Source organism: Streptomyces sp. NPDC033131 (genome assembly GCF_055578365.1).
Map to the genome: position 1 here is coordinate 43,063 of NZ_JBVIPA010000018.1, position 57,216 is coordinate 100,278.

Here is a 57,216-nt window from a genome sequence, read left to right on the forward strand (position 1 = left end):
CTTTGGTTCTGTGGGTTTGGGGAGCGGGGGGTCACCGGGGCGCTCGCAGGGGCTTGCCCCGGGGGTCATGCCGCGGACGGGGGGCCCGGCACGCCGGTTTGCGGCGTCCCAGGCCCCGCTGACCTGCGTCGATGAGGCGCCGCCGATTTCCAGCGCGCCCGTCCGCCGGACAGGCCTCAGCGGCCGGTGAAGCGCGGGGCGCGTTTCTCCAGGAACGCGGTCATGCCCTCCTTCTGGTCCTCCGTCGCGAACAGGGCGTGGAAGACCCGGCGTTCGAAGCGGACGCCGTCGCGCAGGCCGGTTTCCAGGGCGCGGTCGACGCACTCGCGGGCCGCCCTGACCGCCGTACGGCTGTACGTGGCGATGGTCGCCGCCGCTTCGAGGGCGTCGGGCAGGACGCGTTCGTCGGGGACGACCCGGGAGACCAGGCCGGCGGCCTCCGCCTCGCGGGCGTCCATCGTGCGGCCGGTGAGGACGAGGTCCATCGCCTTGGCCCGGCCCACCAGACGGGTCAGGCGCTGGGTGCCGCCGATGCCCGGGATCACGCCGAGCTTGATCTCCGGCTGGCCGAAGAGCGCCGATTCTCCGGCGATCACCAGGTCGCACATCATCGCCAGTTCACATCCGCCGCCCAGGGCGTGCCCGGCCACGGCCGCGATCTTCGGGGTGCGGAGGTCCGCGAACTCCTCCCAGGCGGCGAAGTAGTCCTCCGCCGCCATCTGAACGGCCGTCTTCGTCGCCATCTCCCTGATGTCGGCACCCGCCGCGAAGATGCTCTCCGAGCCGGTGACGACGAAGCAGCCGACCTCGGGGTCCGCGTCCAGCGGGCGGAGGGCGGCGAGGAGTTCGGCGAGGAGTTCGCCGCTCAGGGCGTTGCGGACGTGCGGGCGGTGCAGGCGTACGGTGACCACTCGGTCGTGCCGTTCGATCTTGATGGTGTCCATCGGTGTCCTTCCTCGGTCTACGAGTCCCAGATCGCGCCGTACGCGGGAATCCCGCGTCGTTCCAGTCCGTGCACCACCTGCCAGGTGAGCTTCTTGTTGGAGATGCAGATCACCGCTTCGGCCCCGAAGTCGCGGTAGGCCTCGTAGGCGAGGCGCACCATGTCGGGTTTGCCGTCGCGGGAGGTGTCCCAGACGAGGGCGTGCGGCTGGACGGCGAGGATCTCGTCGACGAGGGCGTCGCCGTAGGTGGTGCGGGGGTCGCGGGTCGCCCAGACCAGGCGGGAGGGGACCTCGGCGGCGAGGAGGTGGGGCAGGCAGGGGCCGATGCCGCTGCCTGTCGCGACGTAGACGACCTTCGTGAAGAGGGTCTCGATGTTGGCGACGCCGGCCGTGGTGATGCCCTTCACCCACACCCGGGACGGCATGTCGTCGATGAACGAGCCCGTCCAGTCGCCGGCCCGGGAGATCGTGAGACGGAAGCCGGGCTCGCCGGGGGACGGGACGTTGGCGAAGGAGTGCCACTCCTTCAGCGGGCTGCGGCTGACCGCGGTGGAGGAGCCGGCGAAGGGGGTCTCGCCGTGGTCGAAGCGGGCCAGGGCCACGTGCGGCGAGGGACGTTCGACGTGTACGTCGACCTTGCGCAGCCGCAGCCAGGGCAGGGCGACGCTGAAGGTGACCACGGAGAGGACCGTGACCGGGACCGGCCCCGGGGTGGACAGCAGGGTGTGCGTCCAGAAGAGGGCCAGGGCCGTCCAGCCGCCGAAGCGGTGGATCTTCTCGAAGTGGTCGTGGTGGCGGGACCGGAAGGGGGGCAGGGCGGTGGCGACGATGACGGCCAGGAGAGCCACCAGGGTCCAACTGACCGCTGTCAGGGCGGTGTTGCCGCCCTCCGCCGTCACCGCGACCGCCAGTGCCAGGAACCACCCCGCTCCGGCGAGCGCCCCGCCCACGTGCAGTCCGCCGAAGTGGTAGACCTTGCCCAGCGTCCAGCGGACCCGCAGCGGCCAACCGGTCGACGGCCAGGTGGCCAGGCGGAACAAGAGGTTGATGACGTGCTGCTGGCGGACGACGATCGCGAGCGCCAGGTTGGCGATCGAGGCGTGCCCCAGGGTCGGCGTCGTCAGCGGCCAACCGGCGTACAGGAACACCAGGTTGGCCAGGATCACCAGCCCCGCCAGGCGGTTGTGGTGCATCAGGCGCGGGTGCTTGAGCAGGCGGCGGGCGGCGGGGAGGAGCGGGGGCAGCTCGACGGCCGCGACGGCCTCACGGTCGAGGGAGGTCGTCATCGGGCCACCCCCTGCAGAGCGGTCCGCTCCTGGGCCAGCCGCAGCAGTGCCTGCTTGTCGATCTTGCCGCGGTCGGTCTCGGGGAGGAACGCGAGCGGCAGGACGTCCGAGGGCACGCAGTAGTAGGGCAGCGCGTCCGCCACCGTGCGGCGGGCCTCGTCCGGGTCGACGTCCGCCGGGCAGACGAAGGAGACCAGGGTGCGGGCGTCCCGCTTCAGGGTCACCGCGCGCGCACAGCCCTCGACCGACTCCAGGACCGAGGAGACGGAGTCGAGTTCGACACGGAAGCCGCGCACCTTGACCTGGTCGTCGGTGCGGCCGAGGTGTTCGAGTTCGCCGTCGTCCGTCCAGCGGCCCAGGTCGCGGGTGCGGAACATCCGGCGGTCGCCGCCGAGGAAGGGGTCGGGGGCGTAGCGCTCGGCGTTCAGCCGGTCGTCGCCCAGGTAGCCGGCCGAGACGCAGTCGCCGCCCGCCCACATCTCGCCGACCTCGCCGACCGGCAGCGGCCTGCGGTCGGCGTCGAGGACGTAGACCGTGTTGTTGGGGGTGGGGCGGCCGATGGTCAGCAGCGGGTCGGCCGGGTCGTGCCGGCGCATGGTGTTGACGATCGTCGTCTCGGTGGGGCCGCAGCAGTTGAAGAAGGCCGCCCGGCGGGCCCAGCGGTCGGCGAGCGGGCGCGGGCAGGGCTCCCCGGCGACGGCGACCGTGTGGACGCGCGGGCAGGCGGCGGGGTCGATGCCGGACAGCACGGTCGGGGTGGCGATCAGCACGGTGGCCGTACGCGCCGCCGCCGCGATGTCCTTGCCGCGGATGACGAGGGTGGCGCCGTGCGCGAGGCAGCCGAGGATCTCCCAGGCGGCCATGTCGAAGGCGATGTTGAGGAGCTGGGCCACGCGGTCACCGGGGCGGATGCCGAGGCCGCCCGGCTGGGTGAGCAGGAGGTTGGCGACGTTGCGGTGGGTGACCTTCACGCCGTTGGGGCGGCCGGTGGTGCCGGAGGTGAACAGGACGTAGCAGCCGTCGTCGGGGCGGACGTGCGGGCGCGGGACCCCGGGCTCCGTGTCGGTGGCGCGGCGGGGGCCGGGAACGTACCGCAGCGGTTCGTCGAGCGCGATCGCGCGGTGGCCGTCCGGCAGCGGAACCCGGTGGGCGTGTTCCGCGAGGGTGAGGACCACGCGGGTGCGGGCCGTGCGGACGACGTGGGCGAGCTGGGCCGGGGGCGCCAGGGCGATGTCCTGCGGGACGTAGGCGGCGCCGGTCTTCAGGATGCCGAGCAGGCCGACGATCATCGGGATCGAGCGGCGGACGAAGAGTCCGACGTGGTCGCCGGGGCGTACGCCTTCACGGACCAGGCGGGCGGCGAGGGCGTCGGCGTATCGGTCGAGCTCGCCGTAGGTGATCGTTGCTCCGAGGTGCTCGGCGGCGACGGAGTGGGGGGCGGACGCGGCCCACCGTTCCACGGCGTGGTGGACGAGAGGGTCCGGGACGGCCACCGTGGGGCCGTGGCCGTACTGCCGGAAAAAGTGCTGGTCACGGGGGGTTAAGTGGCGCAGAGGCATGGTTGAGGGACCTCCTGACTGGCTGTTTCGAGTGACGGTGTGCCACAGGCGGCCAGGCCGCGTGTGGATGCAGCCGGAATGAACGGCGGGCATGCCGGGGTGTCGAACGCCGTGCGGAGTCGCGCGCGGGGGCCAGTCTGCGCTTCGGGTCCTTCAACGCTCAACGAGGCATGTTCAGCCAGTCACGGAAGGGAATGCGCCACATGTGGCTTCTTTCACCACAACGGCAACTTCCGTGCCGACCGGCGGCGACTGCGCGGTGGGCAGGTGTGCGCCTCACGGCGTGGGCAGGTGTGCGCCTCACGGCGTGGGCAGGTGTGCGCCTCACGGCGTGGGCAGGTGTGCGCCTCACGGCGGCGGGCCGGCGGCGGGGAGGTCGCCGTGTCGGGCGCGTAACAGGGAGCCTCCGTCCGCGTAACACGGCCGAAGCACGCTGAAAGGCATGCAGAACACCGCGACGCCCACGCACTGCCCGTACTGCGCCCTGCAGTGCGGGATGAATCTGACGGCCACCCCGGACGGGACCGTCGAGGTGAGCGAGCGCGCGGATTTCCCGGTGAACCGGGGCGCGCTGTGCGGCAAGGGCCGTACCGCGCCGGCGGTGCTCTCGTCCCGGGTGCGGCTGACCTCCCCGTTGGTGCGCTCCGAGGGCACGCTCGTGCCCGCCACCTGGGACGAGGCGCTGGACCGGATCGCCGAGGGGCTGTCCCGCACGCGCACGGAGCATGGTCCGGACGCGTGCGGGGTCTTCGGCGGAGGCGGTCTGACCAACGAGAAGGCGTACACGCTCGGCAAGTTCGCGCGCGTGGTGCTCGGCACCTCGCAGATCGACTACAACGGGCGTTTCTGCATGTCGTCCGCGGCGGCGGCCGGGATCAAGGCGTTCGGCCTGGACCGCGGCCTGCCCTTCCCGCTGGAGGACATCCCGAAGACGGGCTGCGTGATCCTCGTGGGGTCAAACCTCGCGGAGACCATGCCGCCGTCCCTGCGGTTCTTCAACGAGCTGCGGGAGAACGGCGGCACGCTGATCGTCATCGACCCGCGCCGCACGAAGACCGCCGAGCAGGCCGACCTGCACCTGGCGCCCCGGCCGGGGACCGACCTGGCGCTGGCCCTCGGGCTGCTGCACCTGGTCGTCGCCGAGGGGCGGGCCGACGAGGAGTACATCGCCGAGCGGACCTCCGGCTGGGAGGAGACGCGGGCGGCGGCGATGGCGCACTGGCCGGAGTACGTGGAACGGATCACGGGGGTGTCCGTTCCCCAACTCCGCGAGACGGTGCGCATGTTCTGCGAGCCGGAGTCCGCGATGGTGCTCACCGCCCGCGGGCCGGAGCAGCAGTCCAAGGGCACCGACACCGTGGGCGCCTGGATCAACCTGTGCCTGGCGACCGGCCGCGCGGGGCGCCCGCTGTCCGGGTACGGCTGCCTGACCGGGCAGGGCAACGGGCAGGGCGGGCGCGAGCACGGCCAGAAGGCCGACCAGCTGCCCGGCTACCGCAAGCTGGACGACCCCGCCGCGCGCCGGCATGTCGCCGAGGTGTGGGGCGTGGACCCGGACAGCCTTCCCGGGCCGGGGCGCAGTGCGTACGAGCTGCTGGACGCGCTGGGTTCGGACATCAGGTCGCTGCTGCTGATGGCGTCGAACCCGGTGGTGTCGGCGCCGCGTGCCGCGCACATCGAGGAGCGCATCAAGTCGCTCGACTTCCTCGCCGTGTGTGACGTCGTGCTGTCGGAGACCGCCGCCCTCGCGGACGTCGTCCTGCCGGTCACGCAGTGGGCGGAGGAGACGGGCACCATGACCAACCTGGAGGGCCGGGTGCTGCTGCGCAAGCGGGCGATCACCCCGCCCGAGGGCATCCGCAGCGACCTGGAGGTCATGCACGAGCTGGCCGCCCGGCTCGGCGTGGAGAAGGGCTTCCCGACCGACCCCGAGGAGGTCTTCGAGGAGCTGCGCCGGGCCAGCGCGGGCGGACCGGCGGACTACTCCGGGATCACCTACCGCAGGCTGGCCGAGGAGAACGGGGTGTTCTGGCCGTGCCCGGCGGCGGACGGCCAGGACGACGCGGCCGACTCCGCGGATGTCTCGCCGGATTCCTCCCCGGATGCCCGCGCGAGCGACGACCCGGCGCAGGAGCAGGACGGCGGCCTCGCCGCCGCCGTGCACCCCGGCACCCCGCGCCTCTTCCTCGACCGGTTCGCCACCCCGGACGGCCGGGCGCGGTTCGTGCCCGTCTCGCACCGGGCCATCGCCGAGGAGCCCGACGCCGAGTACCCGGTGCTGCTGACGACCGGCAGGGTCGTGGCCCAGTACCAGTCCGGCGCCCAGACCCGCCGCGTCGACGAGCTGAACGCCGCCGCACCCGGCCCGTTCGTGGAGCTGCACCCGCGGCTGGCGGAGCGGCTCGGCGCGGCCGAGGGCGACCCGGTGGCCGTGGTCTCCCGGCGCGGCCGGGCGGTGGCGCCGGCGCGGATCACGACCACGATCCGCCCCGACACCGTCTTCATGCCCTTCCACTGGGCCGGCGAGGGCCGAGCCAACACCCTCACCAACCCGGCCCTCGACCCGACCTCGCGGATGCCGGAGTTCAAGGCGTGCGCGGTACGGCTGGAGGCCGTGGAAGGCTGAGTCCCGTTACGCGGCCGTGAGGACCGTCGCCGCGTCCGCCCCGTACTGCGCGATCTCCTCGTCGGTGAACTCGCGTGTCCGCGTGAAGCCCAGGCCGACCACCGCGACCAGCCGGGTGCCGTCCTCCGGATCGAAGACGGGGAGCGTGAGGGAGCCCTTCGCCCGTGCGGCACGGCCTCCCCGGACGGCGACGCCGGTGGTGTCGGTCTGGAAGTCGGAGACGGCGACGGGTGCCCGGCGCTCGGCAGCGGTTCCGGCCATGCCCTTGCCGAAGGGGATGACAGCGGTGCCGTTCTGCACCGACGGCGGCAGATTGTGCGCGGCGACGAGCACGATCTCGCCTTCCCTCGCGGCGGGGCCGGACAGATGGACCGAGCCGACGAAGCCCCCGTTGCGGGCGACGAAGGCGGCGAGCCAGGCGGCGATCTCGGGGCGGGCGTTCTTCAGGACGGTCTCGTTCAGCTCGGTGGCAGCGGATGTAAGGGCCGTGGGCGTGAGGGCCGTGGGCGTGAGGGGATTGGTCATGGGGGGTGTCTCTCTTGTCAGAGCCCTGCGAGGCGCAGGAGCAGGGGTTTTACCTCGGTCGCCGCGAACTCCGGCCGGGCCGCCGCCGGTTCGGAGCACAGCAGTACGGGGCCGTGGTCCGGGTCGTCGGGGAGGCGGCCGTGGCTGCCGCGGACACCGGACGGGTCGAGCGGGACGGTACGGAGCCGGTAGCGGAAGCCGAGCTTCTTGCGGGCGACCTGGCCGACGGCTCGCAGCTTCACCGCCGGGACCGTCTCGTCGTACAGCAGCTCGGCCGGGTCGTAGCCGGGCTTGCGGTGGATCTCGACCTGGCGGGCGAAGTCGGGGGCGCGGTCGTCGTCGAGCCAGTAGTAGTACGTGAACCAGGCGTCGGAGTCGGCGATCGCGACCAGCTCTCCGGAGCGCTCGTGGTCCAGGCCGTGGGCCGCTTTGCCCGCCGCGTCCAGGATCTGGTCGACGCCGTCGAGTTCGCCGAGGATCTTGGCGACCTCGGCCTCGTCCCCCGGATCGCGCACGTAGACGTGCGCCACCTGGTGGTCGGCGACGGCGAAGGCGCGCGAGGTCCAGGGGTCGAGGTACTCCATGCCGTCCTGGGTGTACACGTCCAGGAGCCCGGCCCGGCGCAGGGCGCGGTTGATGTCGACCGGACGGGAGACCGGGGTGATGCCGTACTCGCTGAGGGCCACGACCGTGGCACCGGCGGCGAGGAAGTGGTCGATCAGCGGGCGCAGGGCGTCGTCGAGCCGGCGGGCGGCGCGGGCGGTGGCCGCCGAGTCCGGGCCCGAGCGCTGCGGCTCATAGTCCATCTGCGGGATGTAGACGAGGGTCAGGTCGGGGTCGTGCTCGTCGAAGACCTGGCGGGCGGCGCCGAGGATCCACTGGGTGGAGGGCATCCCGGCGTTCGGACCCCAGTAGGTGAACAGGGGGAACGGGCCCAGGCGGTCGGTGAGTTCGTCGTGCAGGGACGGCGGCCAGGTGTAGCAGTCGGGTTCCTTGCGGCCGTCGGAGTAGTAGACGGGGCGCGGGGTCACCGTCCAGTCGACGTCCGCGCCCATGGCGTACCACCAGCAGATGTTGGCGACCTTGTAGCCGGGCCTGGTCTTTCGGGCGGTGTCCCAGATCTTCTCGCCGCCGACGAGGGCGTTGTGCTGGCGCCACAGCAGGACCTCGCCGAGGTCGCGGAAGTACCAGCCGTTGGCCACGGCGCCGTGGCCGGAGGGGGGTTCGCCGGTGAGGAAGGTGGACTGGGCGGTGCAGGTCACCGCGGGCAGGGTGGTGCCGAGGCGGGCCTGGAAGCCGCGCTCGCCGAGGGCGGCGACGGCGGGCATGTGCTTCAGCAGGGTGGGGGTGAGGCCGACGATGTCGAGGACGACGAGGCGGTTCGTGCTGAGGGGTTGCGAGGGTTTCGCGGGTTGCGGTGTTTGCGGGGATCCGGTCATCAGTGGTCCTCCTTGAGGCCCAGTCCGGTCAAGCGGTCTCTGGCCCAGGCGAGTTCGGCCGCGATGCCCTCGGTGAGGTCGGCGGGCGGGCGGGGCAGCACGGACCAGGTGTAGGTCTCGACCTCGATGTGGTCGCAGGCCGCCGTGGGACCGCCGAGCAGTCCGTCGAGCACGGCGGTGAGCTGTCCGGCGGTGGTGCGCAGCGGCGGCTCGGGCTCGGTGTGCAGCGGGGCGTGGAAGTGCACCCGCCAGGGGCCGGTGTCGTCGGGGAGGGTGCCGGCGAGGGCGGCGGGCAGGTCGTCGACGCCCTCGACGTGCCCTTCGGCGAGGGTCGTTCTGGTCTGGTGCAGGAACCGGCGCTCGGCGAGTTCGAACAGTGCGGCCCGGGCGTCCGGGTCCGCCGGGTCGGGTGCCTCCACCGCGCAGGACGCCTGGAGTTTGACGACCGGCAGTCCGGCCCCGGACAGCCGCCGCAGTGCCTCGTCCGGTTCCTCGAACTGCACGGCGAGATGGCAGGCGTCCAGGCAGATGCCGAGGTGTTCGTGGTCCAGGTCGCCGAATGCGCGTACCGCCTGCTCGGTGGTCTCCACGACGCACCCCGGTTCCGGTTCGAAGCCGACGCGGACGGGGCGGCCGGTCCACGCCTCCAGCCCGGCGAGTCCGATGGCCAGCCGGTCCAGGGCGCGGCGGGCGGCGTCGGACCGCTCGCGGGGCCACGGCGTGCGCCAGCCGAGGGGCAGGGTGGAGACGCTGCCCCGGCAGGCGTCGTCGGGGAGGAGGGCGGCGAGGACACGGGCGCAGTCGATGGTGTAGTCGAGGCGTGCCTCGTCCGCCCAGTCGGGAAGATAGACGTCCTTCTTGACGACCTCGCGGTGGAATCCCTCGTACGGGAAGGCGTTGAGGGTGACGGTCTCCAGGCCGCGTGCGGTCAGCTCGGCCCTGAGTCTCGCCAAGGCGCCGGCGTCGGAGGCCAGTTCGGTGACGGCGGGGCGTGCCAGCCACAGCCCGATGCCGAGGCGGTCGACGGCCAGGCGCTCGCGTACGGGCTCGGCGTGGCGGGCGAGCTGGCCGATGACGCCCTCCAGGTCCTCCGCCTGGTGGACGTTGCTGCAGTACGCGAGATGGACGGTGGTGCCGTCGGGGTGGCGGAAGCGCATCGGCCGTTCACTCTCCCCCGCGCCGGACGGAGTTGCCCTCGAAGCTCGACGCCTCGTCGGGCTTGGGTTCGTCCAGGTCCAGGCGGCCGCTCTGCCCGTAGAAGGCGACCGGGTTGCGCCACATCACCTGGTCGACGTCGTCCTCGCCGAACCCGGCGGCGAGCATCGCGTCGGCCGTCTTCCGCGTCTTCAGCGGATCCGAACTCCCCCAGTCGGCTGCCGAGTTGACGAGCACGCGGGCCGTTCCGTGCTCCTGGAGGATGCGGACCATCCGGTCCTCGCTCATCTTGGTCTTCGGGTAGACCGAGAAGCCCGCCCAGCAGCCGCTGTCGAGGGCCAGGGAGACGGTCAGTTCGTTGAGGTGGTCGAGGACGACGAGCTCGGGCGCGATGCCGGACTCCCGTACGACGTCCAGGGTCCTTCGGGTCCCGGCCGCCTTGTCGCGGTGCGGGGTGTGGACGAGGGCGGGCAGCCCGTGCCCGACGGCGAGCTGGAGCTGGGCGGCCAGGGCCTCGTCCTCCTCCTTGGTCATCGAGTCGTAGCCGATCTCGCCGACCGCGACGACCCGGTCCTTGGCGAGGTAACGGGGCAGTTCGTCGAGGACGGGCCGGCAACGCGGGTCGTTGGCCTCCTTGGGGTTGAGCGCGATGGTGCAGAAGTGCTGGATGCCGAACTGGGCGGCCCGGTACGGCTCCCAGCCCAGCAGCGAGTCGAAGTAGTCGTAGAAGGACTCGGGCGAGGTACGGGGCTGGCCGAGCCAGAAGGCGGGCTCGACGACGGCCCGGACCCCGGCCGCGTACATCGCCTCGTAGTCGTCGGTGGTGCGGGACGTCATGTGGATGTGGGGGTCGAAGATGCGCATGCTCAGTGGTCTCCATGGGGGAGGAAGGCGCTGATGAGGGGGCCTGTGTCCGCGGGTACGGGGCGGTCGGCGGCTCTGCGTTCGGCGGCGAAAGCGGCCAGCATGCGGGCGAGTTCGGCGTCCGCGCGGTCGTCGAGTCCGGCCACGCGGTCGAGCGGGATCTCGCAGAACACGCACTTCAGGACGGCCTGCCGGTACTCGTCCGCCGGAAGGTGGGCGGCCGCGTACGGGCCGAGGGCCGCCTCGATCAGTGTGGTGTCGTTGCCGCGCAGGGTCTGCCGTACGAGATCCAGGTACCGGCCCTGGTCGTCGAGGAGCGGCAACGCCTTGAGGACGGCACGCTGTTCGGCGGGGTCGCCGTAGCGGTGGAGCGCTTCCACTGCCTCGGCGAGGGCCTCGCCGTGCAGCGGCAGCGCGGTCAGGAGCAGGGCGCGGGCCGCCTCGTCGACGGTCCGGCCGTCGGGCAGGGGCTCGCGCCCGCAGTGGCGGCGGACGGCGGGGAAGAGGGCGCGGATGGCGGTGGGGTCGGCGCCGACGCGGGCGACGGCGGCGTCCAGCCAGGCGCGGGCGTCCGGCGTGAGGGGCAGCGAGGGCATGGCGTACGTTCCTCTGGGGGGGAGAGAGGACGGGGGTGGTGGGCCTCAGGGGCCCCTTGGGGAAGGCCGGGAGGCCTCAGGAGGCGAGTAAGCCGGTCTCGGCCGCGCGCAGGAAGTCGATCGAACGACGGGCGACCTCGGGTGCGTCCAGGGAGCCGCCCTGGATCTCGACGGACACCAGACCCTCGTGTCCCAGTGCCTCCAGCGTCGCCAGCACCGGCGGGAAGTCGATCTCGCCCGCGCCGAACTCCAGATGCCGGTGGACGCCGCGCACCATGTCCTCGATCTGCACGTTCAGCAGGTGGCGCGCGGCCCGTCGCACGCACTCCAGCAGCGGCGGTTCCTCCACGCAGTGGGCGTGGCCGATGTCCAGGGTGATGCCGAACAGGTCGTGGCCGCCGACCAGTTGGCGCAGCCGCAGACACCGGTCGACCGTGTCGACGAACATGTACGGCTCCGGCTCGAAGGCCAGCGCCACCCCGTACGCCTCGGCCGTCTCCAGCACCGCCCCGACGCCCGCCGCGAGGCGCTGCCACACCGCCGTCTCGGACACCCCGGCCGGGGCCGGGCCGCTGCACAGGTGGACGGTGGGCGAGCCCAGTTCGGCCGCGATGCGCACAGCGCGCCGCAGCAGGTCGATCCGCCGCTCCGGCTCCGCCGACATCAGCGTCGGCTCGTGCTTGGCCCAGGCGTCGAGGAAGTACGGCGCCCCGGTCTCGACGGTCACGGTGAGCCCGTGCCGCGCCAACTGCTTGCCGGTCAGGGCGACCTGGCGGCCCAGGTCCGCGGCGTACGGGTCGAGGTGGTGGTGGTCGAGGGTGAGCGCGACGCCGTCGTAGCCCAGGTCCGCCAGGACGCCGAGCAGGTCGGTCAGCCGGTGGTGGGCGAACCCGTTGGTGCCGTAGCCGAATCTGAGGCTCATGTCGGCGACACCCGTCTGGCCAGCCGCAGCGCCAGGGGATGCACGGCGCCGAGGACGGCGGCGGCACCGGGCGCACCGCCGCGTGCGGTGAGTGCAGCCTGCAACGGCACCATGGCGAGGATGCCGGCCCCCACCGCCCGTCGTACGGTGCCGCCGCTCGGGTCGCGCACGGCGAGCGCCTGGGCGCGTCCGTAGGTTCCGAGGTAGGCGAGGGCCGCTGCGGCGGCGACGGCGGTGTCGGCCGCCGACGCGCGTGGTGTCGGCCGGGCCGGCCGTCCGAGGGGCCAGGCACCGGCCACCGCCGTCGCCGACGAGACGGCGAGGGTCGCCGCCGGCAGCCGCGCCGGGGCGCCGGAGATCTCGTGGCGGCTGAGGAGGGTGAGCGTGTAGGTGTGCAGCCCGGTCAACAGCGCGGGGAGAGCCGCGCGGCCGATCGCGCGAGCGGTTTCGCCGGACGTGGTGCCGACTGCCCCGCCGGGTGCGGGCGAGGGCGGCTTCCCGCCGCCCGCCACCGCTCCCGCCAGCACGTCCAGCACCCGCGCTCCGGCCATCGCGGCCGGTCCCGCCGGGGTCGACTTCAGTTTCAGGTCGTACGCCCACACCAGCGCGGTCAGCGGCAGGGCGGCGGCGAGGCCGCGCCGGCCGCCCGAGAGGCCGGCGAGGCCGAGGCCGGCGGCGGTCAGACCGGTGGCGACGGACAGGGCGGTCCGGCGCGGCACGCGACCGGAGGGTATGGGCCGTTCGGGCCGCTCCACCGAGTCGACGGCGGCGTCCGCGTAGTCGTTGAGGGCCATGCCCGCCCAGTAGAGACACACGGACGAGGCCATCACCCCGGCCGTCCGGAGACCGAGTGGGCGGCCGGCCGCCGTCGCCCCGGCAAGGACGTCACCGGGAACGCTGAGGGCGGCCGGAGCGCGCACGAGGCTCGCCAGATCCGCCGCCCGGGGTACCGCTTTGCGGTCGTTCATGCGGCGATCATTGCCAAGTTTGATTGCGCCTTCATACTGCGTAATGAGGATGTTTCGTGTGAGATACGCAACAGCGGCGCCCGGTTGAGGCGCCGGCCCGCCACTGCGGTGCCGCGGCCTCGACTCAGCCGCGAACGTTCCAGTCACCGCCGCCGATGCGGTTCCCGCGGGCCCGCAGACGTGCGGCCACAGCGGGTGCGGCGACGTACACCCAGGCCCGTACGGCCTGCCCGTCGCCGTCCCCGCCGTCGTTGTCCCCGCCGTCACCGTCGAGGATCACCTCGCGCTCCACGCGCTCGTAGAGGCTGCGCGGATCCCCCGGCGCGTACTCCTCCAGCCGGTCCAGCGCGACCAGCAACTCCCCGTACGTGTCGGGCAGTGCCGTGACGACCTCGCCGTGCACCACTCCCCCGCGTTCCTCCACGGCGTACGGATAGCCGGGCCCCTCGTACAGCACCGCGCCGACGAGCCGGGCCGGTTGTTCGGACCGTGTGCGACCACGCAGGAAGAGGTCGTGGTTGGGCTCGCCGGGGCGGAGGGTGCCGTAGACGAAGAAGGGCAGTTGCGGGGCGCTCACAGAAACGATTCTGACCCCTCACACACCTGCGCATCCGCGCCATAGACACGACATGTCATGGCCCCTTAAAACTTGTTCAAGATCGCTTCATTTCCCCACGCCCCCGCCCACCCCCACCTCCGGCGCGCCCTCCTTCACACCTTCACGCCTCACGCCCCCATGCCCTCACGCCCTCTCAGGCGCCTTCTCTAGGAGACCGATGAGCCGGATACGGCCGCACGTCCGAGGTTCCCGCCGTCTCGCCGCCGCCGGCGCCGCCGCCACCAGCGCCACCCTGCTGGCCGCCGCGCTCACCCCCGCCGCCGACGCGGCCGAACGGCCGACCCGGGCCTCCGCGATCGAGAACGCGTCGTCGGTGCTCGCGGACCGGGCCGCGGCGCTGGGTCTCACCGCCGCGCAGGACACGACCGTCCGGGACGTCGTCGTGGACGCGGACGGCACGCAGCACGTCCGCTACGACCGTACGTACCGCCGACTGCCCGTGCTGGGCGGCGACTTCGTGGTCCATCTCGCGCCCGACGGCAGCCACCGCAGCACCAGCCGCGCCACGAGGAGCACGGTCTCGCTCGCGAGCGTCACCCCGAAGCTGTCGGCCCCGAAGGCCGAGGACCTCGCGGTGAACGCGCTGCGCGCCGCCAACCTCGGCGAGACCCTGCGACGGATCACCGCCACGTCGGAGCTGGTCGTCGACGCCCTGCACGGCGCCCCGAGGCTGGCGTGGCGGACGAACGCGGTGGCGCAGGACTCCCTCGGCAACCCGACCGCGCGGACGATCCTGACGGACGCCGGCACGGGCACCCAGATCGACGCCTGGGACGCCATCGAGACGGCCTCGGGTGACGGCAAGTCCCTGTACGGCGGCACGGTTCCGCTGGAGACGACCCGGTCGGGATCGACGTACCAGCTCAAGGACGCGACGCGCGGAAACACGTACACCGGCGACGCGGCGAACCAGAACGACCTGTGCATTCTGACGGTCTGCCTCAGCCGGGCCCCCGCGACGGTCTTCACCGACGCCGACAACCACTGGGGCACCGGCACGGATGCCGACCGGGCCTCGGCGGCGGTCGACGCGCAGTACGGCACGGACGTGACGTGGGACTACTACAAGAACGTCCACGGCCGCAACGGCATCGCGGGCGACGGCAAGGGGTCCTACAACCGCGTGCACTACGGCACCCGGTACAACAACGCCTTCTGGGACGACACCTGCTTCTGCATGACGTACGGGGACGGTGACGGGACGCAGCTCGGACCGCTGGTGTCCCTCGACGTGGCGGGCCACGAGATGTCGCACGGCGTGACGTCGAAGACGGCGGCGCTGGCGTACTCGGGCGAGTCCGGCGGCCTGAACGAGGCCACCTCGGACATCGTCGGCACGCTGGTGGAGTTCCACGCCGGCAACGCGTCGGACGACGGTGACTGGCTGATCGGCGAGAAGATCGTCCGCTCCGGCTTCGGCCGGGACGCCCTGCGCTACATGGACAAGCCGTCCAAGGACGGCGCCTCCGCCGACTGCTGGACCGCCGCTGTGGGCGACCTCGACGTCCACTACTCCTCCGGCGTCGCGAACCACTTCGCGTTCCTGCTGGCGCAGGGCAGCGGCGCCAGGACGGTGAACGGCGTCAGCTACGACTCGCCGACCTGTGACGGCTCTTCGGTGACCGGCATCGGCCGCGCCAAGCTGGGGGCGATCTGGTACCGAGCGCTGACCGTCTACATGACGTCCGCCACGAACTACGCGGGGGCGCGGGCGGCGACGCTGAGCGCGGCGAAGGATCTGTACGGGGCCGGGAGCACGGAGCACGGCGCGGTCGCCGGAGCCTGGAGCGCGGTGGGCGTGGGGTGATCCCGCCACGTGGGGTGATGGGGCCCTGAACGCGTGCCACGGCCGCCTCGGCCCTCTCGCCGGGGCGGCCGTCGCGTTGCCGGGGCTTGCCCCACGCCTCTCACCAACGTGACCCGGGCACTCAGCCCTTGACGGCCGAGCTGGCGACGCCCTGGACGAACCAGCGCTGGAAGAAGACGAAGACGATCAGCACGGGCAGGACCAGGAGGACGCCGAAGGCGAGGATCTGACCCCAGTCCGGGGGCAGCTGGGCCTGGAAGACGCTCATCTCCAGCGGCAGCGGACGGACCGACGGGTCGGAGACCATCAGGACCGGCCAGAGGAAGGAGCCCCACTGGGTGAGGAAGGTCAGGATCGCCACCGACGCGAAGGCCGGCTTGCTCATCGGGACGATGATCGCGAAGAAGGTGCGCCAGGGGCCGGCGCCGTCCAGGCGGGCGGCTTCCTCGATGCTCGGCGGGATCGACCGGAAGAACGTGTGGAACTGGTAGACCGAGAAGGCATTGGCGATGAACGGGAGCGCCTGGATGAAGAGCGTGTTGCGCTGACCGTTGAACATGTAGAACAGCGGGACCGCCACCGACTCGAACGGGACCAGCATCAGCAGCAGGACGAGCGTGAACACGGCGTTGCGGCCACGCCACTTCAGGCGTGACATCCCGTACGCGGCCATGGAGTTGACGAACAGGCCGCCCGTGACGACGACGAACGCCAGCAGCAGGGAAACGCCCATGAAGCGCCAGAAGTAGCCGGTGCTGTCGGAGTCGAGGCTGCTGAGGACCGCGGCGTAGTTGTCGAAGGACAGGTGGGTGGGGAGGAAGCCGGACAGGCCGTTCAGCACTTCGTCGGACGGCTTGAGGCTGCCGATCAGCAGGTAGATGACGGGCAGCGCGAAGATGAACGCCAGGACGGACAGGACGGCGTAGTCGAGGACGCGGCGCAGGGGCATGCGGGTGAGGCCCGGGTTCGTGCTCATGGTCAGTCCTCGTTGTCGGGCCGGACGACGCGGCGCTGGATGAGGGTCAGGGCGACGACGATCAGGAAGAAGACGACGGTGATCGCGGCCGCCTGGCCGACGTTGTTCTGGTCGAAGGCGGTGGTGACGGCCTGGTACATCACCGTGCGGGCGGCGTCCTCGTTGAGGCCGCCGCCGCGGATGAGGACGTAGACCTGGTCGAAGACGCGGAAGGAGAGCACCGAGGTGAGCATGACGACGAAGACGAGGGTGCCGCGGATGCCGGGCAGGGTGACGTGGCGGAACTGCTGCCAGCGGCCGGCCCGGTCGAGTTCGGCGGCCTCGTAGAGCTCGCCCGGTATCTGCTGGAGTCCGGCGAGCAGGATGACCATCTGGAAGCCGACGCCCTGCCAGATGGACAGCACGATGACCGAGGCCATCGCGGTGGCGGAGTCGCCGAGCCAGTCGAAGGCGCCCCAGCTGCCGAAACTCACCGTGTGCAGCGCGGAGTTGAGCATGCCCTGGTCGCTGCGGGCGAGGATGAGCCGCCAGATGACCGCGACCAGGGCCATCGGGAAGACGACCGGCATGAAGAAGACGGACCGGAACAGGCCGATCGCCTTGAGCTTGCGGTTGAGCAGGATCGCCAGCCCCAGCGCGAGGAACGTCTGCACCGGTACGACGACCACGGCGAACGTGAGGTTGTTGAGCAGGGCCCGCAGGAAGGGGCCGGACAGGTCGGGGTCGGTGAACAGCCGTCGGTACTGCTCCAGGCCGAAGAAGGACGGTGCCAGCGGGGAGCCCAGGCGGACGTTGTAGAAGGAGAGGACGACGGCGTAGCCGAACGGAACGCCGACGAAGGCGATGAGTCCGGCGACGGCCGGCGTGGACATGAGCAGTCCGTGCAACCAGTCGCGGTTCTTGCGCACGGAGCGCACCGGACGCGCGGGACGCGCGGGCTTGACGGCGGTCACGGGTGGGGCCTTCTCCCGGGCGTGCGGCGCGTCGTGCGCCGGTTCGACGGAGGTCACGGGTGGGTCCTGTTCCCGGCGGGGGCGGGTGCGGCGCGCGCGAGCCCGCCCCCGGCCGATGGTCCTACGGGATCTGGTAGCCGGCGTTGTCGGAGAAGTCCTGGTCGATGGCACGGGCGGCCTTGGACAGGGCCTCGGCGGGGTCGGCGCCGCCGTAGACCGAGTTGAGGGCCTCGCTGAACTTGGCGGTGATGGTGGGGTATCCGGCGGTCACCGGGCGGGTGACGGCGACGCAGGACTTGCTGATGTCGCTGTCGCCGCAGGGCTTGGCGAGCTGGTCGGCGAAGAGCTGGAGCGGGCCGCCCTCCTTGTACAGGGGGCTCTTGGCGAGGGCCGTCCTGGTGGCGGGCGGGGCGCCGTTGGCCGTGGTCATCGCGGTGACGTTGGTGTCGTTGAGCAGGTAGTCCATGAAGGTGCCGGCGGCCTTGGCGTTCTTGCTGTCGGCGCCGATGCCCCAGGCCCAGGAGCCCTGGCCGGTCTTGGGGCCGTTGCCGAAGTCGGGCAGCGGCAGGACGACGAGGTCGTCGCCGAGGGCCTGGCTGTAGGTGGGGTACATCCAGTGGCCGACCCAGCTCAGGGCGACGCGTCCCTTGGCGAGGGCGTTGCCGTCGGTGTTGGGGTCGACGTACGTCTTCCAGGACTGGAAGGTCTTCAGCGCCGAGGCCACGGCCGGGGTGTCGAGGGCGCCTTCGGCCTTGCCGTCCTTGAGCAGCGAACCGCCGGCGGACCAGACGACGGGGGCGAAGCCGTAGGTGCCCCACTCGGTGGCCAGTCCGTTGTTCTCCTGGATGTCGAGCGTCTTGCCGTCGGAGTCCTTGGCCTTCAGCGCCTCGAGCGCGGCGGTGAACTGCTCGGCCGTCCAGTCGTCGGACAGGCTGGTCGGGTACTTCACGCCGGCCGCGTCCAGCAGCTTCTTGTTGCCGTAGATACCGAGGCCCGAGTCGTACATGCCCAGGCCGTAGTGCTTGCCGCCGATCTCGCCCTGCGACTTGATCGCGTCGGTGGCGTTGGCCAGCGTCTTGGTGGAGACGTAGTCGTCGATGGGGGCGAGCTTCTTGTTGTAGACGAAGTTCGCCATCGTCGGGCCGTCGAACTCCATCACGTCCGGCAGCTCGGAGGCGCTGGTGGCGGTGATGGTCTTGGTGTAGTCGTTGCCGGGTATCAGCTTCAGCTCGACCTTGATGGCGCTCTGCGAGGAGTTGAAGGACTTCACGGCGGCCTGCACGGCGGCGTCCTCGCTCTTCTGGCCCTGGTGGGCCCAGACGCTGATGGTGCCCTTGCCGCTGCCCGCCTCCGCGGAGGCGTCGGTGCCGCCGCCCCCGCCGCAGGCGGCCAGTGCCGCCAGGGGCAGGGCGAGAGCGAGGCCCGTCCGGGCTGTGCGGCGGTACTTCCGGCTGGTCGAGCTCATGGTGGTGCCTCCGTGCTGGGGCGAGGGTTCGGGGTGCTGGAGCACATGGCGGAGCGGGGGGTGGGGCTCAAAGGGTGGAGGGTCGGGGGGCGTTACTGCGGTCCGCGCGGGCGGGGTGGGGCGGTGGTCTCGCGCAGGACGAGGCGGATGGGCATCTGGACCTGGCCCGGCGCCTCGGCGTCGGGCTCGTCGAGCTGGCGCAGCAGCAGCCGGGCGGCTTCGGCGCCCTGCTCGGCGACCGGCTGGGCCACGGTCGTCAGGCCGACCACGTCGGCGAGTTCGTGGTCGTCGAAGCCGACGACGGACACGTCCTCCGGCACTCCCAGCCGGTGGCGGCGCAGGGCACGCAGGGCGCCCATCGCCATCTCGTCGGACTGCGCGAACACGGCGGTCGGCGGGCGGGAAGCGGCCAGCAGTTCGGTCATGGCCCGCTCGCCGCCCTCGACGGTGTAGTCGCCGTCCGCCTCCAGGGCCGCATCGTGCTCGATGCCGGCGTCGGCCAGGACGTCCAGGTACGCCTGGCGGCGCTCGACGGGAGTGGTCCAGTGCAGCGGCCCGCTGGCGCCCGAGATCATGCCGATGCGGCGGTGGCCGAGGTTGACCAGATGCCGTACGGCACTTTCGGTGCCGGCCCGGTCGTCGATGCCGACGACGGTGAAGCCGGGCCGGGTGCCGCCGACCGTGGTGGCCAGCGGCACCCCCAGGGAACGCAGCGCGGCGGACTCCTCTTCGTCAGGGATGAGGAGCGTCAGCACCGCGTCCACCCGCTTGCGGACCGGCAGCCCGGCGAAGAAACGCTTGCGGGTCTCCGGCGAGCCGAGGTTGTACAGCAGCACGTCGTACCCGGCGGCGCTGAACTCGCGCTCGGCGGCGTCCAAGACGGTGCCGAAGAACCAGCGGCCCACGTACGGGACCAGGACGCCGATGGTGAAGGTGCGGCCGCTGGCCAGGCTGGAGGCGGAGCGGGACGCGGTGTAGCCGAGCTGGGCGGCGACGGCCGTGATCCGGTCCCGTACCTCGTCGGACACGCCCGGCCGGCCGCGCAGGGCACGGGACACGGTGGACGCGGAGACGCCGACCGCCCGGGCGACGTCGTTGATGCTGGCCGTCACGGCGCAGTTCCTCCCGTTGATTTCACGTCGGTGTGATCTGTGGGTGACGTGACCGTAAACCCGACCTCGTTGTTGCGCAAGCGTTTGCGTTCATATTTACTGGGGCCGATTCTCAGGAGAGTTCGTTTTTTTCGAAGGTCAGCGCACACGCTTGGGCGCTGGGAGCCGACAGGAACTGCGCATGCGATACGCCCCGCCCGGCCTCTGCGTGAACGACTTCGCCCTGCTCCGGGACGAGGACGGCAGTTACGCGGTGTTGCACCTGCAGGGGCCCTGGACAACCGAGTTCGACCACCTGCGGATGGAGACCTCCTACGGCCGGGCCACCTCCACCGACCTGGTCGGCTGGCAGCCGCAGGGCACCGCCTTCGGGGTCGGCCTGCCGGGCCGGTTCGACCAGCAGGCGGTGTGGACGATGCACCCGTTCCGGCACGGCGAGGGAATGGCGATGTTCTACACCGGGGTCAGCGGGCTGACGCCGGGCCACTGGCCGCTGCAGTCCGTGGGTTTGGCGTACTCCGACCGCACCGACGGCACCGGCTGGCGGCGCCACGGCACCCGGCCGGTCGCCGAGGCGGACCCGCGCTGGTACCGCACCGGCGAGCAGATGGCCTGGCGCGATCCCTTCGTCGTACGCGACGACGAGACGGACGGCTGGATCATGGTCGTCTGCGCCAGCGACACGTCCCTCCCGGTGGAGGTCAGCGGCTGCGTCGCCTGGGCCACCTCCGACGACCTGGAGCACTGGACCGTCCAGCCGCCGCTCGTGTCACCCGGCGACGTCGACGAGCTGGAGTGCCCGGTCCTGGAACGCCTCGACGACGGCAGCTGGCTGCTGCTCGGCTCCATCGGCGCGACCCGCGGGTTCGAGTCGTGGACCGCCCCGAGCCTGCGGGGCCCCTGGACCCGGCGCGGCCCCCTCGGGCCGACCGGCTCCTACGCCCCTCGCGTCATCGCCGCGCCCGACGGCTCCCGTGTCGTCCTGCACACCACCCCCCGTCAGATCGGCCTCACCGACACCGGCGCCCCCTGCCGGGGCATGCTCGCCCAGCCCAAGTCCCTGGTCGTACCGGAGGATTCGGCACCCCGCCTGGAATGGTGGCCCGGTCTGGACGCCTGGCTCGGCGAGGAGACGGACCGCCCCACCCTGCACGCCGTCGGCGACCTCGACATCACCGGGCGCGTCGACATCACCCTGCGCACCGACACCGCGGGCAGCGGTCTAACCGTCCTGGCGCTGGGCTGCGACGGCAAGAACCTCCGGGTCACCGGCCCCGACGGCACCCGCCTCGGCGAGACCGTCCTGGCCAAACCCGCCGGCACTCTGCGCATCGTCACCGTCGGTGAATACGTCGAGGTCTACGCCGACAACGTCTTCGCCCTCACGGCCCTGTGCTACTCCGGGCGTCCCGTGCCGTGGACAGCCGTGAGCGAGCAACACAGCCGTACGATCCCGGTCCGCCCGATCCGGCTGCCCGACCCTCATCGTGACGACGCCTCGGCCATCTGGCCCGGCCCGCACCCCGGTGACGCCCGGGAGCCCGCTCGCGGATAGCCGCCCGACCGAGCCCCGCACCCCGGCACCATCGCCGCCTGTGCGGGGGACCGGGCCGAGCCCACGGCGGCGTCGCTCATACGGCGGTTACGCCCCGCCGCCGTCCGTCTGCCCGCCCCGCTTGTGGGGCCGGCGGCCCGGTCACCCGTTCACACCCCCGCCCTGCGCTCTTCGGGTTCTTTTCGCTGCTCATCCGCCTCGCGCCGATGACCTGCTGAAATGCCGCCCGCAGCCCTCGATTCGGGCCCCGGCTGACACCCATTCACCCCATTTCTGACGCACCCTCAGGAAGCGGTCCGGGCTCGGTGCCACTTACCTCGGAGGAGCACCCCACCACCGACGTACACCGCAGAGCCCGAGGGAGCACCGATGCGACGTACCGCCCGTCTGCTGTCCGGTACCGCGTTCGCCGTCGCCGTCGCCGTCACCGGCCTCGGCGCCGGGCCCGCGTACGGCGGCAGTACCGGCGGCAGTACCGGCGGCCTGGAGGTCTACCCGCCCTCCGCCGTTCCGGGCGGGCAGATCACGGTGCACACCGCGGACTGCGGGGACGGCGGGACGGCGGCGGGCGACGCCAGCGCGGTGGGCGCCGGTGCGTTCACGCTGGCGCCCGGCACGCACGAGGGCGATGCGACCGGGCGGTTCCAGGTGCCGCCGAGCGCACAGCCGGGGACGTACGAGGTCGTCGCGACGTGCGCGGAGAGCGGCCGGCGGGTCACGGGCGACCTGGTCGTCACGCTGACGTCCGCGCGCGAGTGGGTGGCTCCACGAGGAAGTGTGAAGACGGGGGTCGGCGGCGCACTGGGCCCCGACCCCGTACAGACCGCGGCCGGCGTGGCGGCTCTCGCCGTCGCCGCCGCGGGCGGTACCTGGCTCCTGCATCGCCGGGCGAGAGGCGACGGGATCTGACGGACACCCTCCGCTGTCCGTCCGCCGGTACCGCATGCCCCTCCTCCTCCGGGTCCGACGCCCCTCGCGGCCCGGAGGGGGAAGCGGGCCCAGCACCTCTGGAAGGGGCCTTCGCCATGCCCAGGTTCGGCAACGCCGCGATAGCGTCCGTCACCGTCGCGGCCCTGTGCTCCGGCGCGTGGCTGCTGCGCAGCGGCGCCGAGACACACGCCCCGCCGCAGCCGTCGGCGGCCGAGGCCCGCGTCGACCCGCGCGCCCAGCGGTCCGCCGCGCCCGCGCTGCCGCCCTCCCCGCCCGACCGGATCCGCATCCCGTCGATCAGCGTGAACGCCCCCCTGACGGGCCTCGGCCTCACCGCGACCGGCAGCCTCGACGTCCCGCCCGCCGCGCGGAAGAACCTCGCCGGCTGGTACGAGGCCGGCACCACCCCCGGCGAGGCGGGCACCGCGATCGTCGCGGGCCACGTCGACAACGCCGAGGGCCCCGCCGTCTTCTACGGCCTCGGCGCCCTGAAGAAGGGCGCGGTCGTCGAGGTCGACCGGCGTGACGGAGGCGTCGCCGTCTTCACCGTGGACGCGGTCGAGGTGTACGACGCGAAGGGGTTCCCCGACGCGAAGGTGTACGGGGCGGCCAGGGGGCCGGAGCTGCGGGTGATCACGTGCGGTGGCGGCTACTCACGGAGCACCGGCTATCAGGGCAACGTCGTCGCGTTCGCACACCTCACGGGCAGCCGCGCCGGATGATCGACGGGTTCGGTCACCGCGACAGTCGGTCACCACCGTCCCGGAGGTGTGCGGCATCCTCCCGTCGTCCGCGGGCGGCGAGAAGGCCGGCGTCGACGGCGTCTTCACGACCGACGGACGTCCGGCGACGGGCAGCCGTGCGCGTCCGGCGACACCTGGCACGTCGACATGACGTTCCGGCAGTGAGTCGGCTCACGCCGCCCACTGCTCGTACGCCAGTTTCGCCACCAGGGCGACACCACCGTCAGCGGCACCACGCGGACGAAGCCGCTGCCCTTCCTCAGGCTGAGGGCCCGGGGCCGTCGAACCAGGATGTCCCGGGCCGGGCCGGCCATCGCCCCTCCGGGCGTGAGCTGGTGAAACCCGGCCCCTGACCGCTCGCGCCGCCTCCGGTCGTAGACGATGCCGACTGCACGGATCCCGACGCTCCCGCCGGCCCCGGCCCGCTCCCGCCGTGCCCCGCCTCACAGCGCGCCCCCGGCGCCCGCCCCCAACCCTCACATCCCTCCACCGCCCCCGCTGAGGGCAGCGTTCCCCGCGGGAAACAGACGTGATGCGGCCGGGTAACACCGGCAACGCACGCTCCTAGACATGACCTCGAATACGCGTGTGGTGGTGATCGGCGCCGGCATCGCGGGCGTCCGTCTCGCCCGGCGGCTCGGTGAGCTCGGCGTTCCCGTGACGCTCATCGGCGAGGAGGAGCACCGGCCCTACAACCGGGTCCTGCTCGCCGAGGTGCTGGCCGGCCGCTACAGCCCCGACGTGATCGCCCTCCCGGCCCCCGCGGAGCTGACGCACGCCCGGGTCACCGGCATCGACCGGGCCGGACGGACCGTGGAGTGTGCGGACGGCACGAAGATCGCATACGGCACGCTCGTCCTGGCCACCGGCTCCAACCCCGTACTTCCGCCTCTGCGCGGCCTGTTCAGCCCCGACCACGTGCTGCCCGAGGGCGTCCACGCCTTCCGCACGATGGACGACTGCCTGGGCCTGTCCAAGGCGGTGCGGCCGGGCACCAAGGCGGTCGTCATCGGCGGCGGGCTCCTCGGAGTGTCCGCGGCCCGCGCGCTCGCCCTGCGCGGCGCCCAGGTCGTCCTGGCCCAGCAGTCCGAGCGGCTCATGGAGCGCCAGCTCGACCCGTCCGCCTCCAAGCTGGTCCGGCGGCACCTCACCGACCTCGGCGTCGAGATCCACACCGAGTGCCGGGTCCGCGACGTGCGCTGCGTCGGCGGCACGGTCCGCTCGGTGGAGATGTCCGACGGATACGCCCTCGACGCCGACCTCGTGGTCCTGGCCTGCGGGGTCCACCCGCGCGTGGGCCTCGCCCAGATCTCCGGCCTCGACGTCCGCAAGGGCGTCGTCGTCGACGACGAACTGCGCACCTCCGACCCCCACATCAGGGCGATCGGCGACTGCGCGCAGCACGACGGCACGGTCTACGGACTGGCCACCCCGGCGCTCGAGCAGGCCGACGTGCTCGCCGAGTCGCTGGCCGGCCGGGCGCACGCCCGCTACACCGGCACCCGCTCGCTGACCCGGCTCACCCTCGCCGGGCAGACCGCCTTCGACCTCGCCGCGTTCGGCGAGACGGAGGCCCTTCCCGGCGATGACGTGGTCCAGCTCGCCGACGCCACCCGAGGCACCTACCGCAAGGTCGTCGTCCGCGACGACCGCCTGGTCGGCGGGGTCCTCGTCGGCGAACTCGGCACCGTCGGCGCGCTCGCGCGCGCCTGGGAGGGAGCAGAGCCGCTCCCGTCCGACGGCGGCCCCCTGCTCCACCTGCTCACCAATGATGGAGGCTCCTGATGTCCACGGACACCCCCACGATCGTGCTCGTCGGCCATGGCATGGTCGGCCAGCGCTTCCTCGAAGCGCTCGCCGAGCGCGGCCTGACCGCCACGCACCGCGTGGTCGTGCTGTGCGAGGAGCCGCGTCCTGCGTACGACCGCGTGCAGCTCACCTCGTACTTCTCGGGCAAGACGCCCGAGGAACTCTCGATGACGGACATGCGGTTCATCGCCGACCACGGCATCGAGCTGCACGTCGGTGACCCCGCCGAGACGGTCGACCGCACCTCGAAGAGGGTGACGGCCCGCTCCGGACTGACCGTCGACTACGACGTCCTGGTCCTCGCCACCGGCTCGTACCCCTTCGTCCCGCCGGTCCCGAACAAGGACGCCGAGGGCTGCTTCGTCTACCGCACCATCGAGGACCTGCTCGCCATCGAGGAGTACGCCAAGACGCGGACGACGGGTGCGGTGGTCGGCGGCGGTCTCCTCGGGCTGGAGGCGGCCGGTGCGCTGAAGGGCCTCGGTCTCACCTCCCACATCGTGGAGTTCGCCCCCCGCCTGATGCCGGTCCAGGTCGACGAGGGCGGCGGCGCCGCGCTGCTGCGCACCATCGAGGACATGGGCCTGTCCGTCCACACGGGCGTGGGCACCCAGGAGATCGTGGTCGACGAGTCCGGCGCGGTCACCGGCATGAAGCTGTCCGACGGCTCCGAACTCGCCACCGACCTGGTGGTGTTCTCCGCCGGTGTCCGCCCCCGCGACCAGCTGGCCCGCGACTGCGGTCTGACGGTCGGCGAGCGCGGCGGCATCAGCGTCGACGAGCAGTGCCGCACGGTGAGCGACCCGCACGTGTTCGCGATCGGCGAGTGCGCGCTGGCCTCCGACGGCCGGGTGTACGGCCTGGTCGCCCCCGGCTACGAGCAGGCCGAGACCGTGGCCGCGACGATCGCCGAGGACGAGGCGGAGTTCACCGGCGCCGACCTGTCCACCAAGCTGAAGCTGCTCGGCGTGGACGTGGCGTCCTTCGGCGACGCGCACGGCGCGACCGAGGACTGCCTGGACGTCGTCTACTCCGACTCCCGCTCGGGCCTGTACAAGAAGCTGGTCATCGGCCGCGACGGCACGCTGCTCGGCGGCATCCTGGTCGGCGACGCGGAGGCGTACGGCACGCTGCGCGCGTTCACCGGGTCGGTCCCGCCGGTCTCCCCCGAGTCGCTGGTCCTGCCCGCCGGCTCCGGTGAGAGCGTCCAGCTCGGCCCGTCCGCGCTGCCGGACGAGGCGGTCATCTGTTCCTGCCACAACGTGTCGAAGGGCACCATCCGCGGGGCCGTCACCGACCACCAGTGCACGACCGTGCCCGAGGTCAAGAAGTGCACCAAGGCCGGTACCGGCTGCGGCTCCTGCGTCAAGGTCCTCGGCCAGCTGGTCACCGCCGAGCTGGAGGCCAACGGCGTCGAGGTCGACAAGGGCCTGTGCGGCTGCTTCTCGCAGACCCGCGAGGAGCTGTACGAGATCGTCCTCGCCCTGCGCATCAACACCTACCAGGACCTCCTGGACCGCTACGGCCGCGAGGACGCCCGGGGCGGCGACGGCTGCGACATCTGCAAGCCGGCGGTCGGCTCGATCATCGCCTCCCTCGCCCCGACCATCGGCGCGAGCGGCTACGTCCTCGACGGCGAGCAGGCCGCGCTGCAGGAGACCAACGACCACTTCCTCGCCAACCTGCAGAAGAACGGCTCGTACTCGGTCGTCCCCCGCATCCCCGGCGGCGAGATCACCCCCGAGGGCCTCATCGTCATCGGCGAGATCGCCCGCGACTTCGGCCTCTACACGAAGATCACCGGCGGTCAGCGGATCGACATGTTCGGCGCCCGCGTCGAGCAGCTGCCGCTGATCTGGACCCGGCTGGTCGACGCCGGCTTCGAGTCCGGCCACGCCTACGGCAAGTCCCTGCGCACGGTGAAGTCCTGCGTCGGCCAGACCTGGTGCCGCTACGGCGTCCAGGACTCCGTCCGCATGGCGATCGACCTGGAGCTGCGCTACCGGGGCCTGAGGTCCCCGCACAAGCTGAAGTCGGCGGTGTCGGGCTGCGCCCGCGAGTGCGCCGAGGCCCAGTCGAAGGACTTCGGCATCATCGCCACCTCCAACGGCTGGAACCTCTACGTCGGCGGCAACGGCGGCGCCACCCCGCGCCACGCGGACCTGCTCGCGCAGGACCTTGACGACGACGGGCTGATCCGCCTGATCGACCGCTTCCTGATGTTCTACATCCGCACCGCCGACCGCCTGGAGCGCACCTCCACCTGGCTGGAGCGGATCCCGGGCGGCCTGGACCACGTGCGGGACGTGGTGGTGGAGGACTCCCTCGGCATCTGCGAGGAGCTGGAGTCCCTGATGACGGACCACGTGGCGCACTACGCCGACGAGTGGGCGACGACCATCAACGACCCCGAGAAGCTGTCCCGGTTCGTCTCCTTCGTGAACGCGCCCGACACCCCCGACCCGGTCGTCGGCTTCGTCCCCGAGCGCGACCAGATCAAGCCCGACCTGCCGCTGCTGTCCATCGGCATGCGCCCCAGTGAGAACCCGGCAGACGTCCTGGAAGGAAGTGCCCAGCGATGACACTGGCACCCGAGACGACCGACCTGAAGATCCAACTGAAGCTGGCCGACAACTGGTTCACGGTCTGCGACCTGAGCGTGCTGCTGCCGGGCCGCGGAGTGGCGGCACTGCTGCCCGACGGCGGCCAGGTCGCCCTCTTCCGCGACCGCGCCGGCTCCCTCTACGCCATCGACAACCGCGACCCGTTCAGCGGTGCGGCGGTCCTCTCCCGCGGCCTGCTCGGGGCGCTGCGGGGCCGGCCCTTCGTCGCCTCACCCCTGCTGAAGCAGCGGTTCGACCTGGAGTCGGGGCAGTGCCTGGACGACGAGGCGGTGCGGATCTCGACGTACGAGGTACGGACCTCGTAAGCGACTTTCTTGACTGATCGTTCCAACTACATCTAGGCTCCTGACGTGGCCAGGACCAAGGAGTTCGATCCCGAAGCCGCGCTGCAGGCAGCTCTCGAGCTGTTCTGGCGGCGCGGCTTCGAGGCGACGTCGATGTCCGACCTGGTCGAGCACCTGGGCATCGGACGCGCCAGCATCTACGCCACCTTCGGCAACAAGCACGAGCTGTACCTGAAGGCACTCCAGCGCTACCAGGAGCAGCTCCCGGACCTGCTGCGGGAGCTGTCCCAGCCGGGCCCCGTACTGCCTGCGGTCCGCGCTGTCGTGCGGCGTTACGCGCACGAGGCCGCCGCCGAGGAACTGCGTCGGGGTGGCTGTTTCATCACCAACACCGCGGCGGAACTCGCCCCGCACGACCCGGTCGCCGCCCGACAGGTCGAGCGCAACTGGGACGGCCTGGAGACCGTGCTGCACACGGCCCTGGTCCGCGCGCAGGCCCAGGGCGAGCTGCCGGAGGGCCGGGATCCGCGCGCGCTCGCCCGCATGCTGCTGGTGCTGACGCAGGGCCTCAAGGTCGTCGGCAAGGCGTCGTCGGACCCCGCGCGGGTGCGCGAGGCGGCGGAACAGGCGCTGGCGCTGCTCGACTGAAGGCCGACCCACCCGACACGGGCCCTCGCCGAGGGCCCTTTCTCACCGCTTCATACTGGATCGATCGGTCAAGAAAAAAGGGAGATCATGACCACCATCGCTCGCTTCACCGGCAGGACCGCCCTCGTCACCGGCGCCGGCTCCGGCATCGGGCGGGCCGTCGCCCTCGCCTTCGCCGCCGAGGGCGCGAACCTCGTCGTGGCGGGGCGGCGGCAGGAGCCGCTCGACGAGACGGTGACCCTGATCGAGGCGAGGGGCGGCAAGGCGCTGGCCGTCACCGCGGACGTCTCCCGCGCCGCCGACGCCCAGGCCCTGGTGGCCGCCGCCGTGGAGCACTTCGGCTCGCTCGACGTGGCGGTCAACAACGCGGGCGTCTTCCGCGGCGGAGCCCCGCTGGCCGACCTGTCCGAGGAGGACTGGCACACCCAGCTCGACACCAACGTCACCGGCGTGTTCCTCGCCCTCCGGGCCGAGATCCGCCAGATGCGCACCCAGCCGGCCGGCGGCGCGATCGTCAACATCGCCTCCAGCTTCGGCGTCCACACCCGCCACCCCGGAGCCGCCGCCTACGCCGCCTCCAAGGCCGCTGTCTCCGTCCTCACCAGGGGCGCCGCCCTCGACCACATCCGCGACGGCGTCCGCATCAACGCGGTCAGCCCCGGCGCCGTCGACACCTCCATGTCCCTGCTCCCCGGCGAGACGGAGGCCGACCGCGCCGAGCGGATGAGGCAGGCCGTCCCGCTCGGCCGTATCTCCGCCACGGAGGAAGTGGCCGCCGCCGTCCTCCACCTGGCCTCGGACGCCGCCGCCTCGACGGTGGGCACGGACCTGGTGGTGGACAGCGGGGCGACGGCCTGAAGTACCGGCGCCGGATGCCGGCGCTCGGCCCCGTCTGCCAGGTGACGGTGGCCTGACCGGCCGAAGGACCGACCGCCGCGAGGTCGGAACGCCCGTCACACCTTCAGCCGGTCGTACGTCACCCCCGTCAGCTTCTCCGAGGCGGCCCACAGCCGCTCCCCCGCCGCGTCGTTGCACGTCCACGATGCCCGCCAGGACGAGCCCGGACTCCCGCGCCACATCGCCCAGTGCGGGCCGGTGAAGGAGTCCGGGGGGACGTCGGGCGCGGTCGCGGCGTACAGGGTGGGCAGCGCGCCCGCCTCGGCTGACTGGGCGAAGAAGCGGTTGCCGATCTCCATGAACCGCTCGCCGGCCTTGCGGCCGGACATCCGGGGACCCGCGGTCTGGAGGTTGGTGGCGGCGTAGCCGGGGTGCGCCGCCGCCGCGACGACGTCCGCGCCGTGGGCCGCCAGCCTGCGCGCCAGCTCGTGCGTGAAGAGCAGGTTGGCTGTCTTGGAGCGGGCGTAGGCGATCCAACGCCGGTACCGGCGCTCGCTGTTGAGGTCGTTGATGTCGATGTTGGCCATCGAGTGCATCATGCTGGAGACGGTCACGACGCGCGCACCCGGCGTGGCGAGCAGCGCGGGCAGCAGCAGTCCGGTGAGCGCGAAGTGCCCGAGGTGGTTCACGCCGAACTGCGTCTCGAACCCGTCCGCGGTCGTCCCGTACGGCAGCGCCATCACGCCCGCGTTGTTGACGAGCAGGTCGAGCCGGTCGTACGGGAAGGCGGCCGCGAACTGCCGTACCGAGGCGAGGTCCCCGAGATCGAGCCGCGCGAACTCCACCTCCGCGCCCGGCACTCCGGTGGCGATCCGGTCCCCGGCGTCGGTGCCGCGTGCCTCGCTCCGGCAGGCCAGCACCACCCGGGCGCCCCGGCGCGCCAGCTCCCGCGCGGCGGCATATCCGATGCCGCTGTTGGACCCGGTGACCACGGCGACACGGCCGCGCTGATCGGGGATGTCCTTCTCGGTCCAGCCGGCCATGGCCGACCCTCCCTCCGCTGGCAGGTGGGGTTCAGCCTACGAGCGGGCGGCGCTCCAGGTAATCGTCCGGGACAGGCCGCGTGTCCAGATAGAACCACTCGGCACCGGGGCCGGGCGTGACGTCGGCCGCAGGCAGGTCGGGTTCGGCCTCGGCGGGCACCGGCTTCGCCGGTCCCGGCATCAGCAACTCCACCCGTACGCCGTTCCCCCGCTGCTGGGCCGTGAACTCCTCCACCTGGTTGCGGCAGGCATGGTCCAGATGGGTCACGCCGGTCAGGTCGAGGCGGATCCGGGGCCTGCCCGAGGCCGCCGCGGCCTCCAGCGCCTCGATGACCTTCGGCAGCCGCAGGAAGGTCGCGTTCCCGGCCATGACGACCTTGGCGGTGTCCTCCTCGACGTGCTGCCGGATCACGGTCTGCGACATCCTGAGCGCGGCCAGCACTCCCGCACCGGTGCCGGTGCCCCTACCGGTGCCGATGCCGTCGTACGACCACGCGCCGGTCCCGCCGTACGACCGCGCGCCGGCACCGCTGCCGGTCCCGCCCCACGAGCCCCCGCCGTCGCCGTCGTCGTACGAACAGCCCGCCTCGGCGGCGCCCCCCGCCCCCGGACCCGGCCCTCTCGTCGTCGACCGTCGCACCCGCCAGGTCTGGGTCGGCGAGGCCCAGGTCGCCCTCACGCCGAAGGAGTTCGAACTGCTCGCGCTGCTCACCGAGGACCCCGGCGCGGTCTACTCCCGGCAGCAGATTTTGGACCGGGTCCGGGATCCGCACTACGAGGGGCCGACCAAGACCCTCGACGTCCATGTCGCCGCCCTGCGCAAGAAGTTGGGCCATCCCGCCTGGATCCAGACGCTGCGCGGCGTCGGCTTCCGGCTGGCGGTGCACGGCGAGCCGAACGAGCAGCGACGGGGCCCGACATGACCCGTCGCCTCCTGTTCAGTTACCTCACCCTCGCCGCGCTCGTCCTGCTCTGCCTGGAGATCCCGCTCGGCTTCGTGTACTCGCGGGGCGAGCGGGTGCGGGTGGTCAACGCGGCGAAGGACGAGGCCGAGTCGGTCTCCGCGTACGCGGCCCTGTCACTCGCCGCCGGCCGCGCAGAGCAGGACCTGCCCGCCCGGGTGGCCCACTGCGCCGAACGCATCGGCGGGAAACTGGTGGTCGTCGACGACACGGGCACACCGCTCGCCACCTCACACCCGCTGGCCCCGGACGCGTCCCGCGCCCTGACGTCCCGCCCCGGCATCACGGCCGCCCTGCGAGGCACCTCCACGGTGGACGTCCGCACCTCCACCATCGGCGGGGTGGAGTACCTTTCGGTCGCCGCACCCGTGGGCCAGGGCGTACGGCCGGAGGGTGCCGTATGGCTCACGCTCCCGACCCGCATGGTCCACGAACGCGTCCACCACGTATGGCTGTTGCTCGGCGTGGGCGGGCTCGGCGTCCTCACCGCCGTCACCTTCGTCGGCTTCGGCATCGCCCGCTGGACCGGCCGCCCCATCCGTGAACTGGAGCGAGCGACCCACGAGTTGGCGGGCGGAGGCCGCGTCCAACCCGTGACCGTCACCAAGGGCCCGCCCGAAGTCCGCAGCCTGGCCGCCGCGTTCAACCGCACGGCGGCCCGCCTCGCCCATCTCCTCGACTCCCAGCACGCCTTCGCCGGCGAGGCCTCGCACCAGCTGAAGACACCGCTCGCCGCGCTGCGTCTGCGTCTGCGTCTGCGTCTGGAGAACCTGGAACCGAACGTCACCGCCCGCGGCCGGGGCAGCCTCACCGCCGCCGTCACCGAGACGGACCGCCTCTCCCGCATGGTCGAGGGCCTGCTGGCCATGGCGCGACTGGAGGAACACGCGGCCACACCCGGCCCGATCGACATCGGCGCGGTCTGCGCGGAGCGCCACCGCACCTGGGCGCCGCTCTTCGACCGGCAGAACGTGTCCCTGGTCCTGTTCGCGGGCAGCGTCGGCCCGGTGCTGGCGCTGCCGGGGTCCATCGAACAGATCCTGGACAACCTCCTGTCCAACGCCCTGCGGGCCTCCCCATCCGACACCACCGTCACCATCGAACCCCGCCTCCACGTTCCCGCCCGCCGCGCCCTGCGCGACGCCCGCCCCTGCTGGGTCGACCTCCACATCACCGACGAGGGCCCCGGCATGACCCCCGACCAACGCGCCCGCGCCTTCGACCGCTTCTGGCGCGCACCGGGCGCCCCCAAGGGCGGCACGGGCCTCGGCCTCTCCCTCGTCCAGCGCCTCGCCCACGCGAGCGGCGGCGAGGCGAGCGTGCGCGCGGCGGCGACGGGCGGCCTGGACGCGGTGGTGCGGCTGCCGTCGGCGGAACCCATGACCAGCCACGCACCGGGCAGCGCCACCCAGCGAGGCCGAGAGGTGCTGGCCCTGCACGTTGCTGGTCATGTACACCGCGCCTCCGCTTCACAGCCCGTCCACAGGCAGTCCATCCCCCGCCCCTAGGGTCCGAGACCGCGCCACCCCGCCGCCGATCCGGTGGCGGGCAGGTCACGACACACCTGGAGCAAGCGTGGATCGTCGTACCCTCCTGCGTGCGGCCGTCATCGGCGGTTCCTCCGCCGCCCTCGGCGGAACCCTGTGGCGAGGCGCCGCGTACGCGGCCCCCGCCCAGCCCGGAGCCGGCCCGTACGGGGCCCTCGGCTCCCCCGACACCAACGGCATCAGGCTCCCGAGCGGCTTCACCAGCCGGGTCGTCGCCCGCTCCGGCCAAACCGTCACCGGAACGTCGTACACCTGGCACAACGCCCCCGACGGCGGCGCCTGTTACGCCGACGGCACGGGCTGGATCTACGTCTCCAACTCGGAGATCAACCCGTCGGGCGGCGCGAGCGCGGTGAAGTTCTCGTCGACGGGCACGATCACGGGCGCGTACCGCATCCTCTCCAACACCCGGCAGAACTGCGCGGGCGGCAAGACCCCGTGGAACACCTGGCTGTCCTGCGAGGAGGTGTCGTTGGGCTACGTCTACGAGACGGACCCCTGGGGCGTCCAGTCGGCCACCCGCCGCGACGCGATGGGCCGCTTCAAGCACGAGGCGGCGGCCGCGGACCCGGTGCGCAAGGTGGTCTACCTGACGGAGGACGAGACGAACGGCCGCTTCTACCGCTTCGTACCGACGACCTGGGGCAACCTCTCCTCCGGCACCCTCCAGGTCATGGTCGCCGGCACGGCCACGTCAGGCTCCTTCACCTGGGCGAACGTCCCCGACCCGGACGGCTCCCCCACCACGACCCGCACCCAGGTCTCCGGCTCGAAGTCCTTCAACGGCGGTGAGGGCTGCCACTACGCCGACGACACCGTCTGGTTCACCACGAAGGGCGACAACCGCGTCTGGCAGCTCAACCTGCTGACGAACACGTACGAGCTGGCGTACGACGACTCTCTGGTGACAGGCGGCACCGCCCCGCTCACGGGCGTCGACAACATCACCGGCGCCACCTCGGGCGACCTCTTCGTCGCGGAGGACGGCGGCACCATGGAGATCTGCGTGATCACCCCGACCGACGTGATCGCCCCCTTCCTCCGCATCGACGGCCAGTCCTCGTCGGAGATCACGGGCCCCGCGTTCTCCCCCGACGGTACGCGGCTGTACTTCTCCAGCCAGCGGGGGACGACGGGGAGCTCGTCGGGCGGGATCACGTACGAGGTGCGCGGCCCGTTCAGGACGTGACACCGCACCACGATCACGAAATGAACACATCACCCACACAATTGAGAGCCCAGCAATACGGTCATCCCCTCACGTAACACCTGAGGGGGACGCCATGACCAACCCGTACCACCACACCACTCAGCCCATCGGCCCGACCGCTTCCGGCCCCGCCCCCAAGTGGGCCCGGAAGCGGTACGTCCTGCCGGCCCTGGCCTGGACCTTCCTGATCGGGATAGGCATAGGTGCCAGCGGCGACGACAAGACGACCGATGCGAAGCCGACGGCCGCCAAACCGCAGCCGACGGTCACCGTGACGGCAACGGCCCCGGCGGAGGAGACGGCCTCACCCGAACCGGCCGGCACCGTGACCGCCACGGAAACGGTCAAGGTCAAAGTCAGGGTCAGCGTCACCCGGACGGTCACCGCACAGCCGGCGGCAGGCAGCGACGACGGTTCCTCCGACGCGGACGTCTCCTACGAGAACTGCACCGCGGTCCGAGCCGCAGGCGCCGCCCCCATCCACCGCGGCGAACCCGGCTACGCCTCCCACCTGGACCGCGACAACGACGGCGTCGCCTGCGACACCTGACCCGTCAGCCCGCTCGCCGGTTCCAGAGCTGGCCCCTGGCCTTCGCCGTGATCCTTGGTCAGTGCGGCCAGCAAGTCGGGGTCGGAGTAGACCTCGGCGGTGTGCTGCCAGGCGACGAGAAGTTGGGCCACGGAAGCGGTGTTGCCGATCGAGTCGGCGGCTCGCATGGTGTCGACCAGTTCGAGAGCAAAGGCCTGGAGATCGAACTCGGGCAGGAAGCGAACCCAGGGAAAGGCATCCGGCAGTACGCGGAGGAGTAGTTCTGTGCCTCCGGGCTCCCGGCGCGCCATCGCGGCCAGCATGCGGGTGGCGGCCGACACCACGGCCTGGTCCTGTTCGGCCCGCGCCGCGGTAGTGAGAACCAGATCCTCGCCGTCTCTGCGATGCAGGAGCAGTCTCGGTGATTCCTGGAGTCGGCCAAGCGTCTGCTTGTTCTTGTTCACCAGCTCGGAGAAGTTGACGGCTGCATTCTCGGTACCCACAACTGTGAAACTACTTCGAAGCCCGCTGTCTCGCCATCGCCCACACGGAGCACCACGGCCCGGCGAGCCGCACCGCCAGGAGCAGCGGTCGGCACGGCCGGCGCTTACGCAAAGCGGGAGCCTTCAACGCCGCGAACGGCCTCTTCCCAGGCTCCGAGCCTCGCTACGGTGGAACGCATGAAGCTCTCGCCTCTCCTCGCCCGCGAACGCTTTGTCGCGTCAGCCGTCGCCAGGCTGGCGACAGCCGACGCCCAGGGAGTGCCCCACGCCGTTCCAGTGACCTTCATCGTCCTGAACGATGTCCTGTACTTCGCGATCGACCACAAGCCCAAGAGCACGTGGGATCTTCGGCGATTGCGCAACATCAGGGAGAACCCCTCGGTGGCTGTCCTCGTGGACCACTACGCCGAGGACTGGTCCACGCTGTGGTGGGCTCGCGCCGACGGGCACGGCAACGTACTGGAGGAAGGCCAGGAGCGGGACCGTGCGGTGGGATTGTTGTGCGACAAGTACGAGCAGTACAAGGACTCCCCTCCCCAGGGTCCCGTGGTCGCCGTTCGGGTCAAGCAGTGGAGTGGCTGGGCCTTCGCATAGCCTTGCCAGGACAGCCGATCCCGAGGTGACGCACATGCCGGACCAAGACCTGCCTCCGTACCGCCGGATCGCCGACGACCTGCGGGCGGCGATCGCGACGGGAAAGCTGGTCCCTGGCGAGAAGCTGAAGTCGGAGAACGAGCTCAAGGACCAGTACGGCACCACGCGAGTCACAGTGCGCAAGGCACTGTCCCTGCTCAAAGCCGACGGACTTCTGATCAGCGAACAGGGCAGAGGCGTTTTCGTACGCCAGCAACCCACAGTGCGTTTGCAGACGACGGGCGCGAACTTCCGTGAGCGTCGATCGACCGGAATGAGCAACTTCACCGCCGAGGCGGCCGCCCAGGGTCTGCGAGCAGAGCAGCGGATCCTGTCGGTGGACAGGGTTCCCGCACCGGCCGAGGTCTCCGAACGGCTCGGCACGCCCGCTAACGCCTCGGTGATCGTTCGGCGACGCGCGTTCTTCATCGACGACGAGCCCATGCAATTGGTCGACGGGTACTACCCGGAGGAGCTCTTCGCCGGCACGCCAGTGGAGGAGTCTCGGCGTATCACGGGCGGCGTGAGCGCCCTGGTTGAGGATCCGGCCGGACCATTGAGGCAGCGCATCGTGCGCTTCGTCGAGGACCTGGAAATCCGGATGCCCACTCCCTCAGAGGTCGACGCGTTGCGTATTCCGCCCGGCGTCCCCCTGGCGAGGGTGCTGCGCAGCGCCCAAGTGGAGGATGGACGCGTGATTGAAGTGCTGGACTCACGTGTGCCGTGCGACCGCCACGCCTTCCAGTACGTCATCGACGTGCCCTGACAGCAGGCGCCGAGCCCTTTCGTACGTTTCACCCTTCGCGCCACTTGTATATCCAAGCCGCCCAGCCCTAAGCTCGTCTCAGCTTGGATATACAAGCCGAGGGAGACCTGTCGTACGTCTCCCTGATCCCCATGCCAGGCCCCGGCACCGCTGGCACGGTCCGGGGCGCGGCCGACTGTGTAGGAGTCGACTTGCATCTTGTATCACGGGTTCTGGACGGACTTATCGCTGTCCTGTCCAGGTCACGGAGACCCAGCCGAAACGATCGCGCCGCCGATGCTCAGGCAACCGCCTCCCACGAGTCGGTGCGATGTCCTTCACCGCGAGAGTGGGCGCGCATTTTGGGATGGGCCAGGCACCGCAGGGCCCCGTACCTCTGGCCGCCGGTACCGCGTGCGCGCGCCATGGACTGTACGGCTTCACCTGTCCGCGTCTATGTCCTGTCCCCGGAGGAACGGCTGCCGGCGCTGTCTGGGCAGGTGCTGCCATGACGAACGCACCGCGCATTGACGATCTCGTGAAGGACACCGCGTCCAACAAGGTCGGTAGGGTCATGGGGTTCGTCGGGCCATACGTCCAACTGAGGCCACTCGGCGGCGGCAAGGAGTGGGACGCGCGGCTGGAACATCTGGGGCCGGTCGGCACGGCGGAGGCGCTGAGCGCAGGTGTAGCCGAAGTCAATGCCCGGTCCAGGAAACGAGCGGCGGTGGCCACCGGCACAGCTGTCTCTGCGTCCGAGGCCCCGGACACGCCGTCGACCGAGTGCGCGCTCGCCAAACGGCCCGGCTACGAAGAGCTGCACAACGCGTGCCACCAGACGCACGACGTGTTCCTCCCTGGGGCAAACGGCATCCTCCTGGCGCCCGGTTGCAGTTGCCGCTGTCACACCACTGACAAAGATCTTCACGCTGATCGACAGAACGTCAGGTGAATGAGCCCTTCGATGGCGCCCAGATGCACCTGCAGGCTGGGATCGGGCCCCGCGGTGGTGGTCATCAAGAGCACCCGCACCTCCGGGTGTTCGGGGAGGAAGGGCTCGTCTTCACCGTCGTCGCCAGGAATCAGGTTGGGCTGGATCTCGATCCGCCCGTCAGGGCTGACGGCCAGGTGATAGACGCCCAGGTAGTCGCTCTCACGCTCCGTGAAGCGCCATCCGAAGCGGTCACTGACGAGCCGGACCAGCTCGTCGGCGGTGTGGGTGCTGGTTCCGTAGGTGTGGAAGTCGGTCATCGTGCGCCCGACCCTATGCCTCGAGGTCACCCGCGCAGAAGCAATGCCGAGAGGGCGGCCCCCCGCACAGGGTGCCGCCCTCTCTTCGTGCTCCGGTACCGCCGCCCATCGGTGAGGGTCGGTCGGGGACAGTCGGCGGTTCCGGCGTTCAGTGGGCCAAGGCCTCAGCGGGCCAAGGCCTCAGCAGGTCGAAGCCTCCGCGGCCAGGGCCCGTCGGGCCTACCGGTGGTCGCTTCCCGCCGACTGTGACGCCGCGCGCCCCGCCTCCAGGCGCGCCACCGGGATCCGGAACGGCGAGCAGGAGACGTAGTCCAGTCCGACCTCGTGGAAGAAGTGGACGGACTCGGGGTCGCCGCCGTGTTCGCCGCAGACGCCGAGTTTCAGGTCGGGGCGTGTCGCGCGGCCGGCCTCCGCGGCCAGCTTGACCAGGGAACCGACGCCGTCCCTGTCGATCGTCTCGAAGGGGGAGACTCCGAAGATGCCCTTCTCCAGGTACGCGGTGAAGAAGGAGGCTTCCACGTCGTCCCGGCTGAAGCCCCACACGGTCTGGGTCAGGTCGTTCGTGCCGAAGGAGAAGAACTCCGCCGCCTCGGCGATCTGACCGGCGGTCAGGGCGGCGCGCGGCAGTTCGATCATCGTGCCGATCGCCAGCTTGAGCGACGTGCCCGTGGCGGCCTCGACCTCGGCCACCACCTGGTCGGCCTCCTCGCGGACGATCTCCAGCTCCTGGACCGTGCCCACCAGCGGGATCATGATCTCGGCGCGCGGGTCGCCCTTCGCGGCCTTGCGCTCGGCCGCGGCCTCGGCGATCGCCCGTACCTGCATGGTGAACAGGCCGGGGATGACCAGGCCCAGGCGCACGCCGCGCAGGCCCAGCATCGGGTTCTGCTCGTGCAGGCGGTGGACGGCCTGGAGCAGGCGCAGTTCGTTCTCGTGGGGCTCCTGGCGGGACTCGGCCAGTGCCACGCGGACGGAGAGTTCCGTGATGTCCGGCAGGAACTCGTGCAGCGGCGGGTCCAGCAGCCGGACCGTCACCGGGAGGCCGTCCATCGCGGAGAACAGCTCCACGAAGTCCTTCTTCTGGAGGGGGAGCAGCGCCTTCAGCGACTCCTCGCGCTCGGTCTCCGTGTCGGCCAGGATGAGCCGCTCGACCAGTTCACGCCGGTCGCCGAGGAACATGTGCTCGGTACGGCACAGACCGATGCCCTGGGCGCCGAAGCGACGGGCGCGCAGCGCGTCCTCGGCGTTGTCGGCGTTGGCCCGGACACGGAGGCGGCGCTTCCGGTCAGCGAAGGCCATGATCCGGTGGACCGCCTCGACGAGTTCGTCGGCGTCGTTGGCGCCCGCGTGCATCCGGCCCTCGAAGTACTCCACCACCGGGGACGGGACGACCGGGACCTCGCCCAGGTAGACCTTGCCGGACGATCCGTCGATGGAGATCAGGTCGCCTTCCTCCACCACGTGCCCGCCCGGCACTGTCATCCGACGCCGCTTGGTGTCGACTTCCAGTTCCTCCGCGCCGCACACACAGGTCTTGCCCATGCCGCGCGCGACGACAGCCGCGTGGGACGTCTTGCCGCCGCGCGAGGTCAGGATGCCCTCGGCCGCGATCATGCCGTCGAGGTCGTCGGGGTTCGTCTCGCGGCGGACCAGGATGACCTTCTCGCCCGAACGCGACCACTTCACCGCGGTGTACGAGTCGAAGACCGCCTTGCCGACCGCCGCGCCCGGGGACGCCGCGATGCCCCGGCCGACCTTCGCCACCTTCGTGTCCTCGTCGAAGCGCGGGAACATCAGCTGGGCCAGCTGGGCGCCCGTCACGCGCTGCAGCGCCTCGGCCTCGTCGATCAGGCCCTGGTCCACGAGCTGCGTGGCGATACGGAACGCGGCTCCCGCGGTGCGCTTGCCGACGCGGGTCTGGAGCATCCACAGCTGACCGCGCTCGATGGTGAACTCGATGTCGCAGAGGTCCTTGTAGTGGTTCTCCAGCGTCTCCATGATCTGCATGAGCTGGTCGTACGACTTCTTGTCGATCGTCTCCAGCTCGGCGAGGGGGACGGTGTTGCGGATGCCCGCGACGACGTCCTCGCCCTGGGCGTTCTGGAGGTAGTCGCCGTACACGCCCTGGTGGCCCGAGGCGGGGTCACGGGTGAAGGCCACGCCCGTGCCGGAGTCGGGGCCGAGGTTGCCGAAGACCATCGAGCAGACGTTGACCGCGGTGCCCAGGTCGCCCGGGATGCGCTCCTGGCGGCGGTAGAGCTTGGCGCGGTCGGTGTTCCAGGAGTCGAAGACCGCGTGGATGGCGAGGTCCATCTGCTCGCGCGGGTCCTGCGGGAAGTCCCGGCCGGCCTCGGTCTTCACGATCCGCTTGAACTTGGTGACCAGCTTCTTCAGGTCCGCGGCTTCCAGCTCGGTGTCGACGGTGACCTTCTTGGCCGTCTTCGCCGCCTCCAGCGCGTCCTCGAAGAGGTCGCCGTCGACGCCGAGGACGGTCTTGCCGAACATCTGGATGAGGCGGCGGTAGGAGTCCCAGGCGAAGCGGTCGTCGCCGGCCTGCTTGGCCAGGCCCTGGACCGACTTGTCGGAGAGCCCGATGTTCAGGACCGTGTCCATCATGCCGGGCATGGAGAACTTGGCGCCGGAGCGGACCGAGACCAGGAGCGGGTCGTCGGCCTGGCCGAGCTTCTTGCCCATGCGCTGCTCCAGCGCGTCGAGGTGCGCACTCACCTCGTCACGCAGTGCCGCCGGCTCGTCGCCGCTGTCGAGGTAGACCTTGCACGCCTCGGTGGTGATCGTGAAGCCCGGGGGCACCGGAAGGCCCAGGTTGGTCATCTCGGCGAGGTTGGCACCCTTGCCGCCGAGGAGGTCCTTGAGCTCCTTGTTGCCCTCGGTGAAGTCGTAAACGAACTTCACGCTCTCAACGCTGGTGCCGTGCTCAGCTACCTGGGGATCTTTGTTTTCCGACACGGGTCTCGACTCCTCGAGGACGCGGTGGCTGCCCTGACGAGCAGGAACATACCCAGATCAAAGGCTTCTGGGTACGTCTACTTGCCCGTCATACGCCTGTAACCACCCGTGCGCCACCGGATCGAAAGTCGAAGCGTGGCACGCGAATACGGGCGGATGTTTTCACTTCTTGAACACAAGAGCGCTCACTTCCTCAGAATTCGGCTCACATGAGCGGCTGTGGGCCCCTCCGTTTTCGATCGATGAACGATCAAGGGGTGGCACTGAGTGCCACCCCTTGGAGAAGTGCAGTCGATCACGATCCGCTCATCTGAGCGCAACCCTTATCAGGGGTGGCGATAATCACGCTGTCACAGACGCCGGGATTTCACCATGCGGACGGGTCTTGGGAGCGAAACACGCCGGAAAAGATCGTGGTCACACCCCCAGCGCGGCCAGTCGTTCCTCCACCCGCTCCGGCGCGTACAGGTGCTCCACCACCATCGCCCCCGCCCCGACCAGCCCCGCCCGCTCCCCCAGTCGCGAGGTCACGACGTCCAGATGAGCGGTGGAGCGTGGCAGCGCCCGCTGGTAGAGCAGTTCGCGTACGCCCGTGAGGAAGGCGGTTCCGGCCAGATCCCCCGCGATCATCAGGACGCCGGGGTTCAACAGCGTCACGACCGTCGCCAGGACGTCCCCGACCTGCCGGCCCGCGTCTCGCGCGAGCGCCGCCGCCTCCGGGTGCCCGGACGCCAGCAGGTCCCGCACGTCCGAGCCGGACGCCGCCGGCACCCCCGACTCGGCCAGTCGCCGCGCCACGGCACCACCGCTGGCGACGGCGGCGAGGCAGCCGTAGGAGCCGCAGCGGCACAGCGCGTCGGCGCCCGCGGGGACCCGGATGTGGCCGAGGTCGCCCGCGCCTCCGTCGATGCCGCGGTAGATCGAGCCGTCGACCACGACTCCCGCGCCGATGCCCGTCGACACCTTCACCAGCACGAAGGCCGAGCAGTCGGCGTATCTCGTGCGCTGTTCGCCGTACGCCATGAGGTTGGCGTCGTTGTCGACCAGGACGGGGACCGGCCCGGCGCCGGAGTGTTCGGTGAAGGCCCTCGCCAGGCGGCCTCGTATGTCGTAGCCGTCCCAGCCGGGCATGATCGGCGGCTGTACGACCCGGCCGGTGTCGGTGTCGACGGGGCCCGGTACCGCGAGGCCGATGCCACAGACCTCGTCCGGCCGGTGACCGGCCTTCTCCAGGAGCTCGGCGAACCAGCGGCCGATTTCGCCGAGCACGACGTCGGGGCCGTCCTCGACGACCGGCGTGCCGCTGTGCTCGGCGAGGATCTCGCCGGTCAGCGACAGGACGGCCGCACGGGCGTGCCGGGTGTCGAGGTCGGCGGAGAGGACGACCGCGTGCGCGTCGTCGAACTCGAGGGTGATGGAGGGTCGGCCGCCGAGGGGCGAGTCGACGGGGCCGCCGGCGCCCTCGCGGAGCCAGCCCGCGCGGAAGAGGCGGTCGAGGCGGTGGCCGACGGTGGCGCGGGAGAGACCGGTGGCCTGCTGCAGGGCGCCCCGGGTGGTGGCACGGCCGCTTCGCACCAGTTCGAGCAGATCTCCGGCGCTCGCCTGACTTCCCGTTCTGCCGGTCCTGCCGGGTCGTCCGGTCATGCGCACCCCCTTGTGTTTCTCAAGCCTGCATTACATATTGAGTTTTGCGTGTTAAATAGACGTAACCCTACGGTAGCCACTACCGAACTGGTCGGCCGTACGTCTTCGGGGAGCCTTGAGTGGATCGCGCAACGCAGCTCACCGCCCGCAACACCGGGCACTTGACGCCCGTACGCACCATTACCTCACCACCCTTTACCGGGCACGGTGAGGTGCCGGGGCCTCAGGCCGTTGCATACGATCCGCCGTCCGCGACACATGCGCCGCCGACGGCAAGTTCCCTGCACGTCAGGGCCGCCCGGGTGCTGGAAGGCAACTGGACCGGCACCTCCACGGTGCCCTCGCACGGCCTGTACCCGCACCAGTGGTCCTGGGACTCGGCGTTCATCGCGATCGGCCTGCGCCACCTGTCGCCGTTACGTGCACAGACGGAGCTGACGACGCTGCTCGACGCCCAGTGGAGCGACGGGCGGATCCCGCACATCGTCTTCAACCCCTCCGTCCCGCTCGACGCGTACTTCCCGAGCCCCGACTTCTGGCGCTCCTCGACCGCGGGGCGCGCTGCGGGCGCCCCGCGCACCGTACAGACCTCGGGCATCGTGCAGCCACCGGTGCACGCGCTGGCCGCGTGGCTGGTGCACTGCGCGGACCCGGGGCTGTCGCGGGCGCGTGGCTTCCTCGCCGCGGTGTATCCGCGGCTCGCCGCCTGGCACCGGTATCTGCTGCACCGGCGGGACCTGGGCGCGGGGTCGCTGGCGTCCGTCGTGCACCCCTGGGAACAGGGTATGGACAACAGCCCCTGCTGGGACGCCCCGCTGAGCAGGATCACACCGGCTCCCGCCCGTTCCTTCCGCCGCGCCGACCTGGACCACGGGGCGCCGGAGGACCGGCCGACGGACCTGGACTACGGGCGGTACGTGCGGCTGGCGAGCGACTACCGGGACGGCGGGTACGCCGACGGGGCCGGCGAGTTCGCCGTCGAGGACCCCGCGTTCAACGCCCTGCTCATCGCCTCCGAGCACGCTCTCGCGCGGATCGCGCAGGAACTGGGCGCCACCGGGACGGCCCGGCACGCGCGGGCCGAGCGGCTGACGGCGGCGCTGATCGACCGGCTGTGGGATCCGGCGGAGGGGATGTTCTTCTGCCGGGACGTGCGGGGCGGGGGGCTGATCCGCGAGCGCAGTGTCTCCGGGATCGTTCCGCTGCTGCTGCCCGGTCTGCCGCGGGAGACCTCGGCCGCGCTCGTGCGCACGCTGGGCGGGACGCACTTCGGGCTCGGTGACTCGACCCGCCTGGTCCCGAGCTACGACCTGCTCGGCGAGGCCTTCGACCCGCACCGCTACTGGCGCGGCCCGGCCTGGTTCAACACCGGCTGGCTGGTGGAGCGCGGGCTGCGCACGCACGGCGAACAGGGGCGGGCCGACGCCCTGCGCCGAGCCGTCCTGGACACCGCCGACACCTCCGACTTCGCGGAGTACGTCGACCCGTACACCGGTGAGGCCTGCGGGGCGACCGGCTTCAGCTGGACCGCCGCGCTCACGCTCGACCTGCTGCACACCGGCCCGGGGGACGACATGGCCCCCACGGGCATCCGGACGTTCGAGATGAGTGACAGGGGAGGAGACCGGGGATGACGGACCGGCATCATCTGCTCGTGCACGGCCAGACGTTCGCCGCCGTGGGCGACGGCGGGGACATCAGCGGCGTACGGGGCGGCAGTTCCCCGGACGGGTTGTTCGTGCGGGACGCCCGGCATCTGAGCCGGTGGCAGCTCACCGTGGACGGCGCGGTGCCCGAGGCGCTGTCGCCGGTCGCCGACGGGGACACCGCGCGCTGTGTGCTGGTGCCGCGCGGCGGACGCCAGGAGCCGCCCGCGTACACGCTCTTCCGTGAACAGGCCGTCGGTGACGGCTCGTTCGTCGAGTCCCTGCGGGTGACGAGCAACCGCCCGGTGCCGACGACGGTCCGGCTCGCGGTGACCGCGGACGCCGACTTCACCGACCAGTTCGAACTGCGCTCCGACCACCGTACGTACGCGAAAATAGGAGCGACCCGCTCCCGTCAAGTCCTCGACGACGGTGTGGAGTTCGCCTATCAGCGCGGCGAGTGGCGGTCCTGTACGACGGTGACGGCCGAGCCCGCCCCGGACGGCGTCGAGGAGACCGGCACCGGCGCCCGGCGCCTCGTGTGGACCCTGGATCTCGAACCGCACGGCACGGCCGAGCTGATACTGCGCGTGATGGCACGGCCGCACGGCGACAAGCGGGCGCTGCGCGTACCGCGCTCCCCGGCCGCCCTGAACGACCAACTCCTGGCGATGGAAGGCGAGTTCGTGGAGGGCGTGGCCTTCCCGACCGGCTGGCCGGAGCTGGCCGCGGCCTGTGCGCGCGGGCTCGCCGATCTCGCCTCGCTCCAGGTGCCGGCGACCGGCCCGGACGGCGAGGAGCTGCGCGTACCGGCGGCGGGTGCCCCCTGGTTCCTGACCCTGCTGGGCCGGGACGCCCTGCTGACCTCGCTGTTCGCGCTGCCCTACCGGCCCCGGCCGGCCGCCGCCACGCTGCTGGCGCTCGCCGCGGCCCAGGCGACGGAGACCGGCCCGGAGTCGGTCTCCCAGCCCGGCAAGATCGTGCACGAGGTGCGGCACGGCGAGCTGGCGCACTTCGGGCAGGTGCCGTACGGCCGTTACTACGGCTCGGTGGACGCCACCCCGCTGTTCCTCGTGCTGCTCGGCGCGTACGTCGAGGACACCGGGGACACGGACCTGGCCCGCCGCCTGGAGCCCCACGCCCGTGCGGCGATCGGCTGGATGCTGGACCACGGCGGGCTGACCTCGCGCGGCTATCTGGTCTACCGCGCCGACCAGGGCGGCCTCTCCAACCAGAACTGGAAGGACTCCCCCGGCGCGATCTGCTCGGCCGACGGCAGCCGCGCGAGCGGCCCGGTGATGGCGGCGGGCGCCCAGGGCTACGCGTACGACGCGCTGCGCCGCACCGCGTCGCTGGCGCGCACGGCGTGGGACGACCAGGTGTACGCGGCCCTGCTGGAGCAGGCCGCCGCGGATCTGCGCGACCGCTTCCAGCGCGACTTCTGGATGCCGGAGCACTCCTTCCCGGCTCTCGCGCTGGACGGCGAGGGCCGCCAGGTGGACGCGCTGGCCTCGGACGCCGGGCATCTGCTGTGGTCGGGGCTGCTGGACAAGGAGTACGGCGAGGTCGTCGGGCGGCGCCTGCTCGAAGCCGACTTCTTCTCCGGCTGGGGGGTGCGCACGCTGGCCGCGGGGCAGCCGGCGTTCCACCCGTTGTCCTACCACCGGGGTTCGGTGTGGCCGCACGACAACGCGCTGATCGCGCTGGGCCTGGCCCGCTACGGCCTGCACGACGAGGCCCGTACGGTCGCGCACGGCCTGGTCGACGCGGCGACGGCGACCGGGCACCGGCTGCCGGAGGTCCTCGCGGGCTACGGCCGGGACACGCACGCGGAGCCGGTGCCGTATCCGCACGCGTGCGTGCGGGAGTCGCGGTCGGCGGCGGCGCCGCTGGCGCTGCTCACGGCGGTCGGAGGCGCGTAGCAGGGGCCCGCGGGCCGCGTGGCCGGACCGGCCGCGAGGCGGTTGGTGCGGCGTTTGCCCGGTGTTTGCCGAGCTCTGGGCGAAGCGGCTGAACACCGGACGGAGGCGAACCGTACGGGAATGCGGCGGATCCGAGGACGCATGTCGGACCCGCCGTATCACCGGGCTTCGTACGGGAGGACCTTCGGGTGTCGACAGAGCTGACCGAGCCGGCCGAGGCGACGGGCGAAGCCGTACCCGACGAGGAGACCACCCCCGCCACGCTCCGGGCCCGCCTGGCCCGCCGGCGCGGCCTGCGCACCCGGCACCCCGCCGTCGCCCGGGCCCTGTCCTGGACGGTCACCGCTCTCGCCGCCGTCCTGGTCTTCGGCGCCCTGCTGCTGCCGAACAGGGTCGGCGCGCTGGAGTACAACCGGTTCACACGCCTGCCGGTGGAGGCGATCCTCGGAGCGGTCGTGGTGCTCGCGCTGCCGCGCCGGCCGCGGATGATCGTGGCGGCGCTGTGCGGGGTGCTCCTCGGGGCGCTGACCGTGCTGAACCTGCTCGACATGGGGTTCATCGAGTACCTGGGCCGGGGCTTCAACCTGATCCTCGACTGGGGACTGCTGGACGACGCCCTGGCGTACGTCGAGGACTCGATGGGCAAGGCGACGGCCGTGGGCGCGACGGTCGGCGCGGCCGTCCTCGTGGTGCTGCTGCTCGTCGTGACGGCGTTGGCGACGATCCGGCTGAGCAACCTGCTGGCGCGCGACCGCCAGAGCGGCACCCGGGCCACCCTGATCGCGGGCACCGTCTGGATCACCTGCTCCGCTCTGGGCCTCCAGGTCGACGGCATGCCGATCGCCTCCGACCGGGCCGGCGGCGCGCTGAAGATCCAGGCGCGGCGGGTGCAGGACACGCTCCGGGACGAGGCCGCGTTCGCGAAGGAGGCGAAGGCCGACACCTTCGGCGGCACGCCCGGCAGCCAGTTGCTGCCCGATCTGCGCGGCAAGGACGTCATCTTCACGTTCATCGAGAGCTACGGCCGCAGCGCGATCGAGGACCCGAAGATCGCGCCGGGTGTCGTCAGGACACTGGACGCGAGCACCGAGGCCCTGGCGAAGGCCGGGTTCCACGCGAAGAGCGGCTGGATGACGTCGGCGACCTACGGCGGCAGCAGCTGGCTCGGCCACTCCACCACCATGTCGGGTCTGTGGATCGACAACCAGCAGCGCTACCGCACGGTCATGTCCGGCGACCACCTGAGCCTCACCAAGGCCTTCCAGAAGACCGGCCACTGGGACACCGTCGGGATCATGCCCGGCGTGCAGAAGGCCTGGCCGGAGGGGAGCTTCTACGGCCTCGACAAGATCTACGACGCCTTCCAGCTGGGCTACCGGGGCCCGAAGTTCAGCTGGTCGACGATGCCGGACCAGTACGCGCTGGAGGCCTTCCAGCGTCTGGTGCACGGCAGGAAGCGCGACAAGCCGCTGATGTCGGAGATCATCCTGACGTCCAGCCACCAGCCGTGGGCGCCGATCCCGAAGCTGGTCGACTGGGACGAGCTCGGCGACGGCTCGGTCTTCGGCCCCATCCAGAAGGCCGGCCTCGACCCCTCGGACGTCCTCACGGACTCGGCCCGCTCCCAGCAGGAGTACGGCAGGTCCGTCCAGTACTCCGTCACCAGCCTCACCCAGTGGCTGGAGCGCTACGGCACCGACGACACCGTCCTCGTCTTCCTCGGCGACCACCAGCCCATCGCCCGGGTCAGCGGCGCGGGCGCCAGCCGTGACGTGCCCGTCTCGATCGTCGCGAAGGACCCGAAGGTCCTCGACAAGATCGCCGCCTGGAACTGGACGGACGGACTGAAGCCCGCCAAGGACGCGCCGGTGTGGAAGATGAGTGCGTTCCGGGACCGGTTCCTGACGGCGTACGGGTCGACGCCGCACCCGTCCGAGGACTGATCCTTCTCACCGGGTTCAGCCGCCGGACGTGTCCAGTTCCGCGTCCTCGCCGATCCCCGCGCAGTCGTACGGGTCCTTCAGCCAGCCGTCCGGCAGCACCACGCGGTTGTTGCCGGAGGTACGGCCGCGGGGGCCGTCGGCGCCGGTGGGCCAGGGCTGGTCGAGGTCCAGCTCGTCGAGGCCGGTGCGGAGTGCGGCCAGCGAGGAGGTGATGGCGAGGCGCTTGCGCATGTCGGAGCCGACCGCGAAGCCCTTCAGGTACCAGGCGACGTGCTTGCGGAAGTCGATGACCCCGCGGGCCTCGTCGCCGATCCACTCGCCGAGCAGGGTGGCGTGGCGGACCATGACGTCGGCGACCTCGCGCAGTGAGGGGCGCGCGATGTCCTCGGTACGTCCCTCGAAGGCCGCCACCAGGTCCGCGAACAGCCACGGCCGGCCGAGGCAGCCGCGCCCCACGACCACTCCGTCACAGCCGGTCTCGCGCACCATCCGCAGCGCGTCCTCGGCCGACCAGATGTCGCCGTTGCCGAGCACGGGGATCTCCGGCACGTGTTCCTTGAGGCGGGCGATGGCGTCCCAGTCGGCCGTGCCGCCGTAGTGCTGGGCGGCGGTGCGGCCGTGCAGGGCGATGGAGGTGACGCCCTCCTCGACGGCGATGCGGCCGGCGTCGAGGAAGGTGATGTGGTCGTCGTCGATGCCCTTGCGCATCTTCATCGTCACCGGCAGGTCGCCGGCGCCGCTGACGGCCTCGCGCAGGATCGCCCGCAGCAGGTTGCGCTTGTACGGAAGGGCGGAGCCGCCGCCCTTGCGGGTCACCTTCGGGACCGGGCAGCCGAAGTTCAGGTCGATGTGGTCGGCGAGGTCCTCCTCCGCGATCATGCGGACGGCCTTGCCGACGGTCGCCGGGTCGACGCCGTACAGCTGGATCGAGCGCGGCGTCTCGGTCGCGTCGAAGCGGATCAGCTGCATGGTCTTCTCGTTGCGCTCGACCAGCGCCCGGGTCGTGATCATCTCGCTCACGAACAGGCCCTTGCCGCCGCTGAACTCCCGGCACAGGGTGCGGAAGGGCGCGTTGGTGATCCCGGCCATGGGGGCGAGGACGACGGGCGGCCGGACGGCGTGCGGGCCGATCTGGAGAGGGGAGGCGGGCGTGGACATTCCCCCATTGTCGCGTACGGCGGCACGTGCCCGGGCGCACGGGGAGGCAACCCTGCGGCAGTCGTTAGTTAGACGCACTATTGATATCGGCGTACGCTGGAACGCATGCCCGAGCTCAGCCACCGTCGACGCATGCTCGTCCTCGCGATCTGCTGCATGAGCCTGCTGATCGTGAGCCTCGACAACACCGCCCTGAACGTCGCCCTGCCGTCCATGCAGAGGGAGTTGCACGCCAGTACGGCGGGCCTGCAGTGGACCATCGACGGCTACACCCTGGTCATCGCCTCCCTGCTGATGCTCGCCGGATCCACCGCCGACCGGATCGGCCGCAAACGGGTGTTCATGGCGGGCCTGATCGTCTTCACCCTCGGCTCGGCCCTGTGCTCCGTCGCCCCGAACCTGGAGATGCTGGTCGCCTTCCGCATGGTGCAGGCGGTGGGCGGTTCCATGCTCAACCCGGTCGCCATGTCGATCATCACGAACACGTTCACGGACCCGCGCGAGCGGGCGCGGGCGATCGGTGCGTGGGGTGCGGTGGTCGGCATCTCCATGGCGGCGGGCCCGCTGGTCGGAGGGCTGCTGGTGGAGTCCGTCGGCTGGCGGTCGATCTTCTGGGTCAATCTGCCGGTGGGGCTCGCCGCTCTGCTGCTCACGCTGCGCTACGTCTCCGAGTCCCGCGCGCCCAAGGCCCGGCGGCCCGACCCGGTCGGCCAGGTCATGGTGATCGCCCTGTTCGCCTCCCTGACCTACGCGATCATCGAGGCGCCGAACGCCGGGTTCACCGCGGTCCTGCCGTTCGCCGCGCTGGCGGTGGCCGCGCTGGCGGGACTCCTGTGGTACGAGCCCCGGCGCGACGAACCCCTCATCGACCTGCGGTTCTTCCGGTCGGCGCCGTTCAGCGGGGCGACGGTGATCGCGGTCGCCGGGTTCGCCGGGCTGGGCGGGTTCCTGTTCCTGTCGACGCTGTACCTGCAGAACGTACGGGGGCTGGACGCGTTGCACGCGGGGCTGTGGATGCTGCCGATGGCCGTACCGACGTTCCTGTGCGCGCCGTTGTCGGGGCGTCTGGTGGGCAGCCGGGGCCCGCGGCTGCCGCTGCTGATCGCGGGGGTCGCGATGACGACGAGCGGGCTGTTGTTCGCCGCCTTCGACGCGGAGGCGTCCGACGTCACGCTGCTCCTCGGGTACGTGCTGTTCGGGGTGGGCTTCGGTTTCGTGAACGCGCCGATCACCAACACGGCGGTGTCGGGCATGCCGCGCAGTCAGGCGGGGGTCGCGGCGGCCATCGCCTCCACCAGTCGGCAACTCGGCCAGACCCTGGGCGTCGCGGTGGTCGGCGCGGTCCTGGCGGCGGGCGTGACCGTCTCGTCGTACCGCGACACCTTCGTCTCCGCGGCCGTCCCCGGCTGGTGGATCCTCGCCGGATGCGGCCTGGTGGTCCTCGTCCTGGGCGCCGCGACCACCGGAACATGGGCCCGACGGACGGCCGAGCGGACCGCGGAGCGGCTGGAGGCGACGGACGTCCGGGATGCGGCGAGCGTCAGCGCCTGAGCAACGCGAGCCGGACGCCGAGGGCTGAAGTACTCTCCGCACGGGCGGTGACGGACCAGGACCGCCGGGGACGTGGGTGGAGGTCGGGGCGGGATGATCGGGACTGTGTTCCGGACCGAGGACGTACCGGTGGAGGACAGGTTCGAGTACTGGCGGCAGGTGATGAGCCTGGCGATCGCACCCAGCGAGATGAGCAGTGACTACGCCGCGGACTTCCGGGCGGAGCAGCGGTTGCTCGAACTGGGGCCGGTGCGCGTGTGGCCGACCCGGATCCGGCCGACACGGTTCCAGCGGAACGCGCGGCTGGTGCGGCGGTCCGACCCCGAGGAGTACCACCTGTCACTGGTGCTCGGCGGAGGAATGGGCTTCGACCACGTGGGGCGGGCCGACACGTACGGACCGCACGACCTGTGGCTGTCCGACACCTCACGCCCGTACGACGTACAGCCCTACGGCGTGCGGCCGTCGGCCGACCAGGACATCCCCTTCATCACCGGGGTGGGTGTGGACTTCTCCAAGGCGCTGCTGCCCCTGCCACCGGCCCGGGTCCGGGAGTTGCTGGGCAGGCGGCTGTCGGGGCGGGAGGGGACGGGCGCCCTGCTGACGGGCTTCCTCACCGGCCTGGACCGGCAGTCCGACTTCCTCCAGCCGTCCGACGCGCCGCGCCTGGGCATGGTCCTGGTCGACCTGCTGGCGGCATGGCTCGCCCACCTGCTGGACGCGGAGAGCGCCCTGTCTGCGGAGTCCCAACGCCGGGTCACGGTCACCCGCATACGGGCGTTCATCCGGCAGCACCTGCACGACCCGGAACTGCGGCCGCCCGTGATCGCCGCCGCGCACCACATCTCGCTCAGCTACCTGCACCGGCTCTTCCAGGAAGAGGGGTCGGGGGAGACGGTGGCGGCCTGGATCCGCGCTCAGCGGCTGGAGGGCGCCTGCCGCGATCTGGCCAACCCCACGCTGTACACCACGCCCGTCCACACCATCGCCGCACGCTGGGGCATCCCGCGCGCCTCCGACTTCACCCGCGCCTTCCGCACCGCGTACGGGATCTCGCCCACGGAATACCGGTTCCAGGCCCTGTTCGAGGGCGAGTAGACGCAGCGTCAAAGCCCTGTGGACCCGGTGGTAACGACAGCCTCAGTACCCGCTCCGCATTCTGGTGACGTGTTGAGCACGTACGTTTCACCCGAATCGAGAGAACTCCTCCATGGGTAGACCCTTCCGGATTCCCCTCGCCATGGCGGCCGTCGCCCTGCTGACCGCGCCTGTCCTGACCGGTTCCTCACTCACCGGCACGGCGACGGCGGCAGAGACCACCAACGCCACCACGACCACCACGACCGCGGCGGTCACCGCCGAGGCCGCCGCGGACCCCGTCTACGCCCGGCTCTACAACCAGGGCACCGGAAAGTGCCTCGCGGTGCCGGGCCCCTACACGGACGTCGAAGGCGCCGAGCTGATCCAGTGGACCTGCAGCACCAGCGAGACCCAGTACTGGGCGCTCGTCCCCGTGACGGGCGGCTACCAGGTGAAGAACCTGGCGAGCGGAAGATGTCTCGCCGTGGAGAGCAGCAGCAAGGTGCAGGGCGCCATCTCCGTCCAGTCGACCTGCGACGGCGGTGACGGCGGCGACCAGGTCTGGGCACACGACTCCATCGACCGGCTGACGAACGCCAACAGCAAGTTCTGCCTGGCCGTCCTCGGCACCGAAACGGCCAACGGAGTCAAGCCCGCTCAGTGGACCTGCGGCACGAACAAGGATCAGCAATGGCTCTGGTAACGGAACTACGGTTCTCGCGACGGCCCAGGCCGGCTCTCCTGGCAGGTCTCCTCGGTCTCGTCGCCGCGCTGCTGGTGACCCTGCTCATCGCGCCCGACCGCGCGTCCGCCGCGAGTATCTCCGCCCCGCAGGTCGTCTACCAGAACACGGCGACCGAGGGCGACGGGCCGCGCACCCCCGACATCATCAGCACCAGCGCGAACGACGCGGTCGTGGTGTGGCGGGAGGGCACCACCGCCACGGTGATCACCGACACCTCGGGACCGGTCGTCGACCACGGGTACATCCGGTACTCGTACACCACCGACGGCGGCGCGAGCTGGAGCCGCCCGCAGACGCTGGCGCAGGAGACCAGCGAGCACTCCTGGCACTACGTCGAGCTCTACAAGACGGGCGACCGCATCCTCGCGTACATGGGCAGAACCTCGCCCGCGAACCGCAGAGGCCTGCCGATCGACGCCATCGTCGCCAAGGAGAGCACCGACGGCGGGCACACCTGGCACGACTTCACGGTCAATCTGCCGCTCGCCGACCACGGGAACCTCGCCCTCGCCGGACGCCCGGTCCAGATGGCCGACAAAAGATATGTCATGCCGGTCTGGTGGACGGGCCGGAAGGTCGGGGCGCTGTACTCCACCAACCTCCAGGACTGGACGGCCGGCACCGCCGCCCCCAACCCGACCGACCACCTGCCCGGCGAACCGCAGCTGGTCATCTCCCAGGATGACCCGAACAAACTGCTCATGGTCGCCCGCAGCAGTCCCCCTGACGGCACATCACCGACGTTCGCGCTGACCGCCACCAGCACGAACGGCGGCGAGTCCTGGAGCAACCTCGCCCTGGACACCAACGTGCCCAACAACGACTCCAAGAGCTACTTCACCAAGGACAGCACCGGCCGGTATCTGACCATCTACAACACCGCCCGAGACCGGCTCGCCATGAATTACCGGACCAGGAGCCCCGGCGCGGCCTGGTCGAGCAGCAAGCTGTTCGCCAACCCCGACGGCCCCAACGACCCGACACCGGCCGGAACAGGCGCCGGCTGGGACACGTACCCGATGGGCGACGAGTACGCGCCCGGCAAGTACTTCATCGTCTGGGAGCACGACACCTCGGCCATCCTGGTGAGCAAGCTCGACATCTCCGACACGTAGACCGACCGGCTTCGCCGACCCGGCTGCTCCGCGAGGGGAGAGCAGCCGGGTCGGCGGAAGTTCACGAAGCGGTTCGGCCCCCTCAGCCCGTTTGCGAGGCCAGGTTCGGCCACCGCTTGAGCAGTAGCTCCTCGACGCCCGGTAGAGCCTTCTGGCCCACCAGGGCCACTGCGATCGCCGCCAGTACGCCCGCCCACGCCATCGGGCCCAGAGGCGTGCAGCCGAAGAGCTGGCTCGCGCCTGGGGTTTGTACCAGGGCGAAGAGGGCCACCGCCGAGCCCAGGGACGTGAAGCGGACCAGGGGGCTGTCCCGGCGGTCGGCCAGGGTCTGGGCCAGTTGGGTGCCCACCACCGCGCACAGGGCCATCGTGGTCGAGCGGCGGGCCGTGCCCGGGGTGAAGCGGCCGAAGAGCCAGGCCACGGTGGCGCCGAGGCAGGTGGTGAGGGCCCGGTGGCGGATCTGGCGGATGAGGGGGGCACCGAGCAGCGCCGTGCCCAGAGGTTCGTCGGGTTCCGCCGCTGTGGACTCGTCCTTCTCCGTCGGGGTCACCGCCACCGCCATCGCCGGGAACAGGTCCGTGAACAGGTTGACCAGCAGCATCTGGCGGGTGGACAGGGGCGCGGCGCCGGACAGGACGGTGCCGAGGATGCCGAAGCCGACCTCACCCGCGTTGCCGCCGATGAGGATGGCGATGGCGTCGGCGACGCTGTGCCACAGGGCACGGCCTTCCTGGACCGCGTCGATGAGCACCGACAGGTCGTCGCCGGTGACGACGAGGTCGGCGGCGTTGCGGGCGGCGGCCGAGCCGCGGGCGTTGATGCCGACGCCGATGTCGGCGGCGCGGATGGCGGCGGCGTCGTTGGCGCCGTCGCCGACCATGCCGACGACCCGGCCGGCGTCCCTGAGAGCCTCGACGACCTGGAGTTTCTGCTCGGGCGCGACCCGGGCGACGACGTCGGCGTCCCGCAGCATCCGGGAGCGGGCCGTGCGGTCGGCGGCGGCGAGTTCGTCACCGGTGACCACGTTCGCGTCGTCCGGCCAGCCGAGGTCGACGGCGATGGCGTGGGCGGTCTGCGGGTGGTCGCCGGTCAGCACGACGGGCCGTACGCCCGCCTCGCGCAGCCCGCGGACCAGCGCCGGGGACGTCTCGCGCGCCACGTCGGCGAGCGCGAGCAGTCCGGTGAACTCCAGGTCCCGCAGGGGCTCTTCGAGTACGTCCGTCGCCTGCTCGCCCTCCTTCAGCGGGCGGACGGCCACCGCCAGGACGCGCAGGCCGTCGGCGGCCAGTGACTGGGCCCTGTCGGAGATGTGGGAGGGGAGGTCGGCGCAGGTGGGCAGGACCGTCTCGGGGGCGCCCTTGACGACCAGTACGGGTGAGCCGTCCCCGGCGCGGCCGACGGCGGCGGCGTAGCCGCGGGCGGCCTCGAAGGGGCGGCCCTCGGTCTGCTCCCAGTCGGGGTCGGGACCGGCGGCGTCCAGGACGGCCTCGTCGGTGGCGTGCACCGGGCGGACCGAGTCGCCGTTGAGGCGGGGGCAGGCGCGGGCCGCGGCCCGCAGCGTCTCGGCGGCGTCCGGCTGGTCGAGGGTGTGGACCGTACCCTCCCCGTCGGCCACCCGGACCAGGCGCAGCCGGTTCTCGGTGAGGGTGCCGGTCTTGTCGAAGCAGATCGTGTCCATGCGGCCCAGCGCCTCCAGCGTGCGCGGGGTGCGGACGAGGAGGCCGCGGCTGCTGAGCCGGCGGGCGGCGGCGAGCTGCGCCACGGTGGCCACCAGCGGCAGGCCCTCGGGTACGGCGGCCACGGCCACGGCGACTCCGCCGCTGACCGCCTGCCGGATCGGCGTACCGCGCAGCAGCGACAGGCCGGTCACCGCGGCGCCGCCCGCCATCGTCAACGGCATCGCCTTACGGGTGAGTTCCTGGAGACGGGCCTGCACTCCGCCGGCCGGCGGGACGCGGGCGGCGAGCGAGACGGCCCGGGCGGCCTCGGTACGGTCGCCGGTCTCCACCACGACGGCCTGGGCACGTCCCGCCACCACCGTCGTCCCCTCGAAGACCATGCAGTGCCGCTCCGCCACGGGGGCGCGCGGGGTCGGGTCCATGTCCTTGTCGACCGGCAGGGACTCGCCGGTCAGCGCGGACTCGTCGACCTCGAGACCGTCCTGCCACAGGAGGCGGGCGTCGGCGGGCACCACGTCGTCGGTCTTGAGGTCGATGACGTCGCCGGGACTGAGCTTGGCGGCGTCGACCAGGTGTGCCGACTCCCCCTCGTCGTCGTCCGCGACCCGTGCCTTCTGCTTCTGCTGGGCGAGCAGCCCGGACAGGGCACGCTCGGCCCGCAGCCGCTGGATGCCGCCGACCAGGGCGTTCAGGTCGAGGGCTCCGAGGACCAGCAGGGCGTCCACGGCGGAGCCGAGGATCGCGGACGCGGCCGAACCGACGGCCAGGACCGGGGTCAGGGGGTCGTCCAGCTCGCCGCGCACGGCCCGGGCGAGCTGCCACGACCAGCGCGCGGGGGCCAGCGCGGGCTGTCGTACGACGCTGTCGGCGGCCGTACGCGCCCGGGCGGTCGCCTGTTCGACGGGGGTCGGCTCCGGGGGCGCCTGCCGCTCCAGCCGGTCGCGTACGTCGTCCGGGTGCAGGGCGTGCCAGGACACCCGCGGCCGGGGGTGCGGGGCGCGGGCCGCGGCGACGCCGAGGGCTGTGTGGACCCCCGAGAACAGGGCGGCGGCCGCGCCGAGGTCGACCGGCGCGTGCGGGAGGCCGGGCAGAGGTGAACCACCGCCGCCCTTGCGGGACTCGCCGATCGCCACGAGCAGGCCGGACAGGGCGGCGCCGGACCGGGCCAGGGTCTGTGACCGACGGCCGACGCCACGCGCCGCCGGAATGGCGATCAGCAGCCGCCACACGTCGGCGAGGCCGTGCGGGGCGAGGACGTCCGCGCCCCACACCACCTGGCCGTCCTCGTCGGTGAGGGCGACGGCCACGTCACCGCGGAGGAGTCCGAGGGTGACGTGCGCGTCCTCGTGCGGGCGGGGGCGGGCGACGGTGACGACACCGCCTTCCTCGCGCAGTTCGTCCACCACCTCGCTCAGCGGCCGGTCCGCGTCGACGACCTGGTCGGCCAGGCCGGTGAAGTCGGCGAGCGCGGGATCGTCGACGACCACGACCCGCAGCCCGGCCCGGCGGGCGGCGTCCAGGACGGCCTCGGTCCACGGGTCGGCGCCCGCGCCGGGTGTCCTGAGCGCACTGGGATGCAGCACGACCGTGCCGGCCATTTCCAGCTGCCGCAGCCGGTCCGGGTCCCGCACGAGCACGCCCGCGCGGGACAGGGCACCGCTCAGGACGGCGTGGAAGGCGGCGGGCCCGTACCGCGCGGCCTTGGGCGAGCCGGCCAGGACGGCCTCGGCCGCCTCGCCGAGGTTGTGCTTGACGAGCAGGGCCGCCGCCGCGCCCAGGACACTGCCGGTCGAGGCGTGGGCGGCGTACTCCTGGGCCGGGGACGTCCGCAGCGGCGGGCGTACGCCCGGATCCGCGGGCACGCTGTCCCGGCCGGGCGCGCACAGGTGGTCGTGCACGGTCTCGAAGGCGGCCGTCCGCACCACCGCCTCCGCCAGCTGGCAGCTGCGCAGCACCCCGTCGAGCACCAGCGAGGTCGGGGAGTGGCCGGCGCCGTGCACGGCCGCGTTCGCGGCGGCGAGTACGACTTCCATGCGGGCGTTGCCCAGACGGGCGCGCAGCCAGGAGCGGAAGCGGGGGTTCTCGCGCAGCAGCGTG

Annotated in this window: 46 protein-coding genes and 1 pseudogene (1 of these 47 only partly in view); 24 read left to right on the top strand and 23 right to left on the bottom strand. The window is 71.7% G+C overall.

Annotated features, from left to right (window positions below; all coding sequences use genetic code 11):
* Nucleotides 1-176: 176 nt before the first annotated feature.
* From ACZ5XS_RS23165 to ACZ5XS_RS23175, 3 genes are read right to left on the bottom strand one after another with little or no spacing between them, the layout of a single operon-like run.
* Nucleotides 177-944: an enoyl-CoA hydratase-related protein gene (locus ACZ5XS_RS23165; protein ID WP_468654143.1), complete on the bottom strand. Its 768-nt coding sequence runs from the start codon at nt 942-944 to the stop codon at nt 177-179.
* A gap of 17 nt (nt 945-961) precedes the next feature.
* Complete coding sequence (locus tag ACZ5XS_RS23170) at nt 962-2,230, bottom strand: ferredoxin reductase domain-containing protein (RefSeq protein ID WP_468654145.1); 1,269 nt, start codon at nt 2,228-2,230, stop codon at nt 962-964.
* Nucleotides 2,227-3,789: an amino acid adenylation domain-containing protein gene (locus ACZ5XS_RS23175; protein ID WP_468654147.1), complete on the bottom strand. Its 1,563-nt coding sequence runs from the start codon at nt 3,787-3,789 to the stop codon at nt 2,227-2,229. Before ACZ5XS_RS23175 ends, ACZ5XS_RS23170 begins: the two co-directional genes overlap by 4 nt.
* A gap of 442 nt (nt 3,790-4,231) precedes the next feature.
* On the opposite strand from ACZ5XS_RS23175, the gene ACZ5XS_RS23180 reads away from it, so the two are divergent.
* Complete coding sequence (locus ACZ5XS_RS23180) at nt 4,232-6,415, top strand: molybdopterin oxidoreductase family protein (RefSeq protein ID WP_468654149.1); 2,184 nt, start codon at nt 4,232-4,234, stop codon at nt 6,413-6,415.
* A gap of 6 nt (nt 6,416-6,421) precedes the next feature.
* On the opposite strand, the gene ACZ5XS_RS23185 is transcribed toward ACZ5XS_RS23180, so the two are convergent.
* From ACZ5XS_RS23185 to ACZ5XS_RS23220, 8 genes are all read right to left on the bottom strand, one after another.
* Nucleotides 6,422-6,940, bottom strand: a complete 519-nt coding sequence (locus ACZ5XS_RS23185; RefSeq protein WP_468654151.1) for a GAF domain-containing protein — start codon at nt 6,938-6,940, stop codon at nt 6,422-6,424.
* 17 nt (nt 6,941-6,957) lie between these two features.
* Nucleotides 6,958-8,379, bottom strand: a complete 1,422-nt coding sequence (locus ACZ5XS_RS23190) for an alkaline phosphatase family protein (protein WP_468654153.1) — start codon at nt 8,377-8,379, stop codon at nt 6,958-6,960.
* Nucleotides 8,379-9,536 carry a metabolite traffic protein EboE gene (eboE, locus tag ACZ5XS_RS23195; protein ID WP_468654155.1) on the bottom strand — a complete coding sequence of 386 codons (1,158 nt, stop codon included), beginning with the start codon at nt 9,534-9,536 and terminating at the stop codon, nt 8,379-8,381. Before eboE ends, ACZ5XS_RS23190 begins: the two co-directional genes overlap by 1 nt.
* Nucleotides 9,537-9,543: 7 nt before the next feature.
* Nucleotides 9,544-10,398: a TatD family hydrolase gene (locus ACZ5XS_RS23200; RefSeq protein ID WP_468654157.1), complete on the bottom strand. Its 855-nt coding sequence runs from the start codon at nt 10,396-10,398 to the stop codon at nt 9,544-9,546.
* A 2-nt stretch (nt 10,399-10,400) separates the two neighbouring features.
* Nucleotides 10,401-10,994 carry an EboA domain-containing protein gene (locus ACZ5XS_RS23205; protein ID WP_468654159.1) on the bottom strand — a complete coding sequence of 198 codons (594 nt, stop codon included), beginning with the start codon at nt 10,992-10,994 and terminating at the stop codon, nt 10,401-10,403.
* 76 nt (nt 10,995-11,070) lie between these two features.
* Entirely contained in the window at nt 11,071-11,916 is an 846-nt protein-coding gene (locus ACZ5XS_RS23210; protein WP_468654161.1) for a sugar phosphate isomerase/epimerase family protein, read from the bottom strand.
* On the bottom strand, nt 11,913-12,884 hold the full coding sequence (locus tag ACZ5XS_RS23215; RefSeq protein WP_468654163.1) for an SCO3242 family prenyltransferase: 972 nt from the start codon (nt 12,882-12,884) through the stop codon (nt 11,913-11,915). Before ACZ5XS_RS23215 ends, ACZ5XS_RS23210 begins: the two co-directional genes overlap by 4 nt.
* Nucleotides 12,885-13,008: 124 nt before the next feature.
* A complete protein-coding gene (locus ACZ5XS_RS23220) occupies nt 13,009-13,461 on the bottom strand; it encodes a gamma-glutamylcyclotransferase family protein (RefSeq protein WP_468654165.1) in 453 nt (150 codons plus the stop codon).
* Nucleotides 13,462-13,660: 199 nt separating this feature from the next.
* On the opposite strand from ACZ5XS_RS23220, the gene ACZ5XS_RS23225 reads away from it, so the two are divergent.
* Entirely contained in the window at nt 13,661-15,310 is a 1,650-nt protein-coding gene (locus ACZ5XS_RS23225; RefSeq protein ID WP_468654167.1) for a M4 family metallopeptidase, read from the top strand.
* 121 nt (nt 15,311-15,431) lie between these two features.
* On the opposite strand, the gene ACZ5XS_RS23230 is transcribed toward ACZ5XS_RS23225, so the two are convergent.
* From ACZ5XS_RS23230 to ACZ5XS_RS23245, 4 genes are all read right to left on the bottom strand, one after another.
* Nucleotides 15,432-16,286 (bottom strand): carbohydrate ABC transporter permease, encoded by an 855-nt coding sequence (locus tag ACZ5XS_RS23230; RefSeq protein WP_468654169.1) that lies wholly within the window; start codon nt 16,284-16,286, stop codon nt 15,432-15,434.
* Between the two features lie 2 nt (nt 16,287-16,288).
* Nucleotides 16,289-17,296 (bottom strand): carbohydrate ABC transporter permease, encoded by a 1,008-nt coding sequence (locus ACZ5XS_RS23235; protein WP_468654171.1) that lies wholly within the window; start codon nt 17,294-17,296, stop codon nt 16,289-16,291.
* Between the two features lie 64 nt (nt 17,297-17,360).
* Nucleotides 17,361-18,704: an ABC transporter substrate-binding protein gene (locus ACZ5XS_RS23240; protein ID WP_468654173.1), complete on the bottom strand. Its 1,344-nt coding sequence runs from the start codon at nt 18,702-18,704 to the stop codon at nt 17,361-17,363.
* A gap of 92 nt (nt 18,705-18,796) precedes the next feature.
* On the bottom strand, nt 18,797-19,816 hold the full coding sequence (locus ACZ5XS_RS23245) for a LacI family DNA-binding transcriptional regulator (RefSeq protein WP_468654174.1): 1,020 nt from the start codon (nt 19,814-19,816) through the stop codon (nt 18,797-18,799).
* 181 nt (nt 19,817-19,997) lie between these two features.
* Between ACZ5XS_RS23245 and ACZ5XS_RS23250 the strand changes: the two genes are divergently transcribed.
* The 8 genes from ACZ5XS_RS23250 (at nt 19,998) to ACZ5XS_RS23285 (ending at nt 29,267) form a co-directional block, all read left to right on the top strand.
* On the top strand, nt 19,998-21,371 hold the full coding sequence (locus ACZ5XS_RS23250; protein ID WP_468654176.1) for a glycoside hydrolase family protein: 1,374 nt from the start codon (nt 19,998-20,000) through the stop codon (nt 21,369-21,371).
* Between the two features lie 369 nt (nt 21,372-21,740).
* Nucleotides 21,741-22,280 carry a hypothetical protein gene (locus ACZ5XS_RS23255; protein WP_468654178.1) on the top strand — a complete coding sequence of 180 codons (540 nt, stop codon included), beginning with the start codon at nt 21,741-21,743 and terminating at the stop codon, nt 22,278-22,280.
* Nucleotides 22,281-22,396: 116 nt separating this feature from the next.
* Nucleotides 22,397-23,023 carry a class F sortase gene (locus ACZ5XS_RS23260; RefSeq protein ID WP_468654180.1) on the top strand — a complete coding sequence of 209 codons (627 nt, stop codon included), beginning with the start codon at nt 22,397-22,399 and terminating at the stop codon, nt 23,021-23,023.
* Nucleotides 23,024-23,614: 591 nt separating this feature from the next.
* Nucleotides 23,615-24,829, top strand: coding sequence for an NAD(P)/FAD-dependent oxidoreductase (locus tag ACZ5XS_RS23265; protein ID WP_468654182.1), 1,215 nt, complete (start codon nt 23,615-23,617; stop codon nt 24,827-24,829).
* Nucleotides 24,829-27,435: a nitrite reductase large subunit NirB gene (nirB, locus tag ACZ5XS_RS23270; RefSeq protein ID WP_468654184.1), complete on the top strand. Its 2,607-nt coding sequence runs from the start codon at nt 24,829-24,831 to the stop codon at nt 27,433-27,435. Before ACZ5XS_RS23265 ends, nirB begins: the two co-directional genes overlap by 1 nt.
* Nucleotides 27,432-27,782 carry a nitrite reductase small subunit NirD gene (gene nirD / locus ACZ5XS_RS23275; RefSeq protein WP_468654186.1) on the top strand — a complete coding sequence of 117 codons (351 nt, stop codon included), beginning with the start codon at nt 27,432-27,434 and terminating at the stop codon, nt 27,780-27,782. The genes nirB and nirD overlap by 4 nt, the downstream gene beginning before the upstream one ends.
* A gap of 45 nt (nt 27,783-27,827) precedes the next feature.
* Nucleotides 27,828-28,409, top strand: a complete 582-nt coding sequence (locus tag ACZ5XS_RS23280) for a TetR/AcrR family transcriptional regulator (protein ID WP_468654188.1) — start codon at nt 27,828-27,830, stop codon at nt 28,407-28,409.
* 87 nt (nt 28,410-28,496) lie between these two features.
* On the top strand, nt 28,497-29,267 hold the full coding sequence (locus tag ACZ5XS_RS23285) for an SDR family NAD(P)-dependent oxidoreductase (RefSeq protein WP_468654189.1): 771 nt from the start codon (nt 28,497-28,499) through the stop codon (nt 29,265-29,267).
* Nucleotides 29,268-29,362: 95 nt separating this feature from the next.
* On the opposite strand, the gene ACZ5XS_RS23290 is transcribed toward ACZ5XS_RS23285, so the two are convergent.
* Entirely contained in the window at nt 29,363-30,289 is a 927-nt protein-coding gene (locus ACZ5XS_RS23290) for an oxidoreductase (RefSeq protein WP_468654191.1), read from the bottom strand.
* A 31-nt stretch (nt 30,290-30,320) separates the two neighbouring features.
* Nucleotides 30,321-30,746, bottom strand: a pseudogene (locus tag ACZ5XS_RS23295) (STAS domain-containing protein); the annotation flags it as partial.
* A gap of 1 nt (nt 30,747) precedes the next feature.
* On the opposite strand from ACZ5XS_RS23295, the gene ACZ5XS_RS23300 reads away from it, so the two are divergent.
* The 4 genes from ACZ5XS_RS23300 to ACZ5XS_RS23315 all read left to right on the top strand — a co-directional run bounded on the left by ACZ5XS_RS23300 (nt 30,748) and on the right by ACZ5XS_RS23315 (nt 34,558).
* Nucleotides 30,748-31,212, top strand: a complete 465-nt coding sequence (locus tag ACZ5XS_RS23300) for a winged helix-turn-helix domain-containing protein (protein ID WP_468654193.1) — start codon at nt 30,748-30,750, stop codon at nt 31,210-31,212.
* Nucleotides 31,209-32,759 carry a sensor histidine kinase gene (locus ACZ5XS_RS23305; protein ID WP_468654194.1) on the top strand — a complete coding sequence of 517 codons (1,551 nt, stop codon included), beginning with the start codon at nt 31,209-31,211 and terminating at the stop codon, nt 32,757-32,759. Before ACZ5XS_RS23300 ends, ACZ5XS_RS23305 begins: the two co-directional genes overlap by 4 nt.
* A 67-nt stretch (nt 32,760-32,826) precedes the next feature.
* On the top strand, nt 32,827-33,987 hold the full coding sequence (locus ACZ5XS_RS23310) for an alkaline phosphatase PhoX (protein WP_468654195.1): 1,161 nt from the start codon (nt 32,827-32,829) through the stop codon (nt 33,985-33,987).
* 94 nt (nt 33,988-34,081) lie between these two features.
* Complete coding sequence (locus tag ACZ5XS_RS23315) at nt 34,082-34,558, top strand: excalibur calcium-binding domain-containing protein (RefSeq protein ID WP_468654196.1); 477 nt, start codon at nt 34,082-34,084, stop codon at nt 34,556-34,558.
* On the opposite strand, the gene ACZ5XS_RS23320 is transcribed toward ACZ5XS_RS23315, so the two are convergent.
* Complete coding sequence (locus ACZ5XS_RS23320; protein ID WP_468654197.1) at nt 34,507-35,040, bottom strand: hypothetical protein; 534 nt, start codon at nt 35,038-35,040, stop codon at nt 34,507-34,509. The genes ACZ5XS_RS23315 and ACZ5XS_RS23320 overlap by 52 nt on opposite strands.
* A 177-nt stretch (nt 35,041-35,217) precedes the next feature.
* Here ACZ5XS_RS23320 and ACZ5XS_RS23325 point away from each other — a divergent pair, with 177 nt between their 5' ends.
* The 3 genes from ACZ5XS_RS23325 (at nt 35,218) to ACZ5XS_RS23335 (ending at nt 37,370) form a co-directional block, all read left to right on the top strand.
* Complete coding sequence (locus ACZ5XS_RS23325; protein WP_468654198.1) at nt 35,218-35,634, top strand: TIGR03668 family PPOX class F420-dependent oxidoreductase; 417 nt, start codon at nt 35,218-35,220, stop codon at nt 35,632-35,634.
* Nucleotides 35,635-35,668: 34 nt separating this feature from the next.
* Nucleotides 35,669-36,439 (top strand): GntR family transcriptional regulator, encoded by a 771-nt coding sequence (locus tag ACZ5XS_RS23330; RefSeq protein ID WP_468654200.1) that lies wholly within the window; start codon nt 35,669-35,671, stop codon nt 36,437-36,439.
* A gap of 487 nt (nt 36,440-36,926) precedes the next feature.
* Nucleotides 36,927-37,370 carry a hypothetical protein gene (locus ACZ5XS_RS23335; protein WP_468654202.1) on the top strand — a complete coding sequence of 148 codons (444 nt, stop codon included), beginning with the start codon at nt 36,927-36,929 and terminating at the stop codon, nt 37,368-37,370.
* Here the strand turns inward: ACZ5XS_RS23335 and ACZ5XS_RS23340 are convergent.
* The 3 genes from ACZ5XS_RS23340 to ACZ5XS_RS23350 form a co-directional block, all read right to left on the bottom strand.
* Nucleotides 37,343-37,669, bottom strand: a complete 327-nt coding sequence (locus ACZ5XS_RS23340; protein ID WP_468654204.1) for a hypothetical protein — start codon at nt 37,667-37,669, stop codon at nt 37,343-37,345. The genes ACZ5XS_RS23335 and ACZ5XS_RS23340 overlap by 28 nt on opposite strands.
* A 219-nt stretch (nt 37,670-37,888) precedes the next feature.
* Nucleotides 37,889-40,636 (bottom strand): pyruvate, phosphate dikinase, encoded by a 2,748-nt coding sequence (gene ppdK / locus ACZ5XS_RS23345; RefSeq protein WP_468654206.1) that lies wholly within the window; start codon nt 40,634-40,636, stop codon nt 37,889-37,891.
* A gap of 417 nt (nt 40,637-41,053) precedes the next feature.
* Nucleotides 41,054-42,280, bottom strand: coding sequence for an ROK family protein (locus ACZ5XS_RS23350; RefSeq protein ID WP_468654208.1), 1,227 nt, complete (start codon nt 42,278-42,280; stop codon nt 41,054-41,056).
* 119 nt (nt 42,281-42,399) lie between these two features.
* On the opposite strand from ACZ5XS_RS23350, the gene ACZ5XS_RS23355 reads away from it, so the two are divergent.
* The 3 genes from ACZ5XS_RS23355 to ACZ5XS_RS23365 all read left to right on the top strand — a co-directional run bounded on the left by ACZ5XS_RS23355 (nt 42,400) and on the right by ACZ5XS_RS23365 (nt 47,791).
* Nucleotides 42,400-43,914 (top strand): MGH1-like glycoside hydrolase domain-containing protein, encoded by a 1,515-nt coding sequence (locus ACZ5XS_RS23355; RefSeq protein ID WP_468654210.1) that lies wholly within the window; start codon nt 42,400-42,402, stop codon nt 43,912-43,914.
* The gene (locus ACZ5XS_RS23360; RefSeq protein ID WP_468654212.1) at nt 43,911-45,848 is read left to right on the top strand and encodes an amylo-alpha-1,6-glucosidase; all 1,938 of its coding nucleotides are present in this window, start codon (nt 43,911-43,913) and stop codon (nt 45,846-45,848) included. The genes ACZ5XS_RS23355 and ACZ5XS_RS23360 overlap by 4 nt, the downstream gene beginning before the upstream one ends.
* 188 nt (nt 45,849-46,036) lie before the next feature.
* Nucleotides 46,037-47,791 carry an alkaline phosphatase family protein gene (locus tag ACZ5XS_RS23365; RefSeq protein ID WP_468654214.1) on the top strand — a complete coding sequence of 585 codons (1,755 nt, stop codon included), beginning with the start codon at nt 46,037-46,039 and terminating at the stop codon, nt 47,789-47,791.
* Between the two features lie 15 nt (nt 47,792-47,806).
* Here ACZ5XS_RS23365 and dusB read toward each other — a convergent pair whose 3' ends face one another.
* Nucleotides 47,807-48,949, bottom strand: coding sequence for a tRNA dihydrouridine synthase DusB (gene dusB / locus ACZ5XS_RS23370; protein WP_468654216.1), 1,143 nt, complete (start codon nt 48,947-48,949; stop codon nt 47,807-47,809).
* A 105-nt stretch (nt 48,950-49,054) separates the two neighbouring features.
* On the opposite strand from dusB, the gene ACZ5XS_RS23375 reads away from it, so the two are divergent.
* From ACZ5XS_RS23375 to ACZ5XS_RS23390, 4 genes are all read left to right on the top strand, one after another.
* Complete coding sequence (locus tag ACZ5XS_RS23375) at nt 49,055-50,500, top strand: MFS transporter (RefSeq protein WP_468654218.1); 1,446 nt, start codon at nt 49,055-49,057, stop codon at nt 50,498-50,500.
* Nucleotides 50,501-50,593: 93 nt separating this feature from the next.
* Nucleotides 50,594-51,598, top strand: a complete 1,005-nt coding sequence (locus tag ACZ5XS_RS23380) for a helix-turn-helix domain-containing protein (RefSeq protein WP_468654220.1) — start codon at nt 50,594-50,596, stop codon at nt 51,596-51,598.
* Between the two features lie 112 nt (nt 51,599-51,710).
* Entirely contained in the window at nt 51,711-52,283 is a 573-nt protein-coding gene (locus ACZ5XS_RS23385) for an RICIN domain-containing protein (RefSeq protein WP_468654221.1), read from the top strand.
* A complete protein-coding gene (locus ACZ5XS_RS23390) occupies nt 52,271-53,440 on the top strand; it encodes a sialidase family protein (protein ID WP_468654223.1) in 1,170 nt (389 codons plus the stop codon). The genes ACZ5XS_RS23385 and ACZ5XS_RS23390 overlap by 13 nt, the downstream gene beginning before the upstream one ends.
* An 82-nt stretch (nt 53,441-53,522) precedes the next feature.
* Here ACZ5XS_RS23390 and ACZ5XS_RS23395 read toward each other — a convergent pair whose 3' ends face one another.
* On the bottom strand, nt 53,523-57,216 hold the 3' portion of the coding sequence (locus ACZ5XS_RS23395; protein ID WP_468654341.1) for an HAD-IC family P-type ATPase. Its footprint extends 578 nt past the window's final position; 3,694 of the gene's 4,272 nt are visible here — the last part of the coding sequence; its start codon lies beyond the right edge, outside the window; its stop codon occupies nt 53,523-53,525.

What these genes read in the sequence shown, in the direction of transcription:
- ACZ5XS_RS23380 (WP_468654220.1), top strand. Translation starts at nt 50,594, where the DNA reads ATGATCGGGACTGTGTTCCGGACCGAGGACGTACCGGTGGAGGACAGG.
- eboE (WP_468654155.1), bottom strand. Translation starts at nt 9,536, where the DNA reads ATGCGCTTCCGCCACCCCGACGGCACCACCGTCCATCTCGCGTACTGC.
- ACZ5XS_RS23180 (WP_468654149.1), top strand. Translation starts at nt 4,232, where the DNA reads ATGCAGAACACCGCGACGCCCACGCACTGCCCGTACTGCGCCCTGCAG.
- ACZ5XS_RS23175 (WP_468654147.1), bottom strand. Translation starts at nt 3,789, where the DNA reads ATGCCTCTGCGCCACTTAACCCCCCGTGACCAGCACTTTTTCCGGCAG.
- nirD (WP_468654186.1), top strand. Translation starts at nt 27,432, where the DNA reads ATGACACTGGCACCCGAGACGACCGACCTGAAGATCCAACTGAAGCTG.
- ACZ5XS_RS23170 (WP_468654145.1), bottom strand. Translation starts at nt 2,230, where the DNA reads ATGACGACCTCCCTCGACCGTGAGGCCGTCGCGGCCGTCGAGCTGCCC.
- ACZ5XS_RS23285 (WP_468654189.1), top strand. Translation starts at nt 28,497, where the DNA reads ATGACCACCATCGCTCGCTTCACCGGCAGGACCGCCCTCGTCACCGGC.
- nirB (WP_468654184.1), top strand. Translation starts at nt 24,829, where the DNA reads ATGTCCACGGACACCCCCACGATCGTGCTCGTCGGCCATGGCATGGTC.
- ACZ5XS_RS23250 (WP_468654176.1), top strand. Translation starts at nt 19,998, where the DNA reads ATGCGATACGCCCCGCCCGGCCTCTGCGTGAACGACTTCGCCCTGCTC.
- ACZ5XS_RS23210 (WP_468654161.1), bottom strand. Translation starts at nt 11,916, where the DNA reads ATGAGCCTCAGATTCGGCTACGGCACCAACGGGTTCGCCCACCACCGG.
- ACZ5XS_RS23290 (WP_468654191.1), bottom strand. Translation starts at nt 30,289, where the DNA reads ATGGCCGGCTGGACCGAGAAGGACATCCCCGATCAGCGCGGCCGTGTC.
- ACZ5XS_RS23265 (WP_468654182.1), top strand. Translation starts at nt 23,615, where the DNA reads ATGACCTCGAATACGCGTGTGGTGGTGATCGGCGCCGGCATCGCGGGC.
- ACZ5XS_RS23165 (WP_468654143.1), bottom strand. Translation starts at nt 944, where the DNA reads ATGGACACCATCAAGATCGAACGGCACGACCGAGTGGTCACCGTACGC.
- ACZ5XS_RS23205 (WP_468654159.1), bottom strand. Translation starts at nt 10,994, where the DNA reads ATGCCCTCGCTGCCCCTCACGCCGGACGCCCGCGCCTGGCTGGACGCC.
- ACZ5XS_RS23315 (WP_468654196.1), top strand. Translation starts at nt 34,082, where the DNA reads ATGACCAACCCGTACCACCACACCACTCAGCCCATCGGCCCGACCGCT.
- ACZ5XS_RS23385 (WP_468654221.1), top strand. Translation starts at nt 51,711, where the DNA reads ATGGGTAGACCCTTCCGGATTCCCCTCGCCATGGCGGCCGTCGCCCTG.
- ACZ5XS_RS23375 (WP_468654218.1), top strand. Translation starts at nt 49,055, where the DNA reads ATGCCCGAGCTCAGCCACCGTCGACGCATGCTCGTCCTCGCGATCTGC.
- ACZ5XS_RS23215 (WP_468654163.1), bottom strand. Translation starts at nt 12,884, where the DNA reads ATGAACGACCGCAAAGCGGTACCCCGGGCGGCGGATCTGGCGAGCCTC.
- ACZ5XS_RS23255 (WP_468654178.1), top strand. Translation starts at nt 21,741, where the DNA reads ATGCGACGTACCGCCCGTCTGCTGTCCGGTACCGCGTTCGCCGTCGCC.
- ACZ5XS_RS23230 (WP_468654169.1), bottom strand. Translation starts at nt 16,286, where the DNA reads ATGAGCACGAACCCGGGCCTCACCCGCATGCCCCTGCGCCGCGTCCTC.
- ACZ5XS_RS23190 (WP_468654153.1), bottom strand. Translation starts at nt 8,379, where the DNA reads ATGACCGGATCCCCGCAAACACCGCAACCCGCGAAACCCTCGCAACCC.
- ACZ5XS_RS23350 (WP_468654208.1), bottom strand. Translation starts at nt 42,280, where the DNA reads ATGACCGGACGACCCGGCAGGACCGGCAGAACGGGAAGTCAGGCGAGC.
- ACZ5XS_RS23325 (WP_468654198.1), top strand. Translation starts at nt 35,218, where the DNA reads ATGAAGCTCTCGCCTCTCCTCGCCCGCGAACGCTTTGTCGCGTCAGCC.
- ACZ5XS_RS23330 (WP_468654200.1), top strand. Translation starts at nt 35,669, where the DNA reads ATGCCGGACCAAGACCTGCCTCCGTACCGCCGGATCGCCGACGACCTG.
- dusB (WP_468654216.1), bottom strand. Translation starts at nt 48,949, where the DNA reads ATGTCCACGCCCGCCTCCCCTCTCCAGATCGGCCCGCACGCCGTCCGG.
- ACZ5XS_RS23185 (WP_468654151.1), bottom strand. Translation starts at nt 6,940, where the DNA reads ATGACCAATCCCCTCACGCCCACGGCCCTCACGCCCACGGCCCTTACA.
- ACZ5XS_RS23305 (WP_468654194.1), top strand. Translation starts at nt 31,209, where the DNA reads ATGACCCGTCGCCTCCTGTTCAGTTACCTCACCCTCGCCGCGCTCGTC.
- ACZ5XS_RS23360 (WP_468654212.1), top strand. Translation starts at nt 43,911, where the DNA reads ATGACGGACCGGCATCATCTGCTCGTGCACGGCCAGACGTTCGCCGCC.
- ACZ5XS_RS23390 (WP_468654223.1), top strand. Translation starts at nt 52,271, where the DNA reads ATGGCTCTGGTAACGGAACTACGGTTCTCGCGACGGCCCAGGCCGGCT.
- ACZ5XS_RS23335 (WP_468654202.1), top strand. Translation starts at nt 36,927, where the DNA reads ATGACGAACGCACCGCGCATTGACGATCTCGTGAAGGACACCGCGTCC.
- ACZ5XS_RS23200 (WP_468654157.1), bottom strand. Translation starts at nt 10,398, where the DNA reads ATGCGCATCTTCGACCCCCACATCCACATGACGTCCCGCACCACCGAC.
- ACZ5XS_RS23340 (WP_468654204.1), bottom strand. Translation starts at nt 37,669, where the DNA reads ATGACCGACTTCCACACCTACGGAACCAGCACCCACACCGCCGACGAG.
- ACZ5XS_RS23260 (WP_468654180.1), top strand. Translation starts at nt 22,397, where the DNA reads ATGCCCAGGTTCGGCAACGCCGCGATAGCGTCCGTCACCGTCGCGGCC.
- ACZ5XS_RS23240 (WP_468654173.1), bottom strand. Translation starts at nt 18,704, where the DNA reads ATGAGCTCGACCAGCCGGAAGTACCGCCGCACAGCCCGGACGGGCCTC.
- ACZ5XS_RS23225 (WP_468654167.1), top strand. Translation starts at nt 13,661, where the DNA reads ATGAGCCGGATACGGCCGCACGTCCGAGGTTCCCGCCGTCTCGCCGCC.